The organism is Ensifer sp. PDNC004 (genome assembly GCF_016919405.1).
Classification (GTDB): domain Bacteria; phylum Pseudomonadota; class Alphaproteobacteria; order Rhizobiales; family Rhizobiaceae; genus Ensifer.
The window spans coordinates 663,666-721,336 of the sequence record NZ_CP070354.1 but is presented as its reverse complement, the minus strand read 5'-3'; the positions used below and the strand labels follow the sequence as shown (position 1 = coordinate 721,336).

Here is a 57,671-nt window from a genome sequence, read left to right as displayed (position 1 = left end):
AAAAGCCGCGCTACTCGCTGAAATGAAAGCTCGCCAAATGGGTCTGCAGGGTCAAACGCGACCACCGTGTCACCAACACGAAGGTCCTCGATAGGTATATCCTTATCCAAACCTATACGAATCAAGGTGCCAGCTGGAAAACATTTAGCATTTGGATCAACAACTTCATTAATAATTCTACCAGGGCCACCAACAAACGTGAGGCCAACTGTTCCAGTCGCGAAAGGATTTCCATTGAACATCGCGATGGTTGCTACGTAAGCCGGAACCCTCGCGAGATCGATCAAGTTGCCGTTTATTTGGAAATCAAAATTCCCGTCATAGGGGCGTAATTCGCCAACGACCCTAAGTTTTCCGTCGGACAGGACTGTTGCCGTGCCGACTATTCTGTAGGTTTGGTGACCCCAAATGTATGATTCACGTGACAGTAATCCAGTTTTTTCATAATAGCTGACCAACGCTTGGTCGTTCGGATCATATTTTGGTTGTCCCTGAGCGGTTTTTCCAACAACCTCGCCAAGCTGTATTCTCGTACCGACGCCGTAATGAGAATACGCACCGTTTTTTGCAAAGTTGAAGTCCGATGCAGATACCAATGACCCCGGGCCTTTTGTAGTAAAAACTCCGCGATCTACGTAGGAAGTGCCCCCACCATTAAAATATTGTTCTAGTATAGACGCTGGAGTTGGAAGCCCCCCGACGCTTGGGGATGTGTTGAGTTCCATTCCGAAAACAGACAGTTTTCCACTCATTTTGAAATCTCTTGCAAATTCATTACTTTAGATACGAATAGCCGCCGTCGGTGATGGGCTTTGGGAACCCTTCATCCACGAACTCCCAATTCCTCGCCGCCCCGCAACGGCTGATGTTGAAAGCTTCCGCAGTTTGAACCAACCCGCCTTGGATAAAGGCGCACATCACTTTCCATTCTTGCCCAACTTTTACACCGTAGAAAAAATCTTCCTCAGTAACTGGCGACGAACACTTTATTTTTTCTTGCAGCCCTAGACTGACGACCCGTTTTTCAAGCAATCTATCGAAGTATAATCTCTTCGCATCGCGAACGACGTCCGCCTTCAGCAAGCCGGATACGCAAAAGTAACGCTGTATAGCGCTGTATCCAACGGGAGACGCGAGCAATAAAATTGAAATACTACCCAGGACAGACAAACTTCGAATATTCATCGCCATATGTAATCTCAGAATTTAAGCGCGGAAGATGATGTTCTTAGGCGACATAAGCGCCGCCAACATACTCGGCTCCAGCAGCCTTCATAAGCCGATCGGTTGCTTTGATGTTAGATCCGGTCGTGACATGGATAAACGAGTGGCTGGCATTGAGCGTCGCTGCCCAGTGCCGAACCGCCGCCACGAGCGCCAGAAACACTTTGGCCCTTCTCACCGGCGACGCGGTCAGATCAACCGCAATGACATGTACCGTGACGAAGAGCGGACCATCGGTCAGCATATACGAGTCGGCAATTGCCCAGGCGACTCCAATGGGCCTGCCGTCCAGAATCGCAACCGGGCAAACCATGCGCGGCGGACGCGACAGGATGGTATTGAAGTGTTCATTCAGCTTCCAATCGGAAAAGGTCTGATCGCGAAACACAGTCGTAGAGTGGTGCTGCTTGATGATGTCGCGCACTGCTTCCGTGTCGCGCTCCTCAAGAAGCCGCACGCGGAGGCCGCGTTCCTGCCCAACCGCCGCCAAAGCACTCGAATCTTCAGTTGGTTCAAACACTTCGTCCATACTTTTCTTTCAATTTTCGAATACACTATCGCCTGCCGAGAGCACTTCCCTGTGCCCGTGCGATCTTGGCATTTGTTGTGGGCATGCCCGAAGCTGTAAAGAAGCTAGCGGCTACAGCGGCATTTGGGAGCCGGCGAATTCTTGTGCGCAGCGACCACCACGTGGCGCGCCGGTCTGCATGCCATCTTGCTCCTCCTGTCCCCAGAGTCCTTGAAAGGCTCATTTAGAATTCGCATAGAACAACTATGGAGAGAGCGCCACAAAAATTTCAAGTAATTTCCCGATTTTTTAAAGCCGGTTTTTAAGCATGTGAATTGCGCATAATCTATCATCCAAGAACCGGACCCGCCGCTTCCGCTGTGGGCTTCGTGGCAATAGTCGCAGTCCGCTAGGCGGACGCCAACACGCGTAGTTTGCTAGGTGTACACTATAAAATTCCTGTTGATACATTATGCGATCTTCTGTAACGGGCGCTGCGTCAATCCCTTGTGAGCGCAATCCTTCGCCGAGTGCTTGCTTCTGTTGGGGTGGACGGCCCCGAACGGCATCGAATGTGCCAGAGTGAGTCGTTGTGAACTCAAGCAAGGGAGCCGTCCGTGGAGCAGATTATTCGTATTGGCATGGATACGTCAAAACATGTCTTTCAATTGCATGGCGTCAACGCTGCTGAGCAACCGATCCTGCGCAAGAAGTTGCGCCGTAAGGAAATGATGGGTTTTTTCACGGAATGCCCGCCGACTGTGATTGCGATCGAGGCCTGCGGTGCTTCGCATCACTGGGCTCGGTCGCTGACCGCGCTCGGGCATGAGGTCAAACTGATCCCCCCGCAGTTCGTGAAGCCTTATGTGAAACGGGGCAAAAATGACGCAGCCGATGCGGAAGCACTATGCGAGGCGATGAGCCGCCCAACGATGCGGTTCGTTCCGATGAAATCGGCGGATCAGCAAGCCGTGCTGATGCTAGTTGGCATGCGCGAGCGCGTTGTTGCCGCACAAACGCAGCTTTCCAATACGACTCGCGGCCATGCGGCTGAGTTTGGGCTGACCGCCGGTAAAGGCATGTCCCATATCCCGCTACTACTTGAACGGATCATGATTGATGAAACCATTCCAGCCCTGGCACGCGATCTATTTGCATCGCTCGCTGACGAATTTGCGCAGTTAGATGAGCGCCGGAAGGAATTGGAGGCAAAACTGATGGCCTGGTATCGAAATAACGAACGCTGCCGTCGTCTTGCAAAAATCCCGGGCGTCGGGCCGATCGGCGCGGTACTACTGGTGATGAAAGCCCCGGCGCCGGAGTTGTTTGCGTCGGGAAGGCAATTTGCCGCCTGGATGGGGCTGACGCCCCGGGACCATTCGACTGCAGGTAAGGTCAGGCTTGGTGTCATTACAAGGGCCGGCGATGAGGCATTGCGTAAGACACTGGTTGTGGGCGCGACCGCGGTTTTGCAGCACCTGCGTGCGGGACGCGGAAGGAACGCTTCACCGTGGCTTGTCGAATTGCTCAAGCGCAAGTCACCCAAGCTCGTGGCTATCGCACTGGCCAACAAGATCGCCCGGATTTCCTGGAAGATGATGGTAACCGGCGCAACCTATCGCCAAAACGCTGAGCCGCCAACGTTGGCAAGTGCGGTTTAAGAAATCAGGCAACCAAGGCAAGCTGGAAGCTACCGCGTTGATCTGATGCGTGAACTTGCAGAAACGAGCAGATGGTGTGATCGATCGATCCGAGACGTGGGACACTCCGTTGCGGACAGTGGCTTTTGAAGTCGAGCTTCTGTTTGGAACCCATGTCGCGGAACCCATCTTGGCCAGCGTTCATGTGCGAGCGCAACAACAGGCCGGACATATGAACGCAAGCGATCCGATCAAAACCATCATAAGAGTTCTTGCAAGGAGGGGGCCGTCCACATATGTCCGCAGTCGGAGCTTTGCCGCTGCTCTATGGTGTCTGCCAAGGACGGTTGGCCAATCTTTGAAGGCGCAGTCACTGCGTGCTGCTGATCGCATAACGGCCTAACCCATCCATCGTCCCGGCGAAGGGACCTTGCTCCGGCAGGCGGCTGGCTGTGCCCGTCCGAAAAGCCTGTGTTGTCGTCTTTTCCTCAAACCGCCTGGGTGGGCCCTCCCTGATGAGCAACGAAGTTGGTTCCGTCCCTGAGCATGCAATGCAACACCACCGCCAACTTGCGGGCCAGCGCGACACGCGCCTTTTTGGGACCGGCCCGTCTGGCGACCGCCAACGCCCAGCCCTTCAGATCGGAGCCTTTGACCGGGCGCGTCAGGATGACGTGAGCCGCCTCGTAGAGCGCGGTTCGCACGCTGCCATCGCCGATCTTCGAGATGCGACCGCTCGGTCTCCCCTGATTGATATTTCCTTGGCGTCAATCCGAAGTGCGGCCGACCGCGCGGGAGGAGCGGAAGCGCTCCGGCGCATCGATGGCCGCCACAAACGTCAGCGCCACCAGGACGCCAACACCGGGCGTCGTCATCAACCTGAGGGCATTGTCGTCCTGACGGGCGATGGCACGCAGCGTGCGCTCAAACCCTGCAAATTCCTGCACCAGCGCGTCGCGTACCTTCAGCAGCGAAGAGGCGACCGGTTCCAAGGTCGAATGGCCTACAATCAGAGTATTGAACCCGCATTTCGGGCGTAGCGGTCATCATCGCACAGGCACGGAAGCGGGCTAACTAGGCGGGGAGATCGTGTCTGTTTTTGCGCCAATTGCGGTTCAACGTAGTCGTAGTTCTTCATGTATCACGACAGGCGGGAACTGCACGAAATCAGCCAAATCGAATTCGACAGTAAACGTGAGTTTCTGGTTATTTGCCCAATCGATCGCTGGCGATTTGGCAGACTTCGGCACGTTTGTCGCAAGCGAGCAGTGAGGAACCCAACGACCGATACGGTAGTGCTCGTGGCAGGCAAATGGGTCGAAGTGGCTGTGCAGCCTGTGGTGAAGCTGCAATAGGTGTTGGTTTACCCGAGGTTTTGCCCATAGAATCACAGGGTCGTTATCGAAGTAATCCATTGCATCAAAGGTGATCGAGAGCTTTTCCTGCGCTGAAAAGACCTCCCTCATGATCGCGCTGACTTCCCCGGGCCACTGCGTAAATACTGCAAGTGTCAGGTGCGGCGGATACCCCAACTCCTGCATCGAGCCTTTGGGCTCGAAAATGCTCGCCTCCTCCCAAAGCTTCAGGATTTCAAGTGCTGTGGTGTTGCAACTCTTTAGGGTGATCCCGTAGGGCATTGGTCGGGTCCGATGCAGATTCGTAGTCGACCCTAACGCAACCGAATGCATCGGGTCGAGTGCCCGCTCTGGGCAAATAGCGCACGGTGGCGAACCGCGGCGGTCGGGCCGCGGTCGGGTGAACAGTCATTCCGCAGATGGCAGCGAGAGCGATGTTCCTCCGTCGCCTTGAAGGGATATGAACCTAAGACGCGTTCGATAACTCCATCAACTGATTGTTTCATATGTCCAATTCGGAGCGATAGATATTCTTCTCATTCGTGTTTGTTTTCTGTATGCCGTACGAAGTCTGGTGCAACTGCCAATGGTATCACTGGTAGGCAGACAATCAGAGTTGACGCCGTTGACAAGGCTTGATTGCGCTACGGCTTGGGGACGATACTGCCTTCCCAAGATTTCGGGTACGAATTTGATTTGCTGAGGCCTTATGAATAACGAAGATGACGATCAGAATCCACTCAACAGTGACGAGTTGGGAGACAAAGGCGAGCATACCTTCCAGGCCCTCTGCTCGGATGCAAAACTGATATGCAATAAGGCTGATCGCGACCGCAGTGGGTGGGATTTCATCGTTGAGTTCAATCTCGACCATAAAAATCCCGGCATCCTTGATGCCAGAAGCAATCCAATTTCTTGTGTGGTCCAGCAAAAGACGATGTGGGACTCCAACGACCGCATCAAGCTTCGCCTGTCCTCAATCGAGCGACTGGCCAAGGAACGCCGGCCTTCTTTCATCTACGTTTTGAAGATCAGCAAGGAGACCCTGGAGGCTACCTCGGCCCACCTTATCGAGATGCGCGGCGATGCGCTCGCTAAGGCGCTTAAAAAGCTGCGCGAGGAACACGCCGCCAAGCGGTTTCAGGTGAATCGCGCCACCTTGTATCTTACCGCCAGTGGCGAGGGACGAACGATCGGCACAGATGGTGAGAGCTTCAAGCAAGCGCTTCTCGATGCCATTGGCGCAAGCGTCACTGCTTACGAGGCGGCAAAACACGAGGAGCTGCGCGTCCTCGGCCAGGAAGGTGGAAAAATTAATCTCACCTTTGACGTGAACTCTAAGAACGAACTGGCCGATGTCTTCCTTGGCATTATCCCCGTCAAGGTAAGAGACGTGAAGGTGAGTTCGACCCGTTTCGGGATCACTCTTGAAAAGGATGACATTCCAGAAGAAGGCGAGGTCAAAATTCAGCTCGAGCGGGCTGATACCTGCGTCCTAACGATCCGCCGTGATCGCTTCGCCGAACCTGCCGTTTTCGATGGCGAGATCTTCTTCGCCCCGTCTCAGAAGACGGACGATCTTGCCGCACGGATCGTGACGAATGGCTTTGAGATTGTCATACGTGGTAGCAACTTCAGCTTCCAGTCGCAGACGATGAAGCCCGACACGCCCCTTTTAAGCCCAACGGAATGGCGGAATTATTTCCTCATGGCAGATGCGCTTATGCACAAGGATGCTACGATCGAGATCCGTCCGGGGACCGCTGCGATCGGAACGATCCGCCATCGGGTCTCGGGCAAGGTGAACGGCGCTCCGCGAGATTTTGTCCTCCAGGGACTGACTGCTTCTGGCATGTTGACTACTGTGGTCAAGCATATCGGCGTGGCAGATGAGCCCAAAATTAGCCTCTCTGATCTTATCTCTCAAGTAGAGGAAATCGGTTCGGTCTATACCCTTTTGACCGGCGAGGAGTTGCTTGCGCCCCTCGGGTTTGAAGTGGAGGGTGATCTGCCGGCGCATGTCGGGGACCAGATCCAGGCGGTGCACGCGAACTATGTGTTGCTCGCATCTCAGATCATCGTTTGGGTGGTCGACGCGGATATGACACGGGAAAGATCGGACGGACGGTCCCGCTTCGTTTCGACACGGCTCGATTTGCGGGATTTGACGATCCTCCCGCCCGAACGATACGAAACGTATATCAAAGACCTCGCGGATGGTTCAACGATGATCATGAGTCGCCTCTTGGAGGTGAAAGGCCAATAGGTGTACGCCGTCCCTTCGGACGTTTCGCTCCTCGAAGGGCAGAAAGTCGAGGAGGAAACGGTGTTCGTCGTAGGGCAGCCGCCGGGGATGTGGGCGCGCTGCGACGGCATCTTGCCAGGCCACATTTGGAGGCAGTCGCAAGGTTCGGTGGATGTCGGCGTGATATCGGCCGACGATCTGCAAGGCCAACCATTGCTCAAGCTCGTCGAGCGTCATGACGGCGTGCTTCTGGGGGTCGTAGTGCCCGCGGCCGCTGATATCGCTGGATGTGGATCCCGGCAGAAGGTGCACGGCGCCCATCATCGTTCCGATCAGCCGCTCGATATGGCCACCGAAGTGAGGACGCGCGACGGGACGATATTGGAGCTCCACGCCGTGTTCCGCAGCACCCCGCACCAGCGCCTTGCCATGAAACTCGCGGCCATTGTCCAGGTGAATGACGTCAGGCAACCCGAAGACCGGCCATTCCGCCTCAATCCCGCGCGAGGCGAGCCAGTTGTCCTTCGGTAAAACAAGATGTTGGATCGCCAGGGCGACGGATGTTGACGACGGGTTTTCCAGACTGAGGTAAAACCCGGCCACCATCCGGCTCGCGACATCGATTGCCAGCGTCAGCCACGGTCGCTGAAGCGGTTGCCGGCTGACCGCGTCAACGATGAAGAGATCGACAAGGGTGTGATCGATCTGAACGACCTGGAGCGCGTATTCGGCCGAGTATGACCGACCACTGGCGCGAATTGCTGGCGGGCGGCCTTCGCCCCCTCTCGCAACTTCATCAGTCGCCGTTGGTCGCTCTGGTCCACCCGCGCTTTGACTGCCTTCCAGGACGGCGGGCGCAGGTTCTGCTGGTGACAGTCCCGGAGAATCTGGTCGTGAACCGCGCTGATGGTCGGACGTTCGCGAGCGCAAAAGATTGCCTCGATCGCAAGCCTGACCACGTCTTCCTGATCGGCCGAGAGCAGGCGCCTCCCCTTCTCCGGTCCACGCTTTTCGTCGAGAAGCGAACTGGTGACAGGCTTTCTGCGAAACTTGGCGACGAGTTCATAGAGCCGCGTGCGCTTCAATCCGAGCTGTCGGCAGGCCGAAGCGACATCTCCCCGAGATATGCGCGTTGCCAAGATCAAAGGCCGTATGATGGCCTCGCGTGCCACGGCCTTCTGCCAGGCCGGGTCACTCACCGCAAGCTTATCCGGTCCGTCGGTCATCGAACACGTTCTCGTTCCTGGCTCAGGCGCGAAGGCAATTCCCGGGTCAGGAGGGTGACCGTTGATCGTTACAGACCGACGACAGAAAGGTGATAAAAATCCGCCGAACCTGGTAGAGTCCGCCGATCCTCGCCGGCGCCAATTCCTTAAAAAACAGTAAATTCCGATCCGGTGATCCTGGAAAACCGACAACCTAAAATCGCGGCATTATGGAGCAAGTGCCAGGCGGCGTTTACGACCTGACTGTACCTTGATGGAAGAACATCTGCCACTTGAGCCCGTCATACTTCCAAACGGAGCTTCGCAGCACACAACGCTTTGAGCCATCATGATACGAGCGCTCTGTCTCGTAGGTCAGAAGCACAGCGTCGTTCGAGATAGGCTTCAGGGCGTAGTTCGCTGTTCGAAGTTCGCCTTCATCGGTACCGCTCTCCTGCGCGAGAAGATCGATGATGGTTGTTCGGTCGTATACGCTCCCAGATGCTCCAAATTCCACAAACCCTTCTGCGAGCAACGTTTCGACGTCTTCCCTGGAACGCCTTATCTCTGGGCGGTGAAGGGCTTCTTCGAGAGACTGAATTTCCTCAAGGCTGGGAACGCTGATCAATGTTGGCAAACTCGTTGGGTATATCGCTTGATATGTACCTGTGATCTCACCTCATGCAACCCCCGTACTTGCGTTTCGCCGGTTTGTGGCACTTGCTCCATAATGCCGTAAAATCGCGCTCAAAATTGGCGAAAAAGATACCTTCCGATGCCATCCATCGCCGCGCCGAAGAACTCGACGCCCTGGACGCCATCCTCCCCTTCGATCGCCGCGATCAACTTGCCGCACTGCTGACGGATGATGACGTCGCCACACTCAAACATCTTGCCCGCGAAGGCATGGGCGAGAACACGCTCAGGGCGCTCGCGTCCGACCTCGGCTATCTCGAGACCTGGTGCCAGCTCGCCGTTGGCACTCCCCTTCCCTGGCCGGCGCCGGAGAGCGTGCTGTTGAAGTTTGTCGCTCACCATCTGTGGGATCCGGCCAAGCGAGCAGAGGATCCATCCCACGGCATGCCGCTTGAGGTGGAAACTGGCTTGCGCTCGCAGCGGCTGCTGCGCGCCGACGGGCCGCATGCTCCCGAGACCGTGCGACGCCGCCTGACGAGCTGGTCGATCCTCACCCGTTGGCGCGGCGAAAAAGGCTGTTTCGACGGACCCTCCCTCAAGTCGGCGCTGCGTCTTGCCGTTCGCGCCAGTGCCCGGCCGCGGCAACGCAAGAGCAAGAAGGCTATCACCGGCGATGTGCTGGCAAAGCTGCTCGCGGTCTGCGCCGGCGAGCGCCCAGCGGACCTGCGCGATCGGGCGCTGCTTCTGATGGCTTTTGCATCCGGCGGCCGTCGACGCTCCGAAGTGGCCGCGCTCCATGTCGAGGACCTGACGGACGAGGACCCCGTCCAGGCCGATCCGGCCGACGCCGCCTCCCCTTCCCTTCCCTGCCTTTCCATCCGCCTCGGCCGCACGAAAACGACAACAAGCGATGAGGACGAACGTGTGATCCTGATCGGGCGGCCGGTATCAGCGCTGAAACGCTGGCTCGCTGAGGCTCAGATCAAGGAAGGGCCGGTGTTCCGTCGTATCGACCAGTGGGGAAATGTGGATCGGCGGACTTTGACGCCGCAATCGGTCAATCTAATCCTGAAGAGCCGCTGCAGACAGGCCGGGCTCGATCCGACGGCGTTTTCGGCGCATGGACTGCGATCAGGCTACCTGACCGAAGCGGCCAATCACGGCATACCGCTGCCTGAAGCGATGCAGCAGTCGCTGCACAGGTCCGTCACCCAGGCGGCGAGCTATTGCAACAATGCCGACCGCAAGAACGGACGAGCGGCGCGACTGATCGTCTAGGAGGAATTTGGGTCTGACCGCCCTAATAGCGCTCAGTAGACCAATCGCGTTCGTATCGTTCCGGGAATTCCGCGCAGAGCCTGAAGAATCTCGTCGGCATTTGTGGAAATTCCATCGGCCTCGACCACGACATAACCCGTGTCGCCAAGCGTCTGAAGGAACTCAGCGACGATGTTCAGCCCGCGCGACGAGAAGATCTCGTTGAGCTGAATAAGCATTCCAGGGCGGTTTTCATGCACGTGAATGAAACGCGTGCCGTTCGGGCGCTCGGGCAGCTGTACCTGGGGAAAGTTAACCGCCCCCATTGTTGAGCCGATGTCGGAATATTCGACCAGCTTCCTTGAAACCTCCCCGCCGATGCGCTCTTGGGCTTCCTCAGTTGAGCCGCCGATATGCGGCGTCAGGATGACATTGCTCAAACCTTGCAACGGCGTCTCAAAACGCTCGGTGTTCGATGCCGGCTCCTTGGGGAACACGTCGACCGCGGCACCCGCCAGATGGCCGTCCTTCAGGACTTTCGCAAGCGCGTCGAGATCGACAACGGTGCCACGGGAATTGTTGATGAAGATGGCGCCCTTCTTCATGCGGCGCAATTCGGTTTCGGTGATCATATTATGCGTCGACGATGTCTCGGGAACGTGCATTGTCACATAGTCAGAGATCTCGAGAAGTTCGCCGAGGGAGGCCATAGACTCCGAATTGCCCCGGCGCAGCCGATCGGAAAGATCGAAGTAGCGCACGACCATGCCCATGCTTTCGGCAAGCGCGCCGAGCTGCGATCCGATATTTCCGTAGCCGACAATGCCGAGCGTTTTGCCGCGGACCTCCCGGCTGCCCACAGCGGTTTTCTCCCACCCACCTTGATGCGCGGAAGCCGAGCGCGGAAAAATCTGCCGTGTCAGCATGATAATCTCGCCGATCACAAGCTCGGCCACCGATCGCGTATTTGAATAGGGTGCGTTGAACACCGGAATGCCGCGCCGACGAGCAGCATCCAGATCGACTTGGTTCGTACCGACCGAAAAACAGCCAACGGCAATCAATTTCCTGGCGGATTCGAAAATCTCGTCTGTCAGCTGCGTGCGGGAACGAATGCCAATGATATGCGCGTCGGCGATGTGGCGCTTGAGATCCTTGTCGTCGAGCGCCTTCGGCAAATGAATGAGGTTGGTGTAGCCGGACGACGAAAAGTAGTCCACGGCGGTCTGGCTGATACCTTCCAGCAGAAGCACGGAAATTCGGTCGCGTGGGAGAGAAAGTTGGCGGCTCATAAATGTTGCTCCGATTTCCGGAAGATCGATGTGGCTTGGGGGGCCATGAAGATTTAAGCGGCCGGGCAGGCTAATATCAACACACTGATACCGCGGTTCTCCATGCTTTTAAGCCAAAGGTTGGCGAGAAAGGATGGCCTAGGCTTTCCAGCCCTCCCAACCGGCCGGAAAACCTGACCCACGAATGGTCGATCCGGCGGATAACGGCTCTCCTCTCTTGCGCGGGCCGTACTGCTATCATGCGGTCCCCTTTTTCTGCTGCCCACCAGCATGGACGCTGATCCGTTTCCAGACGTGTTGGTCCATCTGGCGGCCGAAGCGGAAGGAAGTTGTCTTTTGGCACCCTGACGACCATTGCCGAGTATCAGGATCGCAAAGCCCTCAAACTGGCGTCACAGAAAGCAAGCCGCCACGGCTTCGACGGATCACCCTGCTTTCACCCTTCCGTCGTGCCGATCATCAACGCCCCATTCTCTCCCTCGGAGAAAGAGTTCGCCTTAGACCCTGGACCCAATCGGTGCATCTGAGGCCGCGGAGGTTCCGCCGTCGACGTCAGCCAAGCATGGCCATCTTCAACTCCGCCTCGCGGCCGAGCGAGGTCATCCATTCGGCAAACTCCGGTCGGCTCTTGATCTGGCGACCGTAGTGGCGGCGAAGCGCGGTGGTGAGTTCGCTTCCGCGGCCGAGCTGTTCATCAGCAAAGCCGATCATCTGAGAGTTCGGCCAGGCCTGCGGACGGATGGCCGCAAGACGGGCAAAGAGGCTCTCGCCTGACGCATCCGGGTTTGCCTGCGCCATCAAAGTCAGCATCGCGGCGGTCGAGCGCGACACGCCCATATGGCAATGCACCAGAACATGGCTCGACGCCTGCTTGTTCTCGCGTGCGAGGAAGTCGGCACCAAAGCGCAGGATCGCCTCGACATGGTCCGGGTGAGGCATCACCCGGTCCGGTGCTGCAGCAATGATGTCGTGGAAGCGCAAGGTCGTGCGATGATGCTCGCCGTAAGCGCCGAAGGCCTCCAGTTCCGGGAGTTCAGGATCGACAATCGACAGGACGTGGGTCACGTTCCGAGTGCTTTGGCCCGGCAATTCGTCGATCCCACAAACGGTCAGCACTGGAGAAAAAGTCGCTTCCATGTCAATTTTCCTCGGTCCGGTTTATCAAGCGCCTTCCTCGCATTTACGCGCAAGTAGGGCAAAGAGCACGTCCAGCATCACATACATCGGAGCGCGGCCCGTCGGCACGATGAGGGGATGGGTTGAGGCGCGGTAGGCGTTGAGATTGATGTTTTCATCGGCAAGGGAGGCGACGACGGAGCCCCCGGGAGAGATGGAGACTATACGTGCGCCAGCCTTCTTCGCAATCTCCATGTTCGAAATAAGGTAGCTCGTGCGGCCGGAGAAGGAGAGGACGAAGAACACATCTTCTGCCGTCAAGCGGGGTGCCGAAACCATCTGCAACGTCGGGTCGGAATAGGCAACGCTTGCGACACCGAGCGAGGCAAGGCGGTGTTGCGTTTCGCCAGCGAGGAAGCCGGAGCCGCCATAACCGTAGACGTCGATGCGGCGAGCCCTGGCGAGCAGTTCGACGACACGGCGAAGTGTCTCGAGGTCGAGATCATGACGGGCCTCGCGCAAGGATTCTGCGGCGCGGTTGAAAACGTCATCGACGAGGCTCGTAAACGGGTCGCCGCCAGCTTCGATTTCTGCTATCTGGCGACGGGTAAGGCCGACGCAGGACGATGGGTCTCTCGCTCACAGCACAATCGCTCCGTCGCCAGTTGTTTCGAAGCGTTCCCATCGGCGTGGATCCGGGATCCCCACTCTGATGTGTCAAAGCGGGTGGCCTCAGCCAGGCGATGAAAGGTTCTAAAGCCTGTTGCGGGAACAAGAGCGAGGCGCAGCCGTTCTACGATCAGACCTGCCTCATCGAGCCCGCCCATTGAACCGCGGCTGAGGGGAAGGGGATTTGACAGTGGCGATGCGCGCAATCACGCCCCTACTCGAATAGAAGCAGCGCGCTGCAGCACTCTGCCACAGCCACAGCGAATACTCGCACGTTTCTCGCACGACCTTCGGGCAAGGTTCGCTAGCGAGACCAATGCGTTGCGAAAGAGTTGCGTTGCGATTCGTCGCCTGGAGGAAAAATGCGTCAGCAGACAAAACCGTTTATCGTTGAGATCAAGCATTCCCGAAAGCTGAAACCCAACGGCGAAAAACTATCGATCTGGGGGAAACTGGATTTGAGCGTTGCCGAGGAGCACGTGGCATCCGAGAACCCAGTAGAGGCACCGGCCGCCATCGAAAGCGGCGACCGACCTTAGCGCCGCGATTGGCGCAAATCCTCAAGAGCCATCTCAAACCTCTGTCGTGTGCGGCTGCAGCCCATAACGAAGCGCGGCCGCGCGCCAGAATTCAAGGGCCGCCGTTCGCGTTCAGGCGCTGTTGCTGGATCGGCGCATTTCAACGCGCCTCGCCGAGCCGATAACAGACGCTCTTTTTGCGAAGCTTAATGGTATCGAAAGCGTCTGGTTATACCAAAGCCTCATGCTTGGGGGTGGGTTTCGAAGTCTTGTGTTGGCAGTATTTCTGCTTTTGTTGATGCTGACGCACCTGGGCGTTGGATCGACCCACGCTGCTGATTCCAGCAACATTCGCAATTCCTGCTGGGCATCCGGCCGCATCTCGGAGAACGTCATTACCATAGCTTTGGCAGCGGAGCGGTGGTTCTGTGATGACCGGAAATTCTCGATTGATTCCGAGCGAGTGCTGCTTCGCTTCGATCTTAGACCGGGTGATCACCTACCTCGATACTTTCTCTCGAGGCGGAGCGCTCTCGAGGCGGTGCATCTGCTTGCAATCGACCAGGACGGCGCGGTGCGGCAAGCCTCCGTTTCCGCAGCAGCGTTGCCCAGCTCAATGGCCGGCGGGTATTTCAAGGCTCCCCTGCCTGGCGTGACCGATGCGACGCGGCAAGTCGTCGTCGCCATCGACTTGCCTAGCCACCGGATGACACTGGAGCGAGCATATCTGGCACCAGAGGATGTCGCAGGCAACAGCATCGAGGATATGCAACCCGTCATGATCGTTGCAGGCCTTGCGGGCATGCTCGCCATGCTTCTGATCTTCAATGGGGCGTTCTATCGGATCCTGCGCGAATCTTTTATTCTTTGGCACTCGGCTCTGACGCTCTCGTTGCTGATGACCATTCTGACCTCATCAAGCTTGTCAGTTGTCTTCTTCGACCCGCCCGCCATGACGTTGAGCTGGATGACCACCTTGCTCTTCGGGATGACGGTCGCATCAGGAGCGATGTTCACGTACAGCTTCATCGAACCTGGACTGATGCATCCTGCACTACGGCGTCTGCTGCCCTATTGCGCGGTATCGGCATTGTTCCTGAGTGCGTTTCACGCGGCATTCCCGTTCGTTGCTCGGCCAATACAATCGACGGCGTACACGGCTTCGTTTGCACCGATCCTCATCATTTTCATACTGTCGATGATCGACGCATTGCGCCGCGGGAGTCGCGCGGCAAAATTTCAGGCAGTCGGATATACGCCAATGGTCGCGGTCGGGTTGATCCGTCTTGTGACGGGCGTCGTCCCCTGGTTCGAGAGCATCGACGCCACGCTCGCATTTTATACTGGCTGTCTATTCGAAGCCCTCTTCACCACGCTCGGCGTAGCTGATCGCTTCGTGACCATGAAGCGAGAGCGAGATCGCGCACGCATCGAAGCTGATCTGCTTGAGCGGCTTTCCGAAACAGACCCGTTGACGGACTTGCTCAATCGGCGGGCTATTGAGGGACAATTCGCACAGCTTCGAGCTGAAGGCTTTGCAACATTGGCGGTCATTGACCTTGATCATTTCAAGTCAATCAATGACGTAAACGGACATGTCGTTGGTGATGCCGTACTCAAGGCTGTCGCCAGTGCCTTCCAGCCTGGGCCGGACGTGAGGGCATACCGTCTTGGTGGTGAGGAGTTTGTGCTACTCACGCGCGGCAATGGCGCCGCCACATTGGCCGAACGCCGGCGGCAGGCGATTCCGGCAATCGTCGCAAATGTCGTTCCCGGTCTCAAGCGGCCCGTAACCGCCAGCATGGGAGTGACGGATGCCCTCGGCGATGAAGATTTCGAGAAACTCTATGAACGGGCCGACAAACTGCTCTACGAAGCAAAGAGTGCGGGCCGAAATCGAACGCGGAGTGCCGTCAAGGCAGCGACCGATCAGGAAATCTTTGCGAGAGAACAGGCCTTCGCCGACTAGAGAACTCACTGTGCTGCACGAACTCGGGCGGAGTTTTCCAGGATCTGAAGCGTGAACTTGCTTTTGGCGCGAACGGGGCACTAAACGACAGTGTTTTGCAATCCACTGGCCGTGGAACGGACGACCGCTGGTCTAAGCCGCAGCAAAACCGAGCGACGAGCCGAGACGGGACCTTACCTGATGCCCCCTAAAGGGATGTGGCAACCGAGCCGCCTCCGTCTAGCCCCGATAGGGGAGCCGTTACATTTGCGTCAGAACCGCAGAAAAGGTAGGGGTGCACCCCAATGGCAGCGGCCGCGAACGCGACCGCCGCAATATCCGAAGAAACATGCAAGGCAGACCATGAGCGACCAGAACGACGACTATGTGTACGACGATGTAACGGGTGAGTGGCGGCCAGCCTCCGAACTTGCTACCGAAAAAGCAAAAGCCGCCGAGGTACGCGATGCGTCAGGCACCGTCCTTGCAGATGGTGACTCGGTCGTTCTGATCAAGGATCTCAAGGTCAAGGGTGCCGGGCAAACGCTGAAGCAGGGAACGGTGATCAGGTCTATCCGGCTGACTGATAACCCCGAAGAAATCGATTGCCGCCATGAGACAATCAAAGGTCTCGTTCTGCGCACCGAGTTTGTTCGCAAGCGCTAGGCGATCGCAGGGTCGCCGGTGAACGGCAGCCCTGCTTCCATCCAACCGCGCGATAATGAAATGTCGTCGGGCGCCGGCGACCGCTCACGTCAAAAACCAAAGGAAAGCGGGCTACCATTCGGCTGCAATGCCAAGGGCGGCATAATCACGCGGCAGCTCAGCGCCGACGTCTTCGAAACCTGCGCCTCAAGGGCCGAGGGAATTTCTCCGCTTTCACGCTCGACGGAAGAGGCAACTCGTATCAGAGCGGCCGCCTCATTCGGATCTCGTAAGAAGAGCGCCGCCCAATGATCAGGCCGCACCCTATGAAGGTCGCGCAGGGCCAACGAGCCTCAGTCTGCTCTCCAACAGAGACTTGCTGCCCAGCGCTGACCTGGCGAAGAGCCACGTTGGAGAGAATTGGCCGGCCATGCCCACGCCCTTTTTGGCAGGCTTCATGCACCCTCCGCGGAAAGGCACGAACATTCGATCCGCCTCGCTCGAATCGCCGCGGTACGCGCCAAATTCGCCGGGTTCTAACTATCTAATTTCTCTATACGAAAACCCTTCGAAGAAGTGATCAAGCCATCTACTTCCGTCACCTGGACCGACATCCATCGCGTCTCACAGCGGCGTCGTCGCCGATGGCCTTGAAGTGCCATAGGCGGACGACCGAGCCGCGACGCAAGTGGCCTACAATCACCACGTCCAATTATGGCGCGAGCCTGTTGCCCGCGGTCTCCTCCCCTATCCCAAGTCAAAAGGTCTGCTTCTCGAGATCGTCGTCCACTATCTCTTGCAGATAGTCGACCTTCACGCGCTCAGCCGGCCAACAGATATTTTCGGCGGCAGGCAGCTCAAATCCCCTATTGCCACCGGCGCTACGTCCCGGAACGCAACCAAGACATCCCTAAATCCAAGATCGCCGTCATGGCCCAAGTTTCGGCAAGACTGGCAAGCCGCCGGCCACCGTATATGAGAATGGTTGACAGCAGGGGCGCCACCGCCAAACGGCGACTTGTCAGCTACCCCGGCAATCGGACGTCGCGGCGTTGCGGATCAGAGATTGAGAAGAACCAGTTCACGGCAGGCCGAGCGACAGGCCCCTCTTCCCTGTCATTCGATCTGCCCGACCACGAGAAGCAACCACGACGAACCCGTTATCCCGATCCGCCGACCGATTTCGGCGCAGAACGGCTGGCCCGATGAAGTTCAGATCAAGGAATTGCCCTTGCTCCATCGTGTCGATCCACGAGTGAATGGCGATTGGCACGCGCCCGCGCCGCAGTCGCTCAATGTGAACGCAATGAGCGGCCGCAAACCGGTCGGGCACGATCCCTATTTTGTCGGACATCTATCCCGTGTCCGTGCGTTGGCCGGATTGCCCCGGGGTTCTCACATGGAGAGGCGATATTTCCTCAATGCTGGCGCCTGTGAAAAGCCCGCGTCCAGCGAGCCCTTGGCTGTTGTTGGTGAAATGACCGAGTATCGACACTTACACGGAATCGATGCCGGCTGGCAGCGGAACCTTCCCAAGGCAGCACCACCATTTGCGGCGTCGAACCATCCATGAAATCGTTGCCTAGAACGACGAAGTGGAGGAGGCCCTCGCGGACGAACAGCTCAAGAGACGGCTGGCACACGGTTCTGGCGCTCACAAACAATCAACCATCAGCCGCCACTCTGAGATCCCGAAACGCGGCCCGCCTGAAGGCGCGACCCGCGAAACAAAGCGATCAAACACGCACCATGGAAGGCCCGAAACTAATCAAAGTGCCGCCAATCTAAGAACCTTATCGGCTCCCCCCCCTTATGGCGCGTATAGACGCTGCATGCTCGATACAGGCTTTTCCCATGCGCTACAGGGATCCGCGAATTTTGTTTTCAAGCGCACTTCCAATCCCCGCCTCACGTTGGACCAGGACCTATCGAATGTCACAGGGTGAGTTCGAAGCGGCACCAGCGAAGACGGAAGGAGCCCGCGACCTCTTGACCCAAGGGCGCCGCAATCCGGCCGAGCCCACCACTCTCGCGCGCGCAATTTCGTCCGCTTGGGCAGATCAATTTCGGGTCACATATCGAAGCGCAACAAACGCCGGTTTCATCACACACCGGGCTTTCGAGCGCTTACAAAACTGGCTAACAACCGAAGAAGTCCCCAACAAGGATTGCCGCTCAGGTGCGTGGTCGCTACCGGACTCGTCACAGACCTGTATTACCCGTAACCAGGAGACCCGCGAGGATCGCTAGAGAAGCAACTCCCGCGGCGGCGATTTTGTTAGAGACTTCGCAGGCAGTCGCGCCAAGCATCCAAAACCTCCTTTTTGCTTCCTGAAGCGACTTCCGACAGTAACGCCACCCATAGCCCAGCATGAAATGGTTGGAACCGGCCCGATCGACGCGAGATCAATTTGAGACGATCGCCCGCGCCCAACCACCTTGAGACAGACTTCAAACACTCGCGAAGGGCACGGCGTGATCGGTCGCCTTTGCTTCGTCTAGCCCAAGCAGACGTCTCATTTAGGAATGGCGGCCCCAGGCAGCCTTTCCTGACAGGCTTCCGCATTAGAGGTCGCCACCGGCCGATATCCATGACTTCAACTTCAGACCCAGCTTTCGCCCTTTGCTATGCTTGCCCGATAGCCTAGGAAAGCGGCCAGCACCCGCGCTCGTCGCGAGCCGCCTCTGGAATATCCTGAAGCCGCAAGATGGGTTTCTAGCTTCCAATTGAAAGCCCTGATGTCGGAATGCGCGGCTTGCGTGGCTAGAGATCGGCTTACAGGCTCACGTTTAGCGGCACGGGTTCCGGACCTTGTCAGCTGACAAGGTCCGTTCGCATTGGATCATCTGTCCCGACTGCGCCCGGATACCCTCAGCCACGGTTCGACAAAAGCAACCTAGAAGCCTTGTCAGCTGACAAGGTCTTCGTAAGCCGCACTAAGGCCGCCGAAGCTACATACCCCACCTCGTCTACGAACGCAGTCGGTCGACGGTCGTTCAGTCATCAATACCGCATCTCGGAAGTTGGCAGCACCGGAACCGGCGCGCTAAAGGTCCGAAGAGATGTCTTGCTCTCGAAGCCCCTGCAATCCCGACATCACGGAAAAAGCCCGCGCCGTCGCGTTCACGCGCACCGATCGCCACAGCATCCATCGGGATACAGGGGCGGGGAGCCCCCTAACGCATCCAAGATCCCGACAGCACCGGCAAAACCAAAGTCTCGTCAGAGACTTCAAAGAAATTGGTCCGGCAATAGGCGCGCCTTGGCAATAGCCACATCAGATCCCGCGCCCGCCACTTACGATTTTCGGTCCCTAAGTCACCAAGGCTTTCGTGCACTGCCGCGTCACCCGGTTCAATCCTGACGTCTATTCTTGCGGCTCGCCCTCGTGACCCAACACCTACGGGTGGATGGTCTTCGAGTGCTACGTTCCTCACGTCCCGCCGTCGCTATGCCTTCGCTGCATCAACGCACGCAAGGCCCACTCCCTCATATATCCAGCACCTTGTTTGGAAAATGCCCTCGACGCGAAACCCAAAGCTTGCATCCCGGCATTTGGCCTCTTTGGATGACCTGGACCAATCTTGTGGGTGCCAACGATCGCTTGGCTTGCTGGCCGTCGCTTTCGTTTCACGATCTTTGACACCATTCAGCGACAGGTATCGCGGCGAGGCCTCCGTAAGCAGTTTGATTCGAGATCTTCGGCGCGAAGCCCGGTGTTGGCCTGCGCGAGATAAACAAAGATCAAATCAGACCAATTTGTACGCCGTCGCGACCTCTTTCGCTGGAACGTCGAAATGCAAGCAGACATGATCGAACCCGCGCTAACGCTGCCCAACCGAACGGTTACATTGCCGAATACCAGCGCTGAAAGATCAGTGCGACTAGATCGTGAAGTTCGACTTCTGGTCGCGCCGGCGACAAGTCGTTGTCGTCGCCAACTTCCGAGCGAGGGATGCGGAGACACTGAGCCGAGAAAATTGGAACCTCCAGACTGACTTGTCGAACAGTGCTGCAGACGAAGGGGCAGGGGGTAGTCCTCTGCGCCTGGTTCACCGCTTGCGAAACGCTAAGGGAGAAGCGGAGTTCACGAAGCTCCTGCCGAAAGCGACCCACATTGCTATTGAACGCAATCAGTCCAGCCTCATGATTAGCCAGGTCATGGCCGGAAGACATGAGGGTCGGAGAAGGGGAGGGCGCTGGCGAGATATACGCAGGGATGTAGCAGATGCCAACTGTCCGACGTCAAAGAGGGTGGATCTCTCAGTTTCTCCAGCCTTCAGTTTCCAAAACCACTAGACGTGAAACGCCCAGCCTGGGTTCGACCGGCCCTTTGGCGATCATCTCGCATTGCTCAGCCGATAGAGATCGCCAATGGAGCTAGAGAGTTCAAGGTTCGATGGCAGAAGTCTTCCGGTAGTTAGCTTCCGCTTCTGCAATAATGGCTTTTATATCATATAGTTAACAAGTGCATAACTTTGGAGCGAACCCAAATCCGAACCTGAGTGCGATTGCGCTCCTGATTCCGCTCGCTTCGAACCGGTTGCTTGTGCTGGTGGTCGCACGGGCCGCTTCCCTGCTCAGCCGTCGGCATCACAAACGCCGCAAATGCGCGGAACTATCGCTTGAAACGCGCCAAACGCGCGGCTCGTCGAGCCCCCTTTGCGCCGACGAGCCTTCCGGAGATTCTGAGTGTTCAATCTGAACCAGGAGAGCGGTGTTTCCGTCGACCAAGCCGCATGTCGAAACTGCGTCGCTTGCCACCGTCCCTTTTCGTGCAACGATCTCAGGCGTGCAGGAGAATTCACTCGCGGCGCTCGAAGAGCGGGAATGCCGGATTTCCGACCATGCAAAATTGAGCCCAATTGGCCAGCGCTGTTCGGTCCAGTACGCTTCGATATGGCGCCCCACTGACGTCAATTGTCACCAGGTTGGCAGAGTACGGGACAGTGCTCCGGTTCGAGTGAGCGAGCATCGGGTGCAAGGCACCGGGTGATACCTGGATGGCGGCTGCGTCACAAATGGGGGTTTCCACCAGCCGGTAAGCGACGGATCGCTTGAGATCTCGTCAGCCCGTGAAATTGCAGGCTCACCGAAGTCCGCTCGTCATCCGTTTCCAACTTCGCTTGTTGAATTGCCATGACATGTTCGCGGTAGGAGCGGTCGCCCATGTTGTAGCGACCGGACAGTGTCACGTTTCCGCGGTCATCTGTCGGATAGGCGAAGGCGGTAAGCCAATCACGCTTTCCGCCAGGGGGAGGGCACGACGAGAACGATACCCGCGATCGGCGCCGATCGCGGTCACCGATGCCAATCATTCAAAACTGATGCCGCGAGCTAGGAGGTGGTCGGATTTCCCGAGCTCAACCATCTTGATAAGCGTTGCGTTGGGTTCGCAGTTTGCCAGCGCTGTCTGAGAACGATCTGGGATAGGCTCCTAGGTATCCGCTTCAGGCAGCCAGACTCGCAGCTGACCGACCGGTTTGAAGCCAAGCTTCAACAGTTCATCCAATGCAATGCCGTGATCGTATCCAACAAGTGGCAGATCTCGGGAAGAGGCGTTACCCGCGAGCAAAACAGCATCCCGAAACGCGGGCGGCGTATCAGACAGACTGAAGATGTTCGAGACGCCTACCGTATGAGAGGACCGGTTCACGATGCAGCCGGCATCAAAGCCATGCCCCGTCGATCGGCCATAGATATGCAGGTCGGGCTCGGAAAGCAGAGAGGGTGGAAAGACGTTGGCATCGGAGGGGCTGCCGGCCTCTTTCCAGGCGCGTTCCCAGCGGTTCAATGCTGTCGCGTCGCGCACGCGTTCCCAGCCTTGGGTCGAGGAAGCGGGCGTTCCGCAAGGTTCGGCCCAAACCCATGACGCCGTAAACAACAGCCGGAATCCCTTGCTGGTCAGATCCAGCGTCGAAAATCCGTCTTTTAGACTGGGGCGCCGTCCCAACCTATCCGTCAGCTGGGCGATCTCGACGAACTGGTCCGCACCACCGTTCGGGTCGAGTGTCGTCATGTTCGAATAGTATGGAGGGGCGATCGCATCGCTGGACCAAAACGTGTCGGTTCGGTGATCAGGCCGTCCATGTGCTCGAAACACCGCCTGATAGAGATCGGCATTGTTGGCCGCGCAAAGCCACGCTTTCTCTTCATCCGAGTGTATCGGGATTTCGGATTGTGAAAGGCTCTCTGTCATGGGTACCTGTTGAACTGAATGGCAAACGCCCGACCTGTCCGTTTTTCGCTCGTCTGTCGAGTAGCCACGACAGACGATACACCGCAGTTTCTGTCGATCAAACCCGAGAACAGACAAGCCGCGTTCCGGCCACCCTTGAAAACTCCCACCAGCGAAGGCTTGCCCCGCATTCGCGCGACATGACGACAATTACTTCCCTGTCGAAACGACATCTCCGGAGCTGCGCGTTCGAGGATCAACCCTCTGTGCCAACCGCCAACCATCTTTGCCCGATGTCTAAGTTAGACGGCCACATTCCCTCGGGGCCGAATGTGGCCTGATCGCTATGGCGGCTACAGATGTGATCGCGCCATCTAGGTTCGACGACGCCAGGTTAGCGGCATTCTACCGAAAGTCGGATGGAAGCTTAACTGCACCCCAGGTGATCTTGCTCAACCTTCCACGAAACGCAGATGACGGAAAAATCCGCACGGCTGAAGAACGGTAGACCGGACGCTGGCATGACCAAGGCTGGCTGCGGTGCTGGCTTGGGTTGGAATGAACTTCAGTGCCGCCTAATCTCGACAAGAGGGGAGGGGACTTGGATCCGTCGGCAACTCGCCAGCAAGACACCATCCGAGAACGAAACCTGTGAACGACAGGGCCCTTGGGTAATTTCGGCGAGCGCCGCTTCCTGCTCAAGTAGAGCCGGCATCATCCCGCGGGTTTGGCGATGCTCCTCCCAGCACCCATCGCGAAACCGTTATACGGCAGCGGATCATCGCCGCTTCAGATGCGTCACCGCTTTGACAGCTTTCCCGCCTGGTCGCCCATTGATGTCACCCACCCGATGCTTGCGAAGTCGCTTTCGTCGCAAGGCGGCGACCGCGCGTTGGAACTCTACCCTGCATTCCGCATCCCGCCGGCCCCGCGCAAGAGCGCCATCAACATCGGACCGAGCGAGAACTCACCGCGCCGCGCCTTCGAGGTCAGATCGCGGAGATAACCGCCCGCAGAATTGATGTGCCCAGCTCTTTCCAGCATGCAGGCAAGCGCCACCGCTGCATTTTCGGGTCCCATCACATCACAGGCATCCTGATAGGCACTCGGGCTGATGCCCAGCATCGAGCGAACGACCACGGCGGCCGCCATGAAGTCGCGCCAGTTCGATATCTCGCCGCTCTGCCCGTAAAGCCCGATCTCAGGGCAGGCCCGCAAAACCATCGCCAATGGGAACGCCTTAAGCGGCTCTGCGGTCTGTCGCTTTTCTCGCTCTGGCTTCGCCCCCAGCTCATTTCGAGAGCTAGGTTCAAGTTCACTAAGGGATTCGGTATTTGAATTCTGTATATGACGCTCAGAACGAGCATCATTGCTGCTCATATTTTGAGAATTTTGCTGATCTTCCAATTGATTGAGGATCTCAGCGCACAGCAGTTCCATTTCTTCGAGCAGCGCCTTGAGGTCATGGATGGATGGAGAGCGCGGCATACGCGCAACGAGGGCCAGGTAAACAGCCTCGATCTTCCCCCAATCGCCGCTCGCCCCCTCCTCTATAGCGGCAGAAATGAGCTTACGTGCGTCTCGGCGCCTGATCGTGAGGGCCTCCTTGGTGCGCCGAAAGAGCGTCCGTTCTGCTGCGACCTGTTGGGCCATTTGAGCAAGTTCCTCCGATCGCGCGAGCAGAGGTGCGAGATCGAAACCGAACGCGTCTTCGACGTCCCCCGACCTATCCTTGCGAACGTAACGCTTGCCATTCGCGCTGTCCTTGCGAACGATAAGCCCAGCATCGACGAGTGCTGCCAGGTGGCGACGCAAAGTCGCGCCGGCGATGCCATGCGCACGAATTGAAAGCTGAGTATTCGACGGAAAGACGATCAGGGATTGACCCTGGCGAAGGTCGGTCTCGGGATAGAAGCTCAACAGCGCATCAAGGACGGCCAGTGCCCTGTCCTGCAGGCCGAGAAGCGGCCGCGCCTCACAGGCGTCGCGAAAGACCTTCCACTTATCCGCCGACTTGTCCGGCGTGATCTCGACGGATGCTACTTGTCGCCTCACCAGCGCAAGCGTCATCGGCCGCCGCCCAAAGGGCGTCGTCACATTTGCACTCTGCATTTTCCCTCACCCTTCAGAAGGCAAAAGAAATCCGCTCACCAAATTAGGTGCCAAAGTCTCTTGACGGGGATTCGTGGAAATGCGATTCTCAGATTGTCCAGATATGAGAGAGGCTTCCACGACGGCAACGTTTGGGGGCCTTTTTCTTTTGCAGCAGTCCTTTCGTGTTCACGTATCCGATTGCATCTCCGACCGTTGTCAGAGGCCTTGATCCTTGCGGTCGCGAGAGAACCGCGCGACGAGCGCTGGCAGTTCCTCCCCGACGAATTTGACGAATTCCACACCGAGAGGCCCGTCGGCCGATATCCGCACCTCCTTGGCCGAAAGCTTCCAGGAACCCAGCTTGTTGCCGGAAGCATCGGACAAGTCCGTGCCGTCCTGGCGTACCGCGTTCGCGGGTTTTATGGTTTCGAAAGCACGCTGGAAGCGTTGATCGGACAACGGCGAAGCGGCGCGCGCCTCAGACAGGATCTGTCGAGCGGCCGCAACGGATTCCGGATGGTCAGCGATTGTCTTGGCGAATTCGAGCCAGCGCGGCCGGCCAATCTTTGGCGCGCGACCGATGGCCTCGATCACGTCGGTCGGGACCACGCGGTAAACGCTGCGCATCTTGGCGAGCTCCGGGTCGTCGATCGACAGTGCCGCCTTTATGTCGCGCGGCTTGATACCGGCGTCGTCCATGCGCGAGGCGAATAAGGCGCGTTCGATCCAGGTGAGATCTTGCCGGCTCGCATTCTCGACGCCCTGAGCAACGACCAGGTCCAGATCCGATATTTCGACTTCGATCGCGCGAACGGGCTTGCCAAGCTGTTTTGCGGCAAGCCACCGCCGGTGGCCGTAAATGATCTGGTAGCGTCCCGCCGACGAGGGGTGTTTGCGAACCTGGACCGGAACCTTCTGTCCTTCTGCATCGATCGAGCGCTTGAAGGCTTCGAAGTCGGCCCCGTCATCGTCCGGCAGCCTGTCCGGATAGGGGGAGGGATCGACCAGTGAAGGATCAAGCTCTCGGATCGCGCCGCCACCCGACTCGACCAGTGCTTTCAGCCGATCGCGCTCGGCCCGTATGTCGTCGATCGCTCGATGCGCGGCACCGACCACGCCGGCGCCGACCCGATTGGGAGCAGCAGGAGGAGCGGGCGTCGTCGATTGCTCTTTCGCAGCAAGGTTGCTTTCCAGTTCGGCCGAAAGCAGGCCGAAGCTGGCGACGATCGATTTGCGGGCGTTCTTGCTCATTCACGTCCCCAGCTCGAGTTGATCAAACGAATGATGGCCTCGTTCACGCCATCGACAGCTTCACGGGCCCGCTTGTGCGTGTCGCGGCCGATCTGGCCCATTTCGAGCTCATAGATCGACCGTTTGGCCAGGCCCGCCGCCTCGACTGCCGTGCTTTCGATCGCGGTCGGCAGGAGCACGTCCGAGCCGAAGAGATGACGCAACATTGCCACGACCTGCGACTGAGGTGCGTCGTTCGGATCGTGCCGCGTCACGAGGTAACGAATGAAATCCTGGTCGAGCTGAGCACCGTTATCGTTCAACACGCCGATCAGGTCGCCCATCATCAAGAGGAACTGGCTCATCGATGCAACGTCGAGCATCGCCGGGTGAACGGTGATGATCATGCTCGTGGCGGCGTAAATCGCGCTCAGCGTCAGGAAGCCGAGGGAAGGAGGCGTATCCAGGAGGACGACGTCGTAGTCGTCTTCCACCTCGGAAAGTGCGAGTTTCAAGCGCTCGAAGAAGATGGCGCCGGAGCTCGATTTGCTTGCGAGCACACGCGGCGTCTCGTGCTCGTATTCCATGACTTCGAGGTTGCCCGGTACGAGATCGACGCCTTCGAAGTAGGTCTTGCGGATGATGTCCCGGATCGGCCGGCGCTCGGCATCGTCGTAGCGAAGTGCCGCGTAAATCGTTTCGTTGGCGCCGACATCGAGTTCCGGCTGCGCGCCAAACAGTGCCGAGAGCGATGCCTGAGGATCGAGATCGAGCGCGAGTACGCGATAGCCATTGAGCGCCAGATAATGCGCAAGATGGACACATGTGGTCGTCTTGGCGCTACCGCCTTTGAAGTTGGCGATCGCAAGGACCTGAAGATGTTCGCCCGGGCGGCGGCGAGGCAGGAAGCGGAGCGCCTCGGAAGGCTTCTGCTTTGCAAACAGCTCCCGAAGCTCGTTGATCTGCGCGAGCGTGTAGACCCGGTGATTGTTCTCCAGGCGGCTTGGCTTGGGCCCGCGCCCCTCGGACGACATCAGCTTCAGCGTCGAATCCGGTATGGATGTCAGCTTCGAAACTTCGTTCGTCAGAAACGACCTCAAGGTCTTCTCGGACTTCGGCGGATACATGCGCGTTCGCAGTTGCTGCAACTGGCTCGACAAAAGACCGGCGTGCCGCAATATCTTGGCGGCAGCGTCTTCCTTGAGTTGAACGTCAGTTTCTGCAGGTCTAGCTATCGCCATTTTTCCCTCTTGGCGGCCGAAAGTCGGTTTACCGGCCATTGCCCGCCAAAGATAAAACACGATTCTCCCGGACCGTCCAGAACAATAGGGTTAACAAAGCCTCAAGGCTGATTGTGAAGCTTACCCGACGAAACCCCATCAACCTATTGGATTCGTTCATCTTTCCTGGACGAGATGGGCCACCAGGCGATGAGTTTGCGCACACCTTTGTTCGCCCAGACCCACAACCGAGAGGCGATTGCGCGAGCATTGGGCCTAGACTCGTGAATCGGCACCGACCCGCCAGCCGCGAATCATCTGCAGACGTTCGGTTTACGCGCTAATGCCGATAGTCCGCCCAGTCAGTGCCTCATCATCCTTGGTTGACCCTGCATGTCCCACTGCTGCGCGAAGGGTCGCCTTGAGCCAGGACAAAACTGCGCAGGCGAAATGCGCCTGCGGAGCAGACATCCGTTGGATTGTCGAGGCACCACGCCGGCTGGGCGACCATCTTTGATCGCTGCTTCCACATGGACAGCATCAGGACAACGACCAGGGAGGCCAAGCGTGACCAGCGAAGCGTTGTCGCGCGGCAGGTTCAATCCGCCCTTTTCGATGGGCTTGGTCAGAAAATCACCGAAGGCCGTGCCAAGGCTATTTGAGAAGACGACCGCAATCCAGAATAGGGTCTCGGTATCCCGGCGGTTGACGTGCGCGACATCAAGCTTGGCGTCCCGCGAATACCAAACAGCGAGCGATATTGCGAGCCCGAGCGTCAGGATGATTGACCCGAGAGGTAACCGAGGCCGAAGGACCGATCGATCATATCGGATATTTCCGTGCCGGCCGTGGCGGTCGCGACGATCGCCAGCCAGAACAGCGGCGAATAGAATTTCCGTGCGGAGATCTGCGCGACGAGGACGACCAGCAACGCTGCAAGTGTGATGCCGAACCCGACATAATAGCCGAGATTGAGTGTCATGGAGATGAAGTCGCCTGCGGTCTCACCAAGGGTGGTGGCGAGGATCTTCATGATCCAAAAAACCAGCGTCACTGCGGCGACCTTGGTAAGTGGCGCGGCCGTGGGCGTTTGCCGGAGAGCTCAGATGCGGTTTTTGAAACCATGATGCTTCCTATCGGGAAAAATGGTTGACCGTCTCGACGTGGGGTGATCGGCGAGAGAGGTGATCGCCGGGACGCCGAGGTCTTCGCACCTGGATTGGATGCGACTGAACCCTCAGGCCCCGCGGTTCTCGGGCCGAGCCGGGCGGATGGCCTGCCGCGCCGGATATTGAGGACCGATTCTCACGGTGGCTTTACGCAGAACTTACGGATTCGTAAGGGAACGACGCCTGAGAAGCCCGATCACATTCAGCCGCCCGGCGGGCGCCTCGCAACGCCCTGATGGTCTGTGCCATGGCGAGTGTGCAAGCACGTCTTGGGGTGGCAGCGCATGTATTGAGAGGGAAGGGCGTACCGCAGCAGCGATGGCTGGCCGGACCGAGAAAGCCACTCGGGCGCGCGACGAGATAAATTGCGGCTCGGCAGCGCCCACCTGTGGCACCCGCGCCGCATCACAAAGGAGATCACGCGATCCCTTACTTCGACCGAGGTACGGCCCTGAAAACGCCAGCACTCGGCGACTAAGCGCATACCGGTGACTATGAGACACCTGATGGAGGCTGGATGGATGTCTGGTCCCAGGCCGCGGCCATGCGCTAGCCACTTGCGGCCCAACAGAGAGGGCGGACCTTTCGGCTGCAGCGAACGAGGGGAGCGCCGTCCCGGCGCGCCCCTCAGGCTCGACCAATGCCGCGGGCGTCTAGCTATGGACCGCGGCGACCAGGCGGCGGCAAGCGTCCACGAGGTTCGGCTCTTGAAGCAGGGCGCCGCCGATGAGGTACATGACGTCGTTGCCGTAGGCTTCGCGCATCTCGGGGACCCGCTCGAAGGTCATGCCGCCACCGGGAGCGGCGACGATCGCCTTCGGCCCGCCCATGTCGACCGCGCAGGCCCGGGCGATAGACAGGCATTCCTCTCGCGTGAAACCGAAGCGGCCTCCGAAGTTCGGATAGATCACCGCGTCCGCCCCCATCAGCCGATGCAGCGTGCCGAAGAAGGACCGGTGCGAGAAGCCGCAATCGGAAGAGACCACATTTGCGCCCGAGAAGGCCGGGTGCGAAACGATCGGCAAGGTGAAATCGGGGTCGGCTGCAAGCGTGCGGACGACATCATAACCGGTCAAAGCCGGGGCCAGCATTACCGCACCGGCACCGGCTGCCTGCGCATCCTTCGCCCGCTCAAGCACGGCTGAAGCCGGCCCGGTGACATTCGGCACGAAGCTCGTGTTGCCACCGGTTTTGGCATTGGCCTCGCCGACGGCCGCGATGCAGGCCCTCAGGCGTTCGGAAAAAGGCGACGTCACCTGATCGACGAGACCGTGGTCGTCCTTGACGAAGTGCATGCCGCCAAGCGCGAAATCGTGGGCACGGCGCGCAAGTTCGGATGTCGAAAGCCCGACGGGCTTGATCGCCGACATCAAAAGAGGGCTTTCGCCCACGCCTGCGCGGGCACGAAGCCCGGCAATACCGTGCTTCGGTCCTGCGCAAAGCGCAAGGATACCCGGAGAAAGACCGATATCCTCGACCTTCAGGCCGGGCTTGATGGAACTGTTGCCGAAGATGACGTTCAAGAGCTGCAGAAAGTCGCCGCCGACATCGTCGTCGGAATAGGAGATCGTGGCGAGAAAGCCCGGCCGGCCGGCCGGATCCGGCTTCAGGTCCTCCAGCTTGCCGAGGATCTCATCCTCGACATAGCCTTTGGGAACAGCGCTGCGCGGAATTTCGACGGTCTGCTCCAGCGCGATGTCGAGCGCGCGCGCCTTAGCCTCCTCGGCCTCAGCGGCGCGCACGTAGTAGGTGACGGTGAAACGCGGAGCCACTAGAGCGCCTCCGCCTTCTGTGCCGAATGCACGTGATCGATGCGGACCTCCGTCAATTCGTCCTCGCCAATCTCCAGCGGCTTTCCGACGAGATCTCCGATCGCGCCAACGAGCGCGCTCGCATCGAGCCCATACTTCTTCATGAGGTAGGGCTTGGACGCGCCATGGGCGAAGGTGTCGTTGAGGCCGAGCCGCTTCAGGCGGACGCCGAGGCCTTCTTCGGCCAGAATTTCCGCAACGAGCGAGCCGAGGCCACCGACGATGGTGTGGTTTTCCAGCGTGACGACCCCCTTCTTGCCACGCGCGGCCTTCAAGAGGCCGTCGCGATCGAAGGGTTTCAGGGTCGAGGCGTGCAGGTGGGTGATGCCGATGCCGCGTGCCTGAAGCGGTTGGGTGGCGCGCAGCGCTTCCTCGGTGCAGACGCCCGAGGAAACGACGAGTATGTCGTCGCCCTCGGACAGGACCCGCAGCTTGTTGAACGCGAAAGGCGTGGAGAAGAGACGCGGGACCTCGCCGCGGAGCACGCGCACATAGACGGGCCCGTCGATGCTGTCGGCCACATCGAGAACGGTCTCAACCTCGGTGGCGTCACCGGTCTCGAGGATCGTCATGTTCGGTACGGCGCGCAAGACCGCAATGTCTTCGATCGCCTGATGGGTGATGCCGCCGGGCGTGGTGATGCCGGGCAGGAAGCCCATCAGCCGAACCTTGCGGTTGGAATAGGCGATGGAGTTGATGAGTTGGTCGTAGGGGCGGCGGTAGAGGAAGACCGAAAAGGTGTGAATGAACGGGCGGTAGCCTTCCATCGCCAGCCCGCCAGCAAAGGACAGCATGTTCTGCTCGGCCATGCCGAGCGAGAGGAATTTCTGCGGATGCCGGTCGCGGAAGCCGTCGACCTCGCAGGAGGATGTCAGGTCAGCGGAAAGGCAGAGGACCTCGGGCCGTGCGGTGGCAAAGGTTTCGAATGCCTTGGCGTAGGGACGATTGACGATCTCGACCATGTTCAGGCCCCTTTCATTGCGTCGGCGTCGACGCCGAGTTCGGCCGCAAGTGCCGCCTGCATTTCAAGCCGCTCTTCCGCGCTCTTGAAACGCACGTAGTGAAGCCGCGGGAAACGTTTTTTGAGGAAGTCCATGCCCTGGTAGGGTGAGGTGTTGGCGAGGATCACCAGCGGCTTGCCCGGTTCCGCGCTTCCGGCCGCGGCCCTCAGCGCGTCGAGATCATGACCGTCCACCGACCGGCAGGTGACGCCGAAGGCGCTGACGCGGGCCGCAAGATCGCCAAGGTCGAGCACCGACGACATCGCGCCGTCGCATTGCTGGCGGTTCACGTCGACGACGACGCGGATGTTGTCGATGCCATGATAGCTCATCGCCGCAAGGCACTCCCAGGTCTGGCCTTCCTGGAATTCGCCATCCGACATGTAGACCCAGACCTTGCCCGGCTCCTTCTTCTGCAACCGCGCCCAGGCGACGCCCGAGGCCATGGAGAGACCCTGCGCCAGCGAGCCCGTGGTCACTTCCATGCCGGGGCTGTGCTCGGCGCCGATCATCTCGACCGAACCGCCATCCTTGTTGAAATGGTCGAGCGCGTGCTCGTCCATCCGCCCCATCTCAATCAGCGCCGAATAGATGACGAGCGCATAGTGGGCGGGCGAGATGAAGAAACGGTCGAACGCCGGCCCGACCGGTCCGTGATAGCCGGCACCGGTGAAAGCGTCCGGATTATGCGCAGAAGGAACACCGCGAAACGGCAGCGGCACCTTCGGCAAGGTCGGCTCGCCGAGCGTCAGAAGCTCGTTATAGAGCAGCGCCAGGCTCTCAGCGGCCGAGCAGGCCTGGCTGAGATAACCGCCATTGTTCTTCATCGTGTGGAAGAACACGCGCCGGCGGATGCCGAGCGCGATCTCTTCCGTTGAAACCCGGTTCGTGAGTGTCATCGTCTCAGCTCCGTTCTGGGAAAAGCGCCTTGAGGCCCTCGGGCGACGGCGTTGCGATGCCGCGCTCGGTGATCAGGCCGGTGATGAGGCGGGCGGGCGTGACGTCGAAGGCCGGATTGGCGGCGGGGCTGCCCTCCGGCGAGATGCGCACGCTGGCAATCGAGCCGTCACTGGCGCGCCCCTGGACGAAGCTTACCTCGTCGGCGGTGCGCTCCTCGATCGGAATTTCCTTAATCCCGTCGCGCACCGTCCAGTCGATCGTCGGCGAGGGGAGGGCGACATAGAAGGGGACGCCGTTGTCGCGCGCGGCAAGCGCCTTCAGGTAGGTGCCGATCTTGTTGCAGACATCGCCGTTGGCGGTCGTCCGGTCCGTACCGACTATGACCATATCGACATCGCCGTGCTGCATCAGGTGCCCGCCGGCATTGTCGACGATCAGCGTGTGCGGCACGCCATGACCGTTCATTTCCCAGGCGGTGAGATAGGCGCCTTGATTGCGCGGGCGCGTTTCGTCGACATAGACATGCACCGGAATGCCTTCCTCGACAGCCATGTAGATGGGGGCAGTCGCCGTGCCGTAGTCGACGGTCGCAAGCCAACCGGCGTTGCAATGAGTGAGAATGCGCACGGGTTCACCCGGCGCCTTCTTTGCAGCAATCTCGCGGATGACCTTCAAGCCGTTTGCGCCGATGGCGCGATTGAGTTCGACATCTTCGGCCGCGATCTCGGCGGCGCGATCATAGGCTGCCTTGGCACGCTCGCCTTCCGGCAAGGGGCGCAGATGGTCGCGCATGGCGTTCAGAGCCCAGCGCAGGTTGATCGCGGTCGGGCGTGTTTCGTTGAGCTCCTCCCAGACGGCGTCGAGATGGGCGTTCGACGGGTCCTTGGCCATCGCAATCGCGACACCGTAGGCGGCGGTGACGCCGATCAGTGGTGCGCCGCGCACCCACATGTCGCGGATGGCGACGGCGACATCGGCGACCGTCTTCAGTGTCACGACACGGAACTCATGCGGCAGCCAGCGTTGGTCGATGATGTCAACGGAACGGCCGTCCTCGTTGAGCCAGATCGTATGGTAGTGGCGTTCTCCGACTTTCACGCTGATGTCTCCTTCTGAAGGCGTTCCGCAAGCGCGCGGATGTCCTTGAGGCTGTGGATATGATGCCGGTTGACGGCAAGGTGACGCCCGAGCTTCAGCGCCCTGGTTTCACAGGCAGCGCGGCGATCGGGGTCGATAATGGTTTCGAAGTCGGCGTTGTGGGCGAGCCCCAGGATACGGCGGTGCATCTCGACGCCGGCAAAGCCCAGCATCTCGCGCCAGATCTCGTCGATGACGATGTCGAGCGCCTGTTCGGCGCCGAACGGGTCGTTGCGCGCTTCAAAGAGGCTTGCCTGATAGAGAATGCCGTTACGCTCGGTGCGCCAGAGATGGGCGAATTCGGTGCGGAAGGTTTCCCAGATGACTTCGACCGTATCGAGCAGATAGCTACGCATGCTATCGCGGGCACCGGTCCCGTTTTCGTGGCCGCTCTGCGAAAAATAGCTCATCCAGAAATTGGCAAGCAGCATGCCGACGTCGAAGCTGATCGGTCCGTAGAACGCGAACTCCGGGTCGATGACACGGGTCTCGTCGTCCGTCGCCATCACTGAGCCGGTGTGCAGGTCGCCATGGCAAAGCGTCTCCGCCTTGGCGGAGAAAAGATGCTTCAGCCGTTGCGCTTCGACCTTGAGGTCGCGGTCGGCGCGAAGCTCGGCCACAATGGGATCGAGCTGCGGCGTAGTGTGCCGATTGAGCTCTGCCTCGAAATAGGGATCGGAGAACACCAGGTTTTCGGTGATGTCGCAAAGCTCGATATTGTCGGCGAAAAGCGCAAGGTCCGCCTTCTTCTCGCGCGTGGCCATGGAGAGGTCGGAGCCGCGAAAGAGCGTACGTGCGACGAAGAGGCCAAGGTCACGCCCGATTTTCGGGAGCTGCCGCCCGTCGATCAGCGCGCGCCTCAAAATCACGTGCGGCGTCAGGAACTCCATGACGATGAGCGCCTGGGATTCGTCGAAGAAATAGATTTCGGGCACGAGTCCGGGATCGCGCGCTGCCTGACGCTTGAGGGCATGATATTCGAAATAGGAGCGCTTCAGCGGCAGCGGCCAGCTTTCGCCGACAAGGCGCACATAGGGCAGCGCCTGCTTGACGATGGCAGCACCCTTGTCTCCGGTGACGATGAAGACCAGGTTCAGGTTGCCGTCGCCGACTTCCTTGACGCTCCAGCGCGAAAAGTCCGGCCCGATCTTTTCTCTCAGGACGGCGTTGCCACCGAGTTTTTCCGGTAACGTCGCAGCGCTCAGCGCCTCGAAGACGTGCTTGTCCATATCGTTCTCCTCCAACGCATGGCGCGGGCCTCCACCGCTCGCAGCCATGCCGTGTGTGGTCACAACTAAGGCGGCATTATAGCAAATGTCAATGGCCTTGACATTTGACGGACGGCTATCCTAACCTGCCTTCATCGGGAGGAGAGAATGAGCGAACAGGCAGTGTTTCGCATTGAGGGCGTGCGCAAATCCTTTGGGCCGGTACCGGTTCTTCGAGGGGTGGATCTCGATCTCAAGGCTGGGGCGGTTACCGTTCTGATGGGCGCCAACGGCGCCGGCAAATCCACGCTCGTGCGGATCTTGAGCGGCGTCTACACGCGCGACGCCGGCACGATCACGCTCGCCGGCATGGCCTTCGAGCCGACGACCCCGGCCGAAGCGATCCGCGCCGGCGTCGTCACCGTGCATCAGAACATCAATGACGGGGTGGTCGCCGATCTCGACGTGGCCACCAATCTGACGCTCGATCGTTTGAACGGACGCGGTGCGCGGCTGTTCTTCAACCCGCGCAGGGTGCGGCGCGAGGCTGCCGCGGTCGCGTCGCGCATGGGGCTTGCGATCGATCTTGCCGCCAATATCAACGACTTGACGCTTGCCGACCGGCAGATGGTGGCGATCGCCCGTGCCATGGCGCACGAGCCGAAGGTGCTGATCCTCGACGAGCCGACCTCGTCGCTGTCGAGCGCCGAGGCTGACCGCCTATTTGATCTCGTCGATCGGTTGAAGGCGCGCGGGGTCGCCATTCTCTATATTTCGCATCGCATGTCGGATATCCGTCGGCTGGCCGACAGCATCGTCGCCCTGCGTGACGGCCGCATCAGTGGCCGCTTCGAAGGGCCGGAACTGGACTATGAGGGCGCCGTCAACGCCATGCTCGGTCGCAAGGTCTCGGCAGGGGCCGTCGATCTTCGCGACGGCGGCGCTCCGGTCTTTGCCCTCCGCGGCCTGAAGCTATCGGAACAGGCGCGCCCTTTCGATTTCACCCTCCGCGACGGAGAAATCGTCGCCGTTACCGGGCTTGTGGGCGTCGGCAAGACGGCGCTCGCCGAGACCCTGTTTGGCGCGCGCACGCCGTTCGCCGGTGAGATGATGCTCGACGGCGCGCGCTATGCGCCGGGAAGCACGGGCCGGGCGATCGCCCGCGGCGTCTTTCTTGTCGCCAAGGACCGCGCCGAAAGCGGCATCGTTCCCGACTTCAACATCTACGAAAACATCAGCCTGCCGTTCCTTAGCCGGCTCTCGCGCTTCGGCATATCGAGCCGGCGGGCGGAAAAGACCAAGGCCCGCCAGCAGATCGCGGCGCTTGGCGTCGTCTGCCGCAGCGAGCGCGACGAGTTGCAGACACTTTCGGGCGGGAACCAGCAGAAGGTGATGGTCGGGCGCTGGCTTTCCGAGCCGTCGCGCCTGCTCATCCTGGACGAACCCTTCCAAGGCGTCGACATCGCCGCACGCCGCGACATCGGCGAAAAGCTGCGGGCCTCGGCCGCGGGCCGCGCCACGATCCTCTTACTGACCGAACTCGACGAAGCCTTCGAAGTCGCCGACCGCATCCTCGTGATGTCGGAACAGACCATCGTCGGCGAGCACCGCAATGCCAACATCGATGTCGAGCGGCTCCTGTCGGAAATCGCCGGTCAATTCTATCAACAGGTCCATGCGTCATGAGCAGTGAACAGAGCAATTCCGCAGCACCGGTCGCGGTCCCTTCAAGCGCATCGGGAATTCGCGAGGCGGCGATCAAATACGGCTTCCTCGTGCTTCTCGCCGGGATGGTCCTTTATTTCTCGCTCGTGACCGGCGGCTTCGCCTCGCCGCAGAGCGCCGTCTTCATCCTGCAATCGGTGTCGATCACCGGCATCCTGGCGCTGGGCGTGACGGCCACGCTGGTCGTCGGCGGCTTCGATCTTTCGATCGGCTCAGTCGCGACAACGGCGATGATGGCCTCATCCTATGTGATGGTGGTGATGGGCGGCGACGCACTGACCGCAACACTCGTGTGCCTTGCCATCGGCGTGCTGGTCGGTTTCGTCAATGGCGTCATCATCGTCTATATGCGCGTGCCGGATCTGCTGGCGACGCTCGGCATGATGTTCCTCTTGCTCGGCCTCCAGCGCATCCCGACAGAGGGCCGGTCGATTGCAACCGGCATGACGCTTCCCGACGGTTCGGTCGCCGAAGGCACCTTCAGCCCGGCCTTCCTGGCGCTCGGCCGCCATCGCTTCGATTTTATCCTGCCCAATCTCGTGCCGGTTTCGGTCGTGGTGCTGATCGTGCTTGCGATCCTGATCTGGTTCTTCCTCGAATACACCCGCTTCGGCCGCATGATGTATGCCGTCGGCTCCAATGAGCGGGCAGCCGGCCTCGCCGGTGCGCCGGTCAATGCCTACAAGATTTCCGCCTACATCATCTCCGGCGTCTTCGCTTCAATCGGCGGCATCCTGCTTGCCGCCCGCCTTGGCCGCGGCGACATCGCGTCGGGCAACAACCTGCTTCTCGATGCGGTTGCCGCCGCGCTGATCGGCTTTGCCGTTCTCGGCGCCGCCAAGCCGAACGCGTTCGGCACGGCGATCGGCGCGCTCTTCGTCGGCATCCTGCTGCAGGGGCTGACGATGATGAACGCACCCTATTACACCCAGGATTTCATCAAGGGCGCCGTCCTCGTCGCTGCCCTGATCTTCACCTTTGCGCTCTCGAAAAGAGGCAAACGCTGACGGGGTTCCCTTCAGCGGAAAACAAAAAGTTCACCAGTGGAGGAGACTGACATGAACATGACTCGCAGAAGCCTGGGCCGCTTGACGCTCGGGTTGATGGGGGCCGCCGCCTTCGGCGTGCCGTCCTTTGCCGCCGACATGCCGAAGCCGTTCGACAAGGCCGGCGACGTCAAGATCGCGCTCGTGCGCTACCTTTCGACAGGCGACTTCTTCCAGTCCTATCTCGCCGGCGTCGAGGCGCAGTCCAAGGCGCTCGGCGTGCAGCTTCAGGTCTTCGACAGCCGCCAGGACGCAGCGCTCCAGGCCGATATGGTCGACCAGGCGATCGCACTCGGTGTGCAGGGCATCATCATCCAGCACGGCCTGACGGAATCGATGAAGGAAGCCGCCCAGCGGGCGGTCGACGCCGGCATCAAGGTCGTTGCCTTCGACGTCAACGTCGAAAACGAGAAGATCCCGCAGATCGAGCAGTCCGATCGCGACCTCGCGCGCCTCGCGCTCGAGCAGGCCGTCAAGGACAATGGCGAGAGCTTCAAGGCTGGCTACGTCTATGTCGCCGGCATCGCGCCGCTCGACCGCCGCGACGAGACCTGGAAGGAATTCAAGGCCAAGTATTCCGGCATCGAGGAAGCCGCGCAATTCGGGACCATGGACAACCCGATCGCCAACTCGGTCGCCAACCAGGCCCGCGCGGTGATTTCGGCCAAGCCCGACATTACCGTGATGTTCGCGCCCTATGACGAGTTTGCCAAGGGCGTGAAGATCGCAGTCGACGAGGCCGGCCTTTCGTCCAGCGTCAAGATCTACTCGGCCGACATTTCGACGTCTGACATCGCCGCCATGCGCGAAGCGGGCTCGGCCTGGACGGCAACGGCCGCCACCAACCCGGCCGTCGTCGGCCAGGTCTCGGTCCGCTCGCTCGCCATGCTGCTTGCCGGCGAAGACCCGGGCCGCCAGGTGGTCGTACCGCCGACGCTGATCACCCAGAAGGACCTGAACGATCAGGACATCAAGAACATGGAAGAGCTCGGCGTGAAGCTGCCGCAGTTCGCCCATGCAGATGTTGCCATGCCCGCATGGATGCCGAAGCCTTAATCTCCCAAGGCGAAACGAAAGGGGCGGTCGATCAGACCGCCCCTTTTTTTGTCCTGATTACTCTAATTCGCTTTCCGCCTTTGGCTGCACCCAGGCTTCGATCGCCGTCTCGGGGTAGATATGCACGGAGCCTGGCTCGAAATGGCTTTCGATCGCGTAGCCGAGGCTGGTCAGGTCTGTGCGATACCAGCCGACGATCTTGCCGCGCCATGAGGCGCGGCCTTTCTTGGCTGCATAGTCACCCATTTGAAACGCGGCATCTGCGGGCCATCGATCGACCATTTCGTCTCCATCCGAACAACTCTGGCGGGAGACTGCAGTGTGGCACGTTTTTACGCTTAGACGGAAGCACTCAGCGCATCGCCGCTGCGATATTGCCGCCATCCACAGTCGTCACATCCGCGGTGGTTCGTTCTGCGAGCGCGTGGTGCACGAAGGCGCGCGCTACGTCCTCGGCCGTCACTTCGAGACCGAGCAGGTTTCCGCCCATGTAGTCCTTGACCGAAAGGCCGCGGGCGGCTGCGCGATTGGCGATCATCTCGTCGTTTAGCAGGCCCGAGCGGATGCGGTCGGCGTTGACGGCATTGACGCGGATATGATCAGTGCCGTGTTCGAGCGCATACTGACGCGACAGGAACAAGGTCGCTGCCTTCGGCAATCCGTAAGCGCCGAACTTGGCGCCCGGATTGACAGCCTGCTTGGAGGCGTTGAACAGCAGCACGCCGCCGGTCTTCTGCTCCTTCATGATGCGCACGGCATTCTGCGCTACCGTCTGATGGGCGAAGAAGTTGAGCTCGAAGCTGCGGCGCAGCAGGGCGTCGTCCATGGTCGCAATCGGACTTTCCCAGGCGGCACCCGCATTGGAAACGACGATATCGACGCCGCCGAAGGTCGCGACCACCTGGTCGAAAGCGGCGCGAACGGATGCCGGGTCGGTGATGTCGCAGGCGATGCCGATCGCGTTGTTGCCCGCCGCCTTTGCCACGGCTGCCGCCTTGTCGCCGTCGAGATCGAGCACGACGGCATGGGCGCCCTCGGCGACGAAGGCCTTGACGATCGCCGCACCGATGGCGCCGGCGCCACCGGTGACGAGCGCAACCTGACCGGTAAACGGCTTCGGCCTGGCGCCGGCGAGCTTCGCCTGTTCCAGCGACCAGTATTCGAGGTCGAAGAGATCCGGCCGGCTCACCGGCTCGAAACGGCCGACGGATTCGGCGTCGCGCGCAGCCTCGATCCACATCTCGCCGACATCTACGGCGATCGTCGCGTCCTTGTACGTGCGGCCGTGGCCGAACATGCCAAGCCCCGGCACCAGCGTCAGGCGCGGCATGGGATCGAGCATGATGCGCTTGACGTCGTCGCGTGCGTCGTTGGTGTGGAAATACCCAGTGTAGTCTGCAGCAAAGGCAGCGACGCGCGCGTCGATCACGGCCCGGTAGCCCGAAAGAGCATCTTTAGCCGGCGCCGGAAGCACCATCGGGCCGGTCTTGATGCGGATGGAAAGATCGGGCGTCGAAACGCCCCTGGCGGCCATCTCCTCAACCTGTTGCGCGTTGACGAAGTCGAGGATAGCGGGCGAAGTGCGGAACACGCTGACCATGCGGTCAAAACGGCCCTCGCCCTTGTCGACAGCAACGGCACCGCGCAACATCGGCGCGATATCGGCTGGGCTTGCAAGCGCTGCCGGCAGGGCGGCCGGCGTGAACGGATTGTGCCCGTTGGCCTTCACATGCTCTTCGGCGAGCGTGACATAGTGGATCATCCGCTCATAAGCTTCCTTCGCAGTGTCGGCGAAGGTGAAGATCCCGTGCTTGTCGAGGATCAGCCCCTCGACCGTCGGATCCTGGTCGAACACGTCCGCCGCAGCCTTCGCCAGCGCGAAGCCCGGCATGATGTAGGGCACGAAACCCATTTTCCTGCCGAAGAGTTCGGCGCACATCTCCCGGCTCCTGGCCTGGTCGGCGATGGCAAGAATGGCGGTCGAATGGGTATGGTCGACGAACTTGTGCGGCAGGAAGGCATGCAGCAGCGCCTCCACCGACGGGTTCGGCGAGCCCGGATCGATGAGGTTGGCGCGCAGCAAAGTCACCATGTCCTCGTCCGACAGCCGTTCGAGCTTGCGGCTCTTCAGCAGCGGCGCGATCTTGACGGCGGGCAGGCCGGCGGGCTCGATCGTGCCCATGTCCCAACCACTGCCCTTGACGCAAAGCACGGCATGCGTGTCGCCGACAAGGTCGGTGATTTCGGTTTTCACCGAAGTGTTGCCGCCGCCATGCAGCACGAGCCGCGGCTCGCCGCCAAGCAGCCGCGTCGTATAGGTCCGCAGCGCCAGATCGCGGCCGATGCCCTTGGTTTGATAGCCCGCAACGACCTTCTCCGCCTCGTCATCGCGCCAGAGATTTTCCATAAGTTCAGCCTCCCGATAAACCGGCCCGGCCGGTATCGGCGGACCCAAATTCGAGGCTCAGGGGGCGCCTGAGCCGCTCTTGCCAAGCCCTTCACGGTTCCAGCGATCCAGGACCTTGCGTGCCATCGACTCGGTGATGACGAGATGCGAGACGAAGCCGCCCTTCAAGGCCGCCATCAGCGGCTCGAACTTGCTGTCCTCCTGGACGACCAGCATGCGCTTCTTGATCGTGCGGATGGATGCAAGATCGGCCGAAATGCAGCGGCGATTGTGCTCGCAATCCATCCATTGGCCGTGGCGGTCAATGAGCTGTCCGGCAATGACGCCGGCCGCGCCCTTTTCACCCATGGCATGCATGTCTGCAGCCGAGAGCGCCCCGCACTTGACGAGGTGGCTGTCATCCTCGATGCCGCCGACCGAGTAGAGCGCCAGGCCACAGTCGGAGATGGTGGCGAGTTGTTCCTTGATGACCGGTTCACCGCGTAGTTCTTCGGCCAGCCGCTCGGAGGAAAGAACAAGCGGCGCATAGAAATTGATGCCTTCGGCATTCAGACGGCGCGCGATTTCCGTCGTGCATTGATCCGGGCGGTAGGAATAGGGCGCGCCGAGATTGCCGCAAAGCTGCACGACCGTAACACCGCGCAGGTCCGCAAAGGGCATGACGTCGGCGATATGATAGACGGTGCGGCCCCAGGCAACGCCGATCCGGTCGCCCTTGTTGATCAGTTCGAGAAAGACGGACGCCGCGACGACGGGCATTTCGGCAGCCGGGTCCATGGCCTGCCGGTCTTCCGGCACGAGCCACGCGGTCGTCAGCCCGGTGGCGTCTTCGAGCTCGCGGGCAAGCACGTCCTGCGAAAACAGCTCTGTCGAGGTGGTGATCGTGACGATGCCCATCTCCCGCGCCTTGCGCAGATACATGGCGATTGAGGCGCGGGATATCTCCAGCCGCTGCGCCACTTCGTCCTGGCGCAAGCCGTGCGTATAATAGAGCCAGGCGGCCTTGTGAATGATCTGGTCTGTGGCTCGGATGGGCATTGGCGGAACCTTCGCAAGATGGATCTGACATATTTCATCTATACTGACAAAAGTCAACGTCATTGACGATTGTCGCCGTCTCGTCGGCGTGACAGCGGCCGCATCCCTCTTCTGAATGATGATCCTTAAAGCGCCACGCGGAGCCGCGAACGCCGCTGCCGCCAGCAGCCGGTTGCAAACGGAATCCATATGTGAACATACTATTCATATAAGGGTCTGAATGGCGACCGAGCGACATTGCGCTCGGAAGCCAGCCAACGGGCCCGCTATTGCCGACCTATTGCATCAGGGACTGACCAATGGATGACTTCATGCCCACCGTCGGGGTGACCTCGACCCATCCCGCGGACATGCTGCAAGAGCACGCAGCACTTCCCGTGTGGAACGCGGAAAACTGGTTTTACGAGGATTGGCCGGTCGGCCAGCGTATAAGGTCCTTGCGGCGTACGATTGCCGAAGGTGACAGCCACCTCTTCAATACGCTGGTCGTCGACATCCATCCTTACGTGCAGGATCAGATGTTTGCAGAGCGAGAGGGCATCTTCGGCAGGCGTCTCGTTGCCGGCGCTTTCGTCTTCTCCGCGGGCCTCGGGCTGGTCGCCACCAACTGCGTCAACGCCTTTTCCTACGGCTACGACAAGCTGCGCTTCATCAAGCCGGTCTTCATCGGCGACACGATCTACACGATCCGCACCAACATGGACAAAACGCCCCGTTACAAGGAGCTCGGGCTTATCCGGGCCAGCTACCAGGTCTTCAAGGGCGAAGGGGAGCTGGTGCTCTACTGCGAGCACCTTCAGACCGTGAAATACAAGAACCCCGCCGACTTCGTCGGCAAGACCGAGAAGTAAGATACCGATGACCGAAACCAACGAATTGCCGCTCTCTGGCCTTGTCGTCGTCGACATGAGCCAGTTTCTCTCAGGTCCCTACTGCTCCTTGCGCCTCATGGATCTCGGCGCGCGCGTCATCAAGATCGAGCGCCCCGACGGTGGCGACCTGTCGCGCCGGCTTTATCTGAGCGACACCGAGATCGGCGGCGATTCCACCATCTTCCATGCGATCAACCGCGCCAAGGAAAGCCTCGCGATCGACCTCAAGAACGAGGACGACCTCGCGGCCCTGAAGACGCTGCTCGCCAAGGCGGACGTGCTGATCCAGAACTTCCGCCCCGGCGTCATCCAGCGCCTCGGCCTCGACTACGAAGCGGTCAAGGCGATCAATCCGAAGATCGTTTATGCCTCGATCAGCGGCTATGGGGAGGAGGGACCCTGGGTGAAACGGCCGGGGCAGGATCTGCTCGCGCAATCGCGCTCTGGCGTCATGTGGCTGAACGGTGATGAGGGCCAGGGGCCGGTGCCCTTTGGCCTTGCGATCGGCGACATGCTTGCGGGTGCAGCGGCAGCGCAAGGCATTCTCGCAGCGCTCGTCCGCCGCGGCATTTCCGGCAAAGGCAGCCTGATCGAAACGAGCCTGCTGGAAGCACTCGTCGACTTCCAGTTCGAAGTGCTGACCACGCACTTGAATGACGGTCGCCGGCTGCCGGCCCGGTCCGGCTTCCGCAGTGCCCATGCCTATCTGTCGGCGCCTTACGGGGTCTACCCGGCCAGGGATGGCTATCTCGCCATCGCCATGACGCCGATCCCGAAGCTTGCCGATCTCCTGAAGATGCCCGAGCTCGACGCCTATCGCGACGATCCGGCCACCTGGTTCTCCGAACGGGACAAGATCAAGGCGCTGATCGCCAAGCGGATCGCCGAAAACACCATCGACCATTGGCTTGGCGTGCTTGAGCCAGCGGATATCTGGTGCGCCCGGGTCCTCAACTGGAACGAGCTGCTCGAAAGCGAAGGTTTCCAGGTGCTCGACATGTTGCAGACCGTGGTGCGCGAGGATGACGTTTCGATCCTGACGACACGGTCACCGCTCAGGGTCAACGGCAAGCGCGCCCAGGTGGACCGCGCAGCACCACGCATCGGCGAACACAGCACCTCGATCCGCAAGGAGTTCGGCCTGTGAGCACCAAATTGAAGGGCATGACCTGGAGCCACCCGCGCGGCCACGACCCCATGATCGCCTGTTCCCGGCTCTGGCAGGAACGCACCGGCATAACGGTGGACTGGGACAAGCGCTCGCTGCAGGATTTCGAGACCTACCCGGTCGAAGAGCTTGCGCGGGCCTATGATCTGATCGTCATCGATCATCCGCATGTCGGCCAGATTACCAAGGAAAGGTGCCTGGCGCCGCTTGATGTGGAAGGCCATCAAGAGGAGAGGGCAGCGCTTGAGGATGCGAGCGTTGGGCGCTCCTATCCGAGCTATACCTGGCAGGGCCGGCAATGGGCCTTCCCGATCGATGCGGCAACGCAAGTCCAGGCCTGGCGCCCGGACCTGACGGAACGCATGGAAAGCTGGAGCACCATGCTGGCGCTCGCGCGAAAGGGGAAGGTGGCGCTGCCGATGCGTGCACCGCATTCCCTGATGAGCTTCTACACGCTTGCCGGCAATCTCGGCTCTCCCTGCCGAAGTGACGGTACCGGGCCGCTGATCGAAACCGATGCCGGCCTCGATGCCTTCGAGCGCTTGCGCGAGCTCACGGATCTGATCGATCCCGGCTGTTTCTCGATGGACCCGATCGGCGTGCTGGAGGCCATGAGCGATCCAGCGTCGAAAACTGTCTGTGCGCCGCTGATTTACGGCTATGTCAGCTACGCGATTGCGGGCTTCCGGCCGTCGCTCGTGACGTTCGGCGATATTCCGGCTGCCGGAACCAATGGCCCTGTCGGCTCGGCGCTCGGCGGGACCGGCATCGCGGTTTCGGCTTTTTCGCAAGCGCGCGAAGCAGCGATCGATTTCGCCTACTTCGTTGCGAGCGGCGATGTCCAGCGCGGCCCCTATGCCTCAGGCGGGGGGCAGCCAGGCCACGCGGCCGCCTGGGATGACGACGCCGTCAATGCGGCGACCTCCGATTTCTATCGTGCGACGCGCAAGACACTGGAGAGCGCCTGGGTTCGTCCGAGGCACGATGGCTACATGGCCTTCCAGCAGGCGGCATCCGATCGCATCAATGACGGCCTCCTGCGCAAGGAGGCAGCGCGAAAGGTCGTCGACGACCTCAATCGACTGTTTGCGGCGAGTTTTGTTGCAGCCTGACTTCTGAGTTCCGGGACGCCCAGGCGTCCCGGACCAGATTATAGAAAGGTCTGTTCAAGCGAGCTTCCAGATCCGGCGCGCGTTGTCGGAAAGCAGCTTGCGCTTTTCCTCTGCGCTGCAGCCTTCCAGAAGCGCGTGGGTGGCGCCGACCCAGGTCGAAAGGTTGCCGGCGAGCGTGCAGACCGGCCAGTCGCTTCCCCAGACCACCCGGTCCCAGCCGAAAACACCAATCGTGTGCACAACATAGGGGCGTAGTGTCTCGACCTGCCAGGCTTCATCCGCATAGGCGACGACACCGGAGATTTTTGCCGTGACATTTGGCCGGCGGGCTATCTCGCTCATGTGCTCGCGCCAGGGGTGCTCGGCGCCGGCGCGAATGTCGGGCACGCCGCAATGGTCGAGAATGAACTGGACGTCGGGCGCAAGATCGGCAAGCGCAATCGCCTTTTCGATCTGGTGCGGCAGGACGCAGAGGTCGAAGGTGAAGCGACGGCCGCCGAGCCGGCGGATGTTGTCGCGGAACGTCGCCCCTTCGGAAAGATCATCCGGCATCACATGCAGCACGCGGCGGAAGCCCTTGACCAGGCCGTTTGCTTCCTGGCGTTCCAGATAGGCCGCAAAGCCATCCTCTTCGGGCCGGCAGGCGGCAATCGCGCCCTTCAGCAGACTATCCGCCTGGCCTGCGAGCCGCGCGACCTCGGATGTCTCCTTCTCCATTTCCGAAGGATCGACATCGACCTCCATGTGCAGGCTGGCGGTAATGCCGAGCCGGCGCGCTTCGCGCTCGTAGGTGGCGTAGAGAAAGTCCTGGTCGAGGGCAGGCACGCCGGCGAGCCAGGGATAGGCAAGCCTCGACCTGTCGATGAGGTGAAGATGGGTGTCGATAATCAAGGCGCGCCTCCTCCGAACGGCTTCTCACATAAGAATGATCTATTCAAATAAGAAGTATGATCGTTCTCAAGCGCCGTCAATCTGTTGTCGAGGCCACGTCCGAACCGGCCAATGTCGACAGTTGCTCGGCGGTTTTCAGCAATAGGGCGATGCTTTCGGTGATATCAGGCGCCGAGGGCGCGTTGACGAGCGCGATATAGGGCACGGTCAGCGCCGCGATGCCGCGACCATCAGGCCCCAGGATCGGCGCCGAGAGGTTATAGACGCCGGCTGTCTGCGCGCTTGCCATCATTTCATAGCCGCGCTCGCGGATCTGATCGAGGCGCGCGTAGAACTCCGGCCCGCGCGGGACCTCGTCTTTGCTCCTGCCATGTTCCGCGATCATCATCTCGCGCTCTTCGGCCGAGCGGAAGGCAAGCAGGATATGGCCGGATCCCGTATCGAAGAGGCTGATATGCGATCCGACCCGGATCGAAATGCCCCAATAATCAGGCGCTTCCTGCTGGGCGATGACGACGGCGGAGCCACGATCGAAGACGGCGAGATGGTTGGCCTGCTTCGAGCGCTGGGCCAGATCGCGCATCAACGGCGTGGCGTAGGAGGCAAGCCTGCGGACCGGCGCATGCAGCTGCGACAACCCGAACAGCTTCAATGTCAGCGAATAGCGATCTCCGTCGATGCGCGTGACATAGCCGCGCCGCACCAGCCGATCGAGCATGCGGTAGAACTCGTTCGGGCTGCGGTTCAGGCGCTTGGAAATCTCCGCCTGCGTCAGTCCGCCGTCGACGCTGGCGAGCAGCTCGAGAATGTCGAGCCCCTTATCAAGGGCCGGTGCGCGGTAGCGGTCTGACTCTTCGGTGTCCATGAAGCCTCCTCGGTGAATACTCATATCCATATACGCAGACGAAGGCGCCCACAAAGGAAAGTTCTCCCTTGACGCCTCATAAAAATGTTGTTTGTATATGAATTAGTTTCTCACAAATGAGAACATCACGTCAGGAAGAGGGCGTGAACACGGGAGGAGTAGACATGAAAAGGCTGCTTGCCGGCGTCTCCGCCGGCGTCGTTATGCTTGCCTGTGCAGGAGGAGCGGCGAATGCCGCAGAACTGCCCGGCAAGTTCGAAGGCGTCACGATCGACGCCAAGCTGATCGGCGGACAGCAATACGAAAAGCTCTATGAGCGGATCGGCGAATGGGAGAAGGCGACCGGCGCCAAGGTCAACATCCTGTCGAAGAAGAACCACTTCGAACTCGACAAGGAGATCAAGTCGGATATCGCGACCGGCGGCGTCAGCTGGTGCGTCGGCTCCAACCATTCCTCCTTCGCGCCGCAATACCCCGACATCTACACCGACTTGCTGCAGCTTTTGCCGCCGGAGGAGATCGCCAAGTTCGTGCCGGCGCTGATCGACGCTTCGACGCTCGACGGCAAGCTGGTGATGCTGCCGCGCGCCCAGTTCGACGTCTCGGCTCTCTACTACCAGAAGAGCCTCTACCAGGACGAAGCCAAGAAGGCCTCCTTCAAGGCGAAATATGGGTATGATCTCGCGCCGCCGGACACCTGGGCCCAGGTCAGCGACCAGGCCGAGTTCTTCGCCGCCCCGCCAAATTTCTACGGTACGCAGTTTGCCGGCAAGGAAGAGGCCATCAACGGTCGCTTCTATGAAATGCTCGTCGCCGAAGGTGGCGAATATCTCGACAAGGACGGCCGCCCGGCTTTCAACTCCGAAGCCGGTGTCCGTGCGCTCGACTGGTTCGTCAAGCTCTACAAGGACAAGGCCGTACCGCCGGGAACGACCAACTATCTCTGGGACGACCTCGGCCAGGGCTTTGCCTCGGGCTCGATCGCTCTCAATCTCGACTGGCCTGGCTGGGCGAGCTTCTTCAACGACCCGAAGTCCTCCAAGGTTGCCGGCAATGTCGGCGTGAAGGTCCAGCCGGCCGGCTCTTCCGGCAAGCGCACCGGCTGGTCGGGCCATCATGGCTTCTCGGTCACCGAGGATTGCGCCAACAAGGAAGCGGCTGCTTCGCTCGTCTGGTGGCTGACCAACGAGGATAGCCAGAAGCTGGAATCGGCTGCCGGCCCGTTGCCGACCCGGACTGCCGTCTGGGAATACAACATCAAGCAAGCTGAGGGCGACGCCTACAAGACCGAAGTTCTTCAGGCTTTCCAGGAAGCAGCAAAGCATGCCTTCCCGGTTCCGAAGACGGCCGAATGGATCGAAATCTCCAACGCCGTCTATCCCGAGCTACAGGCCGCCATCCTCGGCGACAAGACGTCGAAGGAAGCGCTTGATGCCGCCGCCCAGAAGGCGACCGGCATTCTCGAAGACGCGGGCAAGCTCTGATCGATAACAACGAGGCGGCGCCGATGCCTTGAAGGCGCCGGCGCCGCCTCAGCCATTTCATGCAATCCTCAGGACTGCCCGATGAAGCTCAAGAAATTGTCAGCACCGGCCCTGCTTCTGCTTCCGGCCTTTGTCGTGCTCGCGGCGGTGATCGTGTTGCCGCTCCTCTTTTCCTTCTATTCGAGCTTCACGCCGTTCCGCTTGACCAAACCGGAGACGCTGTGGGTCTTCGTCGGCCTGCGCAATTACGCAACCGTGCTCGGCAACGCCGAATTCTGGGTCGCGTTTGGCCGCACCGTGCTGCTGCTGACGGTGGCGCTCAACGCCGAAATGCTGCTCGGTCTCGGGCTGGCGCTGCTCGTCAACAAGGCCACCCATGGTCAGCGCCTGCTGCGCACCATGATGATGTTTCCGATGATGTTTTCGCCCGTGCTCGTCGGCTTCCAGTTCAAGTTCCTGTTCAACGACAATATCGGCTTCGTCAACAATGCGCTGCAGTCGCTGGGACTGACGGATCAGGCGATCCCCTGGCTAATCGACGGCAATCTCGCACTGCTTTCGATCATCATCGCCGAAGTCTGGTCCTCGACCGCGGTCTTTGCGATCCTGATCCTGGCCGGCCTGCTTGCCATGCCGAAGGATCCGGTGGAGGCGGCCCATGTCGACGGCTGTACGCCGTGGCAGACCTTCCGCTATGTCACCTGGCCCTACCTCATGCCGTTTGCCTTCATCGCCATGACGATCCGGTCGCTCGACGTCGCCCGCGCCTATGACATCGTCAAGATCATGACCGATGGCGGCCCAGCCAAGCGCACGGAGCTGCTGTGGACGCTCGTCGGCCGCACGGCCTACGCCGATGCTCGCATGGGGCTCGCCAACGCCATGGCCTATGTCGCGATCCTCCTGTCGATCGTCTTCACCGTCTATTTCTTCCGCAAGCTCGCCGCGGCGCGCCAGCAGATCGGAGCCGAGTGGTAATGGATATCAACGCTTCGCACCGCCTGCGCCGCCGCCTGTTGAAGACGGTGCACCTGATCGGCCTGTTCCTCGCAATGGCCGTGATCTGCCTCCCCGGCCTCTGGATCGTGCTGTCGTCGCTGCGCCCGACCGTCGAGATCATGGCGAAACCGCCGGTCTGGATCCCCGAGAGCATTTCGCTCGATGCCTATCGCGCCATGTTTTCGGGCGCAGGCCAGGGCGGCGTTCCCGTCTGGGACTATTTCCGCAACTCGTTGATCATCTCGGTGACCTCGACGGTGATCGCGCTCGCGATCGGCATGGCCGGCGGCTACGCCTTTGCCCGCTATCGCTTCAAGGCGAAGTCGGCGATCTTCCTCGGCTTCATGCTGACGCGCGCGGTGCCCGGTATCGCGCTCTCGCTGCCGCTCTTCATGCTCTACGCCCGCACCGGGATCATCGACACCCACTTCTCGCTGATCCTGACCTACGTGGCGCTCAACGTGCCCTTCACCATCTGGCTGATCGACGGCTTCTTCCGCCAGGTGCCGAAGGATCTCGCCGAGGCCGCCCAGATCGACGGCTGCACGCCCTGGCAGGCCTTCTGGCAGGTGGAGTTTCCGCTTGCCGGTCCCGGCATCGCATCTGCCGGCATCTTCGCATTCCTGACCTCCTGGAACGAATATGCGCTTGCCTCGCAGATCACCCGCTCGGTCAATTCCAAGACCCTCCCGGTCGGGCTTCTCGACTATACCGCCGAATTCACCATCGACTGGCGCGGCATGTGTGCGCTCGCCGTCGTGATGATCATCCCGGCGCTGACCCTTACCTTCATCATTCAGAAGCACCTCGTTTCGGGCCTCACCTTCGGCGCGGTGAAAGGATAATCGTTCATGGCTCCTGTCACACTCAGGAAACTGGTCAAGCGCTACGGCGCGCTCGAGGTCGTCCACGGCATCGACCTCGAAGTGAAGGACCGCGAGTTCATCGCGCTCGTCGGCCCGTCCGGCTGCGGCAAGTCGACGACGCTGCGCATGATCGCCGGCCTCGAAGACGTCAGCGACGGCGCGATCGAAATCGGCGGAAAGAAGGTCAACGACCTGCCGCCGCGGGCGCGCAATATCTCCATGGTCTTCCAGTCCTATGCGCTCTATCCGCATATGACGGTCGCCGAAAACATGGGCTTTTCCCTGAAGATCGCCGGGCGCTCGGCCGATGAGATCAAGACGCGGGTCGATGAAGCCGCTACCATCCTCGATCTTAGTCACCTGTTGGAACGTCGCCCGTCGCAGCTTTCCGGTGGCCAGCGCCAGCGTGTTGCCATGGGCCGCGCCATCGTGCGCCAGCCAGATGTCTTCCTGTTCGATGAGCCGCTGTCGAACCTCGACGCCAAGCTCAGGACGCAAGTCCGCACCGAGATCAAGAAGCTGCATGCCCGCATGCAGGCAACGATGATCTACGTCACCCACGACCAGGTCGAGGCGATGACGCTTTCTGATCGCATTGTCATCATGCGCGACGGCTATATCGAACAGGTGGGAACGCCCGAAGAGGTGTTCCAGCGTCCTGCCACCAGGTTCGTCGCCGGCTTCATCGGCTCGCCGCCGATGAACATGGACGAGGCGATCGTCGACGACGGTACGCTGGTGTTTGCAAGCGGCGCGCGGCTGCCGATCCCGCCGCGCTTTGTGAGCGCGCTGCGTCCGGGCCAAAAAGTCACCTTCGGCCTCCGGCCCGACGATATCTATCCGAGTGGTCACGGCCTGCATGCCGGCGATGCGTCAGCCGTGCACGAGGTGGAGCTGCCGGTGTCGATCACCGAACCGCTCGGCAACGAGACGCTCGTCTTCATTCAATTCAACGGCCGCGATTGGGTCTCGCGCATGCTCAATCCGCGCCCGCTTGGCCCGAGCGAGAAAGTGCGCATGAGCTTCGACCTGTCGCGCGCCCATCTCTTCGACATCGATACCGGCAAGGCTCTGGAAGGCTGACATGGCAAGAATCGAGAAAATTGAACTGCGCATGGTCGATCTGCCGCCGAAGGTGAAGCGGACCGATGCGATCCAGACCTTCGTCAGCCAGGAAACCCCGATCGTCACGATCACCGACAGCGATGGCGCGACAGGCACCGGTTACAGCTACACGATCGGCACCGGCGGCTCCTCGGTGATGCGGCTGCTCTCCGATCACCTCGTTCCGATCCTGATCGGCGAGGATGCCGATTGCATCGAGGCGATCTGGCACAAGATGGAGTTTGCCACGCACGCAACGACCATCGGTGCGATTACGGCGCTGGCGCTTGCCGCCGTCGATACGGCGCTCTGGGACCTGCGGGCCAAAAAGCAGAAGCTGCCGCTCTGGAAGCTCGCCGGCGGCGCAAAGGAAAGCTGCCCCCTCTACACCACCGAGGGCGGCTGGCTGCACATCGAAAAGGAAGCGCTGGTCGAAGACGCGCTTGCCGCCAAGGCCAAGGGTTTTTCCGGTTCGAAGGTGAAGATCGGCAAGCCGCACGGTTCGCAGGACTACGATCGTCTGTCGGCGATGCGCAAGGCGCTCGGCGACGGCTTCGAAATCATGACCGACTGCAATCAGGGTTTCACCGTCGACGAGGCGATCCGCCGCGCGTCGCGGCTGAAGGAACTCGACCTTGCCTGGATCGAGGAGCCGCTGCCGGCCGACGATCTCGACGGCCACATAAGGCTGACGCGCTCGACGCCGACGCCGATTGCAGTTGGCGAATCCATGTATTCGATCCGCCACTTCCGCGAATACATGCAGAAGGGCGCCTGCTCGATCGTCCAGGTGGACGTTGCCCGCATCGGCGGCATCACGCCCTGGCTGAAGGTCGCGCATGCGGCAGAAGCCTTCGACATCCCGGTCTGCCCGCACTTCCTGATGGAGCTGCATGTCAGCCTCGTCTGCGCCGTGCCCAACGGCAAATATGTCGAGTACATTCCGCAGCTCGACGACCTGACGACCAAGGGCATGGAGATCCGCGAAGGCCGTGCGCTAGCGCCGTCCGAGCCAGGCGTCGGGATTTCCTGGGACTGGGATGCCGTGCGCGCCCGCTCGATCGACGAGTTTACCCGCGAGTTTCGTGGCTAGGAGGCATTCGAGATGCAACGGATGGGAATGGTGATCGGCCTCGAAGCCGCGAAGGTTGCCGAATACAAGGCCCTGCACGCCGCCGTCTGGCCGGAGATCCTCGCACTAATTTCCGAGTGCAACGTCACCAACTACTCGATCTTCCTCAAGGAGCCGGAAAACCTGCTCTTCGGCTATTGGGAGTATGTCGGCTCGGATTTTAAGGCGGACGTGGCGAAGATGGCGGCGCACCCGAAGAACCAGGAATGGTGGTCGGTCTGCATGCCCTGCCAGAAGCCGCTTGAGACGCGGCAAGAAGGTGAGTGGTGGGCGATGATGGAAGAGGTCTTCCATCACGACGGCAAGGTCAACAGCAATGGCTGACAACTTCGATCCGGCCACGCTCAGGCAGTGGTGGCCGAAACCGGAAAAGCCCCGGCCGATCGTGATCTTCGGTGCCGGCAGCATCGTCGGCGACGCCCATCTGCCGGCCTATCGCCAGGCCGGTTTCCCGGTTGCGGGCCTCTATGACCCCGACCGGGAGAAGGCCGCGAAGCTTGCCGACGCCTGGGGCATTCCCGCCTTCAACCGGGAAGAGGATGCGCTTGCCGTCGCTGATGCGATCTTCGATCTGGCAACCCCGCCGGCGGCCCATGCCAGCATCCTTGCGAAGCTTCCGGTCGGCGCCGCTGCCCTCATCCAGAAGCCGATGGGCTCAAATCTCAAAGCTGCGACTGCCATCCTCGAAATCTGCCGCACGCGCAAGCTCAAGGCTGCCGTCAATTTCCAGCTTCGCTTCGCGCCGATGATGCTGGCGCTGAAGGATGCCATCGCCAAGGGTTACCTCGGCGAGGTCGTCGATTTCGACGCCTGGCTGGCGCTGGCCACACCCTGGGGCCTGTGGCCTTTCCTCAAAGGCCTGCCGCGCATCGAGATCGCCATGCACTCGATCCACTACCTGGATCTCGTGCGCGGCCTGCTCGGCAACCCTCAAGGCGTTCACGCCAAGACGATCGGCCATCCGAACCACGACGTCGCGCAGACGCGGACGGCTGCGATCCTCGACTATGGTGATCGCGTACGCTGCGTGCTCTCGGTCAATCACGACCATGATTTCGGCCGCAAGTTCCAGGCCTGCGAGTTCCGCATCTCGGGCACGTCGGGTGCTGCCTATGTGAAGCTCGGCGTCAATCTCGACTACCCCAAGGGCGAGCCGGACGAGCTTTGGATCCGACCGATCGATGGCAGCGAATGGGCTTCCGTGCCGCTCGAAGGTGCGTGGTTCCCCGACGCCTTCGTCAACCGCATGGCCAACCTGCAGCGCTTTGCGACAGGCGAGGACCAGGAACTGATCGGCTCGGTCGAGGACGCCTGGCAGACGATGGCCCTGGTAGAGGCCGCCTATCAATCGAGTGCCACGCCGGCAACGGCGATCGCACCGCTCCCGGGACGCTGAGATGTCAGAGCAGATCATCCATTTCGAAGACTATGAACTCGGCCATGAGCGGCTAACGACGGGCCGGACGATCACCGAGACCGACTTTGTCGTCCATGCTGGCCATACCGGCGATTTCTTTCCGCACCATATGGACGCGGAGTTCGCCAAGACCCTTCCGGGCGGCCAGCGCATCGCCCACGGTACCATGATCTTTTCAATTGGCGTCGGCCTCACCGCATCGCTGATCAATCCGGTTGCCTTTTCCTACGGCTATGATCGTCTGCGCTTCGTGCGTCCGGTTCATATCGGCGATACGATCCGCACCCGCGTCACGATTTCCGCCAAGGAGGACGATCCGAAGCGGCCGAAGGCGGGGCGCGTCGTGGAACGGTGTGAAGTTATCAACCAGCGTGGCGAGGTCGTTCTCGCCGCCGACCATATCCTGGTCGTCGAACGCAAAGCATGAGGGATCGAGAATGACAGCGGATCTTAAAGGCAAGGTCGTCCTGATTACGGCTGCTGCCCAAGGCATCGGCCGCGCTTCGGCTTTGGCCTTCGCAAAGGCCGGCGCGAAAGTACATGCGACGGATATCAATGCGGATGCGCTTGCCGCGCTCGCCAAGGAAGCCGTTGTCGAAACGCACCAGTTGGACGTTCTGGACACGCAAGCCGTCGAAGCGCTGGTCGCCAAGATCGGCGCCGTCGATGTGCTCTTCAATTGCGCCGGTTTCGTGCATGCCGGCTCGATCCTGGATATGAAGGACTCCGACCTGGATTTCGCCCTCGACCTCAACGTCAAGGCGATGATCCGCACCATCCGCGCCGTGTTGCCGGCGATGCTTCAGCGCAAGGACGGCGCCATCATCAACATGGCTTCGGTCGCTTCCAGCATCAAGGGTGTGCCGAACCGGTTTGCCTATGGCGTCACCAAGGCGGCCGTCATCGGTCTCACCAAGGCCGTTGCCGCCGACTATGTCTCTGAGGGTATTCGCTGCAACGCGATTTGCCCGGGCACTGTCGAAAGCCCGTCGCTGCAGGAGCGCATGCGCGCACAGGGGGACTATGAAACGGCGCGCGCCGCATTTATCGCCCGCCAGCCGATGGGGCGCCTCGGTACGCCGGAAGAGATTGCCGACCTTGCCGTCCATCTCGCGGGCGCCACCTATACGACCGGCCAGGCCTATGCCATCGATGGCGGCTGGACCATCTGACAACACAGGAAGCAGACACATGAAACTTCTTCGTTACGGCCTTCCGGGCCAGGAAAAGCCGGGCATCCTCGATGCGAACGGCACCTTGCGCGATCTCTCGGGCCACGTCGCCGATTTCTCCGGTGCCGCACTCGACCCGGACAAACTCGCCGAACTCAAGGCGCTCGATCTCGCCGGCCTTCCGGCTGTCGACGGCAACCAGCGGCTCGGCCCTTGCGTGGCCGGTACCGGCAAGTTCATCTGCATCGGCCTCAACTATTCCGACCATGCCGCCGAGACAGGCGCCACGGTTCCCTCCGAACCGATCATCTTCATGAAGGCCACCTCGGCGATCGTCGGTCCCAACGACGACCTGATCATCCCGCGCGGCTCGGAAAAGACCGACTGGGAAGTGGAACTCGGCGTCGTCATCGGCCGCAAGGCCAAGTACGTCACCGAAGCCGAAGCCCTCGATTACGTCGCCGGCTATTGCACCGTGCACGACGTCTCCGAACGCGCCTTCCAGATCGAGCGCCAGGGCCAGTGGACCAAGGGCAAGTCCTGCGACACCTTCGGCCCGACGGGCCCGTGGTTGGTGACCAAGGACGAGGTGCCGGATCCGCAGAACCTGCCGATGTGGCTGAAGGTCAACGGCGAGACCATGCAGAACGGCTCGTCGAAGACCATGGTCTATGGCGTTGCCTATCTCGTTTCGTACCTGTCGCAGTTCATGTCGTTGCAGCCGGGCGACATCATCTCGACGGGCACGCCGCCCGGCGTCGGCATGGGCATGAAGCCGCCGCGTTACCTCAAGGCCGGCGACGTCGTCGAACTCGGCATCGAGGGCCTCGGCAGCCAGAAGCAGTCCGTGCGCGCGGACGATTGATCATAAGACTGGAGTGACCATGACCCGCATTACTGATCTGCGCGTCTTCGACCTGCGCTTTCCGACCTCGCAGAGCCTTGACGGTTCCGACGCGATGAACCCGGACCCGGACTATTCCGCGGCCTATGTCATTCTCGACACCGATCGCGAGGGACTTGCGGGCCATGGTCTCACCTTCACCATCGGCCGCGGCAACGACATCTGCTGCATGGCGATCAAGGCCATGCGGCATCTGATCGTCGGCCAGGATACTTCAGACATTCTCGCCCATCCCGGCCGCTTCTGGCGGCACCTGACCAGCGACAGTCAGTTGCGCTGGATCGGCCCGGAAAAGGGTGCGATGCACCTGGCAACCGGCGCCGTCGTCAATGCCGTCTGGGACCTGCTTGCCAAGGAAGCAGGAAAACCCGTGTGGCGGCTTGTCGCCGAGATGTCGCCGGAAGAGATCGCCGACATCGTCGACTACCGCTACATGACGGATGTGCTGACCCGCGACGACGCGGTCGCGATCCTCAGGAAAGCCGAGCCCGGCAAGGCCGCGCGCATCGCGACGCTCGAGCAGGAGGGTTACGCCTGCTACACGACATCGGCCGGCTGGCTCGGTTATGACGACGACAAGCTCCGACGGCTCGCCCAGGAGGCGATCGACGAAGGCTTCAACCATATCAAGATGAAGGTCGGGCGCGATCTTGCCGACGACATCCGGCGACTGACGATCGCGCGCGAGGTGATCGGCCCGGATCGTTATCTGATGATCGACGCCAACCAGGTCTGGGAGGTCGGGGAGGCGATCGACTGGATCAAGCAACTCGCTTTCGCCAAACCCTTCTTCATCGAGGAGCCAACGAGCCCCGACGATGTCGCCGGTCACCGCAAGATCCGCGAAGCGATTGAACCGGTGAAGGTCGCAACGGGCGAGATGTGCCAGAACCGCATCATGTTCAAGCAGTTCATCGCCGAGGGCGCGATCGACATCGTCCAGATCGACTCGTGCCGCATGGGCGGCCTCAACGAGGTTTTGGCGGTGCTGCTTGTTGCGGCGAAATATGAACTGCCGGTCTGGCCGCATGCCGGTGGCGTGGGCTTGTGCGAATATGTCCAGCATCTGTCGATGATCGACTATCTGGCGGTTTCCGGCACGAAGGATGGTCGCGTCATCGAATATGTCGACCATCTGCATGAACACTTCCTCGACCCCTGCGTGATCGAGAATGCCGCCTATATGCCGCCGCAACGGCCGGGTTTCTCGATCGAGATGAAACCGCAGTCGATCGCAGACTACACGTTCGCCGGCTAACAAAGGCTCCGATTTCGAAAGCCGGAACGGTACCTGCCGCTCCGGCTTTTGCTTGTCTGCGAAGAGTTCGGCGGTGCGCCTGTTGGCCCCTTATCCATTTCGGCCAGGGTCGTGACAGATCACCAAAATGAATCGATCACCCGTTATCGATTCAAAACTCTCGTTGGACCTATGCTCGCCGATCGCCGAATCTTCGCGCATGACGATCGTTCAACCGTATCAGATCTATGTCGAGCGAAGGGACGCGGCCAGAAACATGGCGCGCTACTACTCCATGCAGATCTCCATGTCCCTATTGGGCGAGGCCTGCCTGACGCGACGCTGGGGGCGGATCGGAAGTCACGGTCAGATGATGGTGCACCATTTTGCGCAGGAAGAGGACGCGGTCAAACTCTTCCTCGACCTGACCCGCAGCAAGCGGCAACGCGGCTATCGTCCACGCACATGATCCGGGACGGTGCGTGACCTCACCGTGGCTTGAAGTCGACCAGAAGTGATTTAAGTTCGATTTCACGAACGCGGCGCGCCGCTTCATCGGGGCTTACCCAGGCGAGCGAACGCTCGCCTTTCTCCTTGTATTTTTCCGCCAGCTTGGTGACTTCGATCTGGAAGATATCGACCACACAGGGCACCACGTCGCCGTCATCGAGCATCTTTAAGTAGGTATAGCTGCCGACCGGCTTCTTGCGGACTTTTCCGCGCACACCGGCTTCCTGAAGGGCTTCGACCGCCGCGGCCTCGTGCAGTTCCTTCTGCTTCATCGGCCAGCCCTTTGGAATGAGCCAGCGGCCGCTGTCGCGCGACGTCACCAGAAGGATCTCGATCGCCCCGTCAGGCGCGAAGCGATAGCAAAGTGCTGCGCATTGCTGGCGAAACGAACCCGAAAACAGTTTCTCGGGAGAGGCAGCCAGCTTCTGCAACAGTGTCTTCGGTTTTGGTGGTTTCGGC

Annotated in this window: 52 protein-coding genes and 1 pseudogene (2 of these 53 cut by a window edge); 25 read left to right on the top strand and 28 right to left on the bottom strand. The window is 60.3% G+C overall.

Translation table 11 applies throughout. From position 1 onward, the window contains the following. The 3 genes from JVX98_RS31665 to JVX98_RS31655 all read right to left on the bottom strand — a co-directional run. Nucleotides 1–596 carry the 5' portion of a Hint domain-containing protein gene (locus JVX98_RS31665; RefSeq protein ID WP_205239742.1) on the bottom strand. 8,854 nt of this gene lie to the left of the window's left edge, so only the first 596 of its 9,450 coding nucleotides appear in the window; it begins with the start codon at nucleotides 594–596; its stop codon lies off the left edge, out of view. Nucleotides 597–774: 178 nt separating this feature from the next. Continuing rightward, on the bottom strand, nucleotides 775–1,191 hold the full coding sequence (locus JVX98_RS31660) for a hypothetical protein (protein WP_205239741.1): 417 nt from the start codon (nucleotides 1,189–1,191) through the stop codon (nucleotides 775–777). Nucleotides 1,192–1,228: 37 nt separating this feature from the next. Next, nucleotides 1,229–1,753 carry a GNAT family N-acetyltransferase gene (locus JVX98_RS31655; protein ID WP_205239740.1) on the bottom strand — a complete coding sequence of 175 codons (525 nt, stop codon included), beginning with the start codon at nucleotides 1,751–1,753 and terminating at the stop codon, nucleotides 1,229–1,231. Nucleotides 1,754–2,349: 596 nt separating this feature from the next. Between JVX98_RS31655 and JVX98_RS31650 the strand changes: the two genes are divergently transcribed. Continuing rightward, nucleotides 2,350–3,393: an IS110 family transposase gene (locus tag JVX98_RS31650; RefSeq protein ID WP_205239739.1), complete on the top strand. Its 1,044-nt coding sequence runs from the start codon at nucleotides 2,350–2,352 to the stop codon at nucleotides 3,391–3,393. A gap of 467 nt (nucleotides 3,394–3,860) precedes the next feature. On the opposite strand, the pseudogene JVX98_RS31645 reads toward JVX98_RS31650, so the two are convergent. Both JVX98_RS31645 and JVX98_RS31640 read right to left on the bottom strand, forming a co-directional pair. Beyond that, nucleotides 3,861–4,256, bottom strand: a pseudogene (locus JVX98_RS31645) (transposase); the annotation flags it as partial. A gap of 231 nt (nucleotides 4,257–4,487) precedes the next feature. Next, complete coding sequence (locus JVX98_RS31640) at nucleotides 4,488–5,009, bottom strand: 2'-5' RNA ligase family protein (protein WP_205239738.1); 522 nt, start codon at nucleotides 5,007–5,009, stop codon at nucleotides 4,488–4,490. Between the two features lie 427 nt (nucleotides 5,010–5,436). Here JVX98_RS31640 and JVX98_RS31635 point away from each other — a divergent pair, with 427 nt between their 5' ends. After that, a complete protein-coding gene (locus tag JVX98_RS31635) occupies nucleotides 5,437–6,993 on the top strand; it encodes a hypothetical protein (protein WP_205239737.1) in 1,557 nt (518 codons plus the stop codon). On the opposite strand, the gene JVX98_RS31630 is transcribed toward JVX98_RS31635, so the two are convergent. The 3 genes from JVX98_RS31630 to JVX98_RS31625 form a co-directional block, all read right to left on the bottom strand. Beyond that, complete coding sequence (locus tag JVX98_RS31630; RefSeq protein WP_371826590.1) at nucleotides 6,949–7,575, bottom strand: hypothetical protein; 627 nt, start codon at nucleotides 7,573–7,575, stop codon at nucleotides 6,949–6,951. The genes JVX98_RS31635 and JVX98_RS31630 overlap by 45 nt on opposite strands. 29 nt (nucleotides 7,576–7,604) lie before the next feature. Beyond that, a complete protein-coding gene (locus JVX98_RS32450) occupies nucleotides 7,605–8,198 on the bottom strand; it encodes a hypothetical protein (RefSeq protein ID WP_246765149.1) in 594 nt (197 codons plus the stop codon). A 232-nt stretch (nucleotides 8,199–8,430) separates the two neighbouring features. Further along, nucleotides 8,431–8,805 (bottom strand): DUF4440 domain-containing protein, encoded by a 375-nt coding sequence (locus JVX98_RS31625; protein WP_246765091.1) that lies wholly within the window; start codon nucleotides 8,803–8,805, stop codon nucleotides 8,431–8,433. Between the two features lie 125 nt (nucleotides 8,806–8,930). Between JVX98_RS31625 and JVX98_RS31620 the strand changes: the two genes are divergently transcribed. Beyond that, nucleotides 8,931–10,091 carry a site-specific integrase gene (locus JVX98_RS31620; RefSeq protein ID WP_246765090.1) on the top strand — a complete coding sequence of 387 codons (1,161 nt, stop codon included), beginning with the start codon at nucleotides 8,931–8,933 and terminating at the stop codon, nucleotides 10,089–10,091. A 32-nt stretch (nucleotides 10,092–10,123) separates the two neighbouring features. On the opposite strand, the gene serA is transcribed toward JVX98_RS31620, so the two are convergent. The 3 genes from serA to JVX98_RS31605 form a co-directional block, all read right to left on the bottom strand. After that, entirely contained in the window at nucleotides 10,124–11,362 is a 1,239-nt protein-coding gene (serA, locus tag JVX98_RS31615) for a phosphoglycerate dehydrogenase (protein ID WP_205239734.1), read from the bottom strand. 552 nt (nucleotides 11,363–11,914) lie between these two features. Beyond that, a complete protein-coding gene (locus tag JVX98_RS31610) occupies nucleotides 11,915–12,499 on the bottom strand; it encodes a tyrosine phosphatase family protein (protein WP_205239733.1) in 585 nt (194 codons plus the stop codon). Between the two features lie 24 nt (nucleotides 12,500–12,523). Next, entirely contained in the window at nucleotides 12,524–13,000 is a 477-nt protein-coding gene (locus JVX98_RS31605; protein ID WP_246765089.1) for an SIS domain-containing protein, read from the bottom strand. Nucleotides 13,001–13,509: 509 nt separating this feature from the next. Here JVX98_RS31605 and JVX98_RS31600 point away from each other — a divergent pair. The 4 genes from JVX98_RS31600 to JVX98_RS31585 all read left to right on the top strand — a co-directional run bounded on the left by JVX98_RS31600 (nucleotide 13,510) and on the right by JVX98_RS31585 (nucleotide 17,831). Further along, nucleotides 13,510–13,686: a hypothetical protein gene (locus JVX98_RS31600; RefSeq protein ID WP_197067158.1), complete on the top strand. Its 177-nt coding sequence runs from the start codon at nucleotides 13,510–13,512 to the stop codon at nucleotides 13,684–13,686. A 250-nt stretch (nucleotides 13,687–13,936) separates the two neighbouring features. Further along, nucleotides 13,937–15,634, top strand: a complete 1,698-nt coding sequence (locus JVX98_RS31595; RefSeq protein ID WP_246765142.1) for a diguanylate cyclase — start codon at nucleotides 13,937–13,939, stop codon at nucleotides 15,632–15,634. 342 nt (nucleotides 15,635–15,976) lie between these two features. Continuing rightward, nucleotides 15,977–16,279 (top strand): alkylphosphonate utilization protein, encoded by a 303-nt coding sequence (locus tag JVX98_RS31590; RefSeq protein ID WP_192448599.1) that lies wholly within the window; start codon nucleotides 15,977–15,979, stop codon nucleotides 16,277–16,279. Between the two features lie 1,045 nt (nucleotides 16,280–17,324). Beyond that, entirely contained in the window at nucleotides 17,325–17,831 is a 507-nt protein-coding gene (locus tag JVX98_RS31585; RefSeq protein ID WP_205239732.1) for a hypothetical protein, read from the top strand. A 3,865-nt stretch (nucleotides 17,832–21,696) separates the two neighbouring features. Here the strand turns inward: JVX98_RS31585 and JVX98_RS31580 are convergent. The 11 genes from JVX98_RS31580 to mtnK all read right to left on the bottom strand — a co-directional run bounded on the left by JVX98_RS31580 (nucleotide 21,697) and on the right by mtnK (nucleotide 34,228). Continuing rightward, on the bottom strand, nucleotides 21,697–22,458 hold the full coding sequence (locus JVX98_RS31580; protein ID WP_205239731.1) for a hypothetical protein: 762 nt from the start codon (nucleotides 22,456–22,458) through the stop codon (nucleotides 21,697–21,699). A gap of 879 nt (nucleotides 22,459–23,337) precedes the next feature. Continuing rightward, nucleotides 23,338–24,549, bottom strand: a complete 1,212-nt coding sequence (gene repC, locus JVX98_RS31575; protein ID WP_205239730.1) for a plasmid replication protein RepC — start codon at nucleotides 24,547–24,549, stop codon at nucleotides 23,338–23,340. Nucleotides 24,550–24,747: 198 nt separating this feature from the next. Beyond that, on the bottom strand, nucleotides 24,748–25,782 hold the full coding sequence (gene repB / locus JVX98_RS31570; RefSeq protein WP_205239729.1) for a plasmid partitioning protein RepB: 1,035 nt from the start codon (nucleotides 25,780–25,782) through the stop codon (nucleotides 24,748–24,750). Beyond that, entirely contained in the window at nucleotides 25,779–27,041 is a 1,263-nt protein-coding gene (gene repA, locus JVX98_RS31565; protein WP_156134147.1) for a plasmid partitioning protein RepA, read from the bottom strand. Before repA ends, repB begins: the two co-directional genes overlap by 4 nt. A 302-nt stretch (nucleotides 27,042–27,343) precedes the next feature. Continuing rightward, nucleotides 27,344–27,658 (bottom strand): hypothetical protein, encoded by a 315-nt coding sequence (locus JVX98_RS32445; protein WP_246765141.1) that lies wholly within the window; start codon nucleotides 27,656–27,658, stop codon nucleotides 27,344–27,346. Between the two features lie 98 nt (nucleotides 27,659–27,756). Further along, nucleotides 27,757–28,035, bottom strand: coding sequence for a hypothetical protein (locus JVX98_RS32440; RefSeq protein ID WP_246765088.1), 279 nt, complete (start codon nucleotides 28,033–28,035; stop codon nucleotides 27,757–27,759). Nucleotides 28,036–28,803: 768 nt separating this feature from the next. Then, nucleotides 28,804–29,922 (bottom strand): RuBisCO large subunit C-terminal-like domain-containing protein, encoded by a 1,119-nt coding sequence (locus JVX98_RS31555; protein WP_205239728.1) that lies wholly within the window; start codon nucleotides 29,920–29,922, stop codon nucleotides 28,804–28,806. Continuing rightward, a complete protein-coding gene (locus JVX98_RS31550; RefSeq protein ID WP_192448593.1) occupies nucleotides 29,922–30,923 on the bottom strand; it encodes a transketolase family protein in 1,002 nt (333 codons plus the stop codon). Before JVX98_RS31550 ends, JVX98_RS31555 begins: the two co-directional genes overlap by 1 nt. Nucleotides 30,924–30,925: 2 nt before the next feature. After that, a complete protein-coding gene (locus JVX98_RS31545) occupies nucleotides 30,926–31,861 on the bottom strand; it encodes a transketolase (protein WP_205239727.1) in 936 nt (311 codons plus the stop codon). A 4-nt stretch (nucleotides 31,862–31,865) separates the two neighbouring features. Further along, nucleotides 31,866–32,960 carry an S-methyl-5-thioribose-1-phosphate isomerase gene (gene mtnA, locus JVX98_RS31540; protein WP_205239726.1) on the bottom strand — a complete coding sequence of 365 codons (1,095 nt, stop codon included), beginning with the start codon at nucleotides 32,958–32,960 and terminating at the stop codon, nucleotides 31,866–31,868. Continuing rightward, nucleotides 32,957–34,228 (bottom strand): S-methyl-5-thioribose kinase, encoded by a 1,272-nt coding sequence (mtnK, locus tag JVX98_RS31535; protein ID WP_205239725.1) that lies wholly within the window; start codon nucleotides 34,226–34,228, stop codon nucleotides 32,957–32,959. The genes mtnA and mtnK overlap by 4 nt, the downstream gene beginning before the upstream one ends. Nucleotides 34,229–34,375: 147 nt before the next feature. On the opposite strand from mtnK, the gene JVX98_RS31530 reads away from it, so the two are divergent. From JVX98_RS31530 to JVX98_RS31520, 3 genes are read left to right on the top strand one after another with little or no spacing between them, the layout of a single operon-like run. Further along, nucleotides 34,376–35,893, top strand: coding sequence for a sugar ABC transporter ATP-binding protein (locus JVX98_RS31530; protein ID WP_205239724.1), 1,518 nt, complete (start codon nucleotides 34,376–34,378; stop codon nucleotides 35,891–35,893). Then, the gene (locus JVX98_RS31525) at nucleotides 35,890–36,939 is read left to right on the top strand and encodes an ABC transporter permease (RefSeq protein WP_052201864.1); all 1,050 of its coding nucleotides are present in this window, start codon (nucleotides 35,890–35,892) and stop codon (nucleotides 36,937–36,939) included. The genes JVX98_RS31530 and JVX98_RS31525 overlap by 4 nt, the downstream gene beginning before the upstream one ends. A gap of 51 nt (nucleotides 36,940–36,990) precedes the next feature. Continuing rightward, complete coding sequence (locus JVX98_RS31520) at nucleotides 36,991–38,034, top strand: substrate-binding domain-containing protein (protein ID WP_043619406.1); 1,044 nt, start codon at nucleotides 36,991–36,993, stop codon at nucleotides 38,032–38,034. A 57-nt stretch (nucleotides 38,035–38,091) separates the two neighbouring features. Here JVX98_RS31520 and JVX98_RS31515 read toward each other — a convergent pair whose 3' ends face one another. The 3 genes from JVX98_RS31515 to JVX98_RS31505 form a co-directional block, all read right to left on the bottom strand. Then, nucleotides 38,092–38,316 carry a hypothetical protein gene (locus JVX98_RS31515; protein WP_205239723.1) on the bottom strand — a complete coding sequence of 75 codons (225 nt, stop codon included), beginning with the start codon at nucleotides 38,314–38,316 and terminating at the stop codon, nucleotides 38,092–38,094. Between the two features lie 70 nt (nucleotides 38,317–38,386). Then, nucleotides 38,387–40,441: a bifunctional aldolase/short-chain dehydrogenase gene (locus JVX98_RS31510; protein ID WP_205239722.1), complete on the bottom strand. Its 2,055-nt coding sequence runs from the start codon at nucleotides 40,439–40,441 to the stop codon at nucleotides 38,387–38,389. 57 nt (nucleotides 40,442–40,498) lie between these two features. Further along, complete coding sequence (locus JVX98_RS31505) at nucleotides 40,499–41,479, bottom strand: sugar-binding transcriptional regulator (protein WP_205239721.1); 981 nt, start codon at nucleotides 41,477–41,479, stop codon at nucleotides 40,499–40,501. 299 nt (nucleotides 41,480–41,778) lie between these two features. Here JVX98_RS31505 and JVX98_RS31500 point away from each other — a divergent pair, with 299 nt between their 5' ends. The 3 genes from JVX98_RS31500 to JVX98_RS31490 are packed head-to-tail and all read left to right on the top strand — an operon-like array spanning nucleotide 41,779 to nucleotide 44,631. Continuing rightward, nucleotides 41,779–42,330: a MaoC family dehydratase gene (locus JVX98_RS31500; protein ID WP_205239720.1), complete on the top strand. Its 552-nt coding sequence runs from the start codon at nucleotides 41,779–41,781 to the stop codon at nucleotides 42,328–42,330. A gap of 7 nt (nucleotides 42,331–42,337) precedes the next feature. After that, nucleotides 42,338–43,498 carry a CaiB/BaiF CoA-transferase family protein gene (locus tag JVX98_RS31495; protein ID WP_205239719.1) on the top strand — a complete coding sequence of 387 codons (1,161 nt, stop codon included), beginning with the start codon at nucleotides 42,338–42,340 and terminating at the stop codon, nucleotides 43,496–43,498. Next, complete coding sequence (locus JVX98_RS31490; protein WP_205239718.1) at nucleotides 43,495–44,631, top strand: ABC transporter substrate-binding protein; 1,137 nt, start codon at nucleotides 43,495–43,497, stop codon at nucleotides 44,629–44,631. The genes JVX98_RS31495 and JVX98_RS31490 overlap by 4 nt, the downstream gene beginning before the upstream one ends. Before the next feature lie 54 nt (nucleotides 44,632–44,685). Here the strand turns inward: JVX98_RS31490 and JVX98_RS31485 are convergent, their stop codons facing one another. Then, complete coding sequence (locus JVX98_RS31485; protein WP_205239717.1) at nucleotides 44,686–45,522, bottom strand: amidohydrolase; 837 nt, start codon at nucleotides 45,520–45,522, stop codon at nucleotides 44,686–44,688. A gap of 76 nt (nucleotides 45,523–45,598) precedes the next feature. Beyond that, nucleotides 45,599–46,387: an IclR family transcriptional regulator gene (locus JVX98_RS31480; RefSeq protein ID WP_192448581.1), complete on the bottom strand. Its 789-nt coding sequence runs from the start codon at nucleotides 46,385–46,387 to the stop codon at nucleotides 45,599–45,601. A gap of 164 nt (nucleotides 46,388–46,551) precedes the next feature. Here JVX98_RS31480 and JVX98_RS31475 point away from each other — a divergent pair, with 164 nt between their 5' ends. The 12 genes from JVX98_RS31475 to JVX98_RS31420 all read left to right on the top strand — a co-directional run bounded on the left by JVX98_RS31475 (nucleotide 46,552) and on the right by JVX98_RS31420 (nucleotide 57,171). Further along, entirely contained in the window at nucleotides 46,552–47,871 is a 1,320-nt protein-coding gene (locus JVX98_RS31475; protein ID WP_205239716.1) for a sugar ABC transporter substrate-binding protein, read from the top strand. 81 nt (nucleotides 47,872–47,952) lie between these two features. Beyond that, on the top strand, nucleotides 47,953–48,849 hold the full coding sequence (locus JVX98_RS31470; RefSeq protein ID WP_034796432.1) for a carbohydrate ABC transporter permease: 897 nt from the start codon (nucleotides 47,953–47,955) through the stop codon (nucleotides 48,847–48,849). After that, the gene (locus JVX98_RS31465) at nucleotides 48,849–49,715 is read left to right on the top strand and encodes a carbohydrate ABC transporter permease (protein ID WP_043619379.1); all 867 of its coding nucleotides are present in this window, start codon (nucleotides 48,849–48,851) and stop codon (nucleotides 49,713–49,715) included. The genes JVX98_RS31470 and JVX98_RS31465 overlap by 1 nt, the downstream gene beginning before the upstream one ends. Nucleotides 49,716–49,721: 6 nt before the next feature. After that, entirely contained in the window at nucleotides 49,722–50,819 is a 1,098-nt protein-coding gene (locus JVX98_RS31460) for an ABC transporter ATP-binding protein (protein WP_205239715.1), read from the top strand. A gap of 1 nt (nucleotide 50,820) precedes the next feature. Continuing rightward, nucleotides 50,821–51,933, top strand: a complete 1,113-nt coding sequence (locus JVX98_RS31455; protein WP_205239714.1) for a mandelate racemase/muconate lactonizing enzyme family protein — start codon at nucleotides 50,821–50,823, stop codon at nucleotides 51,931–51,933. 12 nt (nucleotides 51,934–51,945) lie between these two features. Beyond that, nucleotides 51,946–52,296, top strand: coding sequence for an L-rhamnose mutarotase (locus JVX98_RS31450; protein WP_205239713.1), 351 nt, complete (start codon nucleotides 51,946–51,948; stop codon nucleotides 52,294–52,296). Continuing rightward, on the top strand, nucleotides 52,289–53,368 hold the full coding sequence (locus tag JVX98_RS31445; protein ID WP_205239712.1) for a Gfo/Idh/MocA family protein: 1,080 nt from the start codon (nucleotides 52,289–52,291) through the stop codon (nucleotides 53,366–53,368). Before JVX98_RS31450 ends, JVX98_RS31445 begins: the two co-directional genes overlap by 8 nt. Before the next feature lies 1 nt (nucleotide 53,369). Further along, nucleotides 53,370–53,816 carry a MaoC/PaaZ C-terminal domain-containing protein gene (locus JVX98_RS31440; RefSeq protein ID WP_043619367.1) on the top strand — a complete coding sequence of 149 codons (447 nt, stop codon included), beginning with the start codon at nucleotides 53,370–53,372 and terminating at the stop codon, nucleotides 53,814–53,816. Between the two features lie 10 nt (nucleotides 53,817–53,826). Then, nucleotides 53,827–54,561: an SDR family oxidoreductase gene (locus JVX98_RS31435; protein WP_205239711.1), complete on the top strand. Its 735-nt coding sequence runs from the start codon at nucleotides 53,827–53,829 to the stop codon at nucleotides 54,559–54,561. A 19-nt stretch (nucleotides 54,562–54,580) separates the two neighbouring features. Beyond that, nucleotides 54,581–55,426 carry a fumarylacetoacetate hydrolase family protein gene (locus JVX98_RS31430; protein ID WP_192448574.1) on the top strand — a complete coding sequence of 282 codons (846 nt, stop codon included), beginning with the start codon at nucleotides 54,581–54,583 and terminating at the stop codon, nucleotides 55,424–55,426. A gap of 19 nt (nucleotides 55,427–55,445) precedes the next feature. After that, on the top strand, nucleotides 55,446–56,723 hold the full coding sequence (locus JVX98_RS31425) for an L-fuconate dehydratase (protein WP_205239710.1): 1,278 nt from the start codon (nucleotides 55,446–55,448) through the stop codon (nucleotides 56,721–56,723). A gap of 199 nt (nucleotides 56,724–56,922) precedes the next feature. Further along, nucleotides 56,923–57,171, top strand: a complete 249-nt coding sequence (locus tag JVX98_RS31420; RefSeq protein WP_371826589.1) for a WGR domain-containing protein — start codon at nucleotides 56,923–56,925, stop codon at nucleotides 57,169–57,171. A gap of 19 nt (nucleotides 57,172–57,190) precedes the next feature. Here the strand turns inward: JVX98_RS31420 and JVX98_RS31415 are convergent, their stop codons facing one another. After that, nucleotides 57,191–57,671 carry the 3' portion of an NUDIX hydrolase gene (locus JVX98_RS31415; RefSeq protein ID WP_192448571.1) on the bottom strand. The gene runs 26 nt beyond the window's last position, so 481 of the gene's 507 nt are visible here — the last part of the coding sequence; its start codon lies beyond the right edge, outside the window; its stop codon occupies nucleotides 57,191–57,193.

Coding starts and splice junctions, on each gene's coding strand:
- JVX98_RS31475 (WP_205239716.1), top strand. CDS start 46,552: ATGAAAAGGCTGCTTGCCGGCGTCTCCGCCGGCGTCGTTATGCTTGCC.
- JVX98_RS31450 (WP_205239713.1), top strand. CDS start 51,946: ATGCAACGGATGGGAATGGTGATCGGCCTCGAAGCCGCGAAGGTTGCC.
- mtnK (WP_205239725.1), bottom strand. CDS start 34,228: ATGGACAAGCACGTCTTCGAGGCGCTGAGCGCTGCGACGTTACCGGAA.
- JVX98_RS31440 (WP_043619367.1), top strand. CDS start 53,370: ATGTCAGAGCAGATCATCCATTTCGAAGACTATGAACTCGGCCATGAG.
- JVX98_RS31655 (WP_205239740.1), bottom strand. CDS start 1,753: ATGGACGAAGTGTTTGAACCAACTGAAGATTCGAGTGCTTTGGCGGCG.
- repC (WP_205239730.1), bottom strand. CDS start 24,549: ATGCAGAGTGCAAATGTGACGACGCCCTTTGGGCGGCGGCCGATGACG.
- JVX98_RS31445 (WP_205239712.1), top strand. CDS start 52,289: ATGGCTGACAACTTCGATCCGGCCACGCTCAGGCAGTGGTGGCCGAAA.
- JVX98_RS31640 (WP_205239738.1), bottom strand. CDS start 5,009: ATGCCCTACGGGATCACCCTAAAGAGTTGCAACACCACAGCACTTGAA.
- JVX98_RS31500 (WP_205239720.1), top strand. CDS start 41,779: ATGGATGACTTCATGCCCACCGTCGGGGTGACCTCGACCCATCCCGCG.
- JVX98_RS31420 (WP_371826589.1), top strand. CDS start 56,923: ATGACGATCGTTCAACCGTATCAGATCTATGTCGAGCGAAGGGACGCG.
- JVX98_RS31525 (WP_052201864.1), top strand. CDS start 35,890: ATGAGCAGTGAACAGAGCAATTCCGCAGCACCGGTCGCGGTCCCTTCA.
- JVX98_RS31610 (WP_205239733.1), bottom strand. CDS start 12,499: ATGGAAGCGACTTTTTCTCCAGTGCTGACCGTTTGTGGGATCGACGAA.
- repB (WP_205239729.1), bottom strand. CDS start 25,782: ATGAGCAAGAACGCCCGCAAATCGATCGTCGCCAGCTTCGGCCTGCTT.
- JVX98_RS31590 (WP_192448599.1), top strand. CDS start 15,977: ATGAGCGACCAGAACGACGACTATGTGTACGACGATGTAACGGGTGAG.
- JVX98_RS31520 (WP_043619406.1), top strand. CDS start 36,991: ATGAACATGACTCGCAGAAGCCTGGGCCGCTTGACGCTCGGGTTGATG.
- JVX98_RS31430 (WP_192448574.1), top strand. CDS start 54,581: ATGAAACTTCTTCGTTACGGCCTTCCGGGCCAGGAAAAGCCGGGCATC.
- JVX98_RS31480 (WP_192448581.1), bottom strand. CDS start 46,387: ATGGACACCGAAGAGTCAGACCGCTACCGCGCACCGGCCCTTGATAAG.
- JVX98_RS32450 (WP_246765149.1), bottom strand. CDS start 8,198: ATGACCGACGGACCGGATAAGCTTGCGGTGAGTGACCCGGCCTGGCAG.
- JVX98_RS31545 (WP_205239727.1), bottom strand. CDS start 31,861: ATGACACTCACGAACCGGGTTTCAACGGAAGAGATCGCGCTCGGCATC.
- JVX98_RS31635 (WP_205239737.1), top strand. CDS start 5,437: ATGAATAACGAAGATGACGATCAGAATCCACTCAACAGTGACGAGTTG.
- JVX98_RS31435 (WP_205239711.1), top strand. CDS start 53,827: ATGACAGCGGATCTTAAAGGCAAGGTCGTCCTGATTACGGCTGCTGCC.
- JVX98_RS31580 (WP_205239731.1), bottom strand. CDS start 22,458: ATGACAGAGAGCCTTTCACAATCCGAAATCCCGATACACTCGGATGAA.
- JVX98_RS31425 (WP_205239710.1), top strand. CDS start 55,446: ATGACCCGCATTACTGATCTGCGCGTCTTCGACCTGCGCTTTCCGACC.
- JVX98_RS31510 (WP_205239722.1), bottom strand. CDS start 40,441: ATGGAAAATCTCTGGCGCGATGACGAGGCGGAGAAGGTCGTTGCGGGC.
- JVX98_RS31515 (WP_205239723.1), bottom strand. CDS start 38,316: ATGGTCGATCGATGGCCCGCAGATGCCGCGTTTCAAATGGGTGACTAT.
- JVX98_RS31470 (WP_034796432.1), top strand. CDS start 47,953: ATGAAGCTCAAGAAATTGTCAGCACCGGCCCTGCTTCTGCTTCCGGCC.
- JVX98_RS31495 (WP_205239719.1), top strand. CDS start 42,338: ATGACCGAAACCAACGAATTGCCGCTCTCTGGCCTTGTCGTCGTCGAC.
- JVX98_RS31550 (WP_192448593.1), bottom strand. CDS start 30,923: ATGGTCGAGATCGTCAATCGTCCCTACGCCAAGGCATTCGAAACCTTT.
- JVX98_RS31530 (WP_205239724.1), top strand. CDS start 34,376: ATGAGCGAACAGGCAGTGTTTCGCATTGAGGGCGTGCGCAAATCCTTT.
- repA (WP_156134147.1), bottom strand. CDS start 27,041: ATGGCCGGTAAACCGACTTTCGGCCGCCAAGAGGGAAAAATGGCGATA.
- JVX98_RS31505 (WP_205239721.1), bottom strand. CDS start 41,479: ATGCCCATCCGAGCCACAGACCAGATCATTCACAAGGCCGCCTGGCTC.
- serA (WP_205239734.1), bottom strand. CDS start 11,362: ATGAGCCGCCAACTTTCTCTCCCACGCGACCGAATTTCCGTGCTTCTG.
- JVX98_RS31600 (WP_197067158.1), top strand. CDS start 13,510: ATGCGTCAGCAGACAAAACCGTTTATCGTTGAGATCAAGCATTCCCGA.
- JVX98_RS31460 (WP_205239715.1), top strand. CDS start 49,722: ATGGCTCCTGTCACACTCAGGAAACTGGTCAAGCGCTACGGCGCGCTC.
- JVX98_RS31465 (WP_043619379.1), top strand. CDS start 48,849: ATGGATATCAACGCTTCGCACCGCCTGCGCCGCCGCCTGTTGAAGACG.
- JVX98_RS31660 (WP_205239741.1), bottom strand. CDS start 1,191: ATGGCGATGAATATTCGAAGTTTGTCTGTCCTGGGTAGTATTTCAATT.
- JVX98_RS31455 (WP_205239714.1), top strand. CDS start 50,821: ATGGCAAGAATCGAGAAAATTGAACTGCGCATGGTCGATCTGCCGCCG.